At 64.4% G+C, this 57,671-nt stretch carries 50 protein-coding genes, 2 tRNA genes, 1 other RNA gene and 1 pseudogene (2 of these 54 only partly in view); 32 read left to right on the forward strand and 22 right to left on the reverse strand.

What is annotated here, in order from left to right:
- A protein-coding gene (locus tag LH407_RS09715) for a DUF5979 domain-containing protein (protein ID WP_322134189.1) crosses the window boundary here: on the forward strand, window positions 1–2,203 show its final stretch. Its footprint begins 2,915 nt before the window's first position; the window shows 2,203 of its 5,118 coding nt (coding positions 2,916–5,118); its start codon lies off the left edge, out of view; its stop codon occupies window positions 2,201–2,203.
- 57 nt (window positions 2,204–2,260) lie between these two features.
- On the opposite strand, the gene LH407_RS09720 is transcribed toward LH407_RS09715, so the two are convergent.
- The gene (locus LH407_RS09720; RefSeq protein ID WP_322134188.1) at window positions 2,261–2,962 is read right to left on the reverse strand and encodes a hypothetical protein; all 702 of its coding nucleotides are present in this window, start codon (window positions 2,960–2,962) and stop codon (window positions 2,261–2,263) included.
- Window positions 2,963–3,179: 217 nt separating this feature from the next.
- Window positions 3,180–3,267, reverse strand: a tRNA-Ser gene (locus tag LH407_RS09725).
- A gap of 57 nt (window positions 3,268–3,324) precedes the next feature.
- Here LH407_RS09725 and ffs point away from each other — a divergent pair.
- The 8 genes from ffs (at window position 3,325) to LH407_RS09765 (ending at window position 13,632) form a co-directional block, all read left to right on the forward strand.
- Window positions 3,325–3,421: signal recognition particle sRNA small type (ffs, locus tag LH407_RS09730), an RNA gene on the forward strand.
- Between the two features lie 100 nt (window positions 3,422–3,521).
- Window positions 3,522–5,603 (forward strand): phosphate acetyltransferase, encoded by a 2,082-nt coding sequence (gene pta / locus LH407_RS09735; protein WP_322134187.1) that lies wholly within the window; start codon window positions 3,522–3,524, stop codon window positions 5,601–5,603.
- Complete coding sequence (locus LH407_RS09740) at window positions 5,600–6,700, forward strand: acetate kinase (protein WP_322134186.1); 1,101 nt, start codon at window positions 5,600–5,602, stop codon at window positions 6,698–6,700. The genes pta and LH407_RS09740 overlap by 4 nt, the downstream gene beginning before the upstream one ends.
- 164 nt (window positions 6,701–6,864) lie before the next feature.
- Window positions 6,865–7,752 (forward strand): hypothetical protein, encoded by an 888-nt coding sequence (locus LH407_RS09745; protein ID WP_322134185.1) that lies wholly within the window; start codon window positions 6,865–6,867, stop codon window positions 7,750–7,752.
- Window positions 7,753–7,831: 79 nt separating this feature from the next.
- The gene (locus LH407_RS09750) at window positions 7,832–10,156 is read left to right on the forward strand and encodes a DNA polymerase III subunit gamma and tau (protein ID WP_322134945.1); all 2,325 of its coding nucleotides are present in this window, start codon (window positions 7,832–7,834) and stop codon (window positions 10,154–10,156) included.
- 118 nt (window positions 10,157–10,274) lie between these two features.
- Window positions 10,275–10,871 (forward strand): recombination mediator RecR, encoded by a 597-nt coding sequence (gene recR / locus LH407_RS09755; RefSeq protein WP_322134184.1) that lies wholly within the window; start codon window positions 10,275–10,277, stop codon window positions 10,869–10,871.
- Between the two features lie 229 nt (window positions 10,872–11,100).
- The gene (locus LH407_RS09760) at window positions 11,101–12,390 is read left to right on the forward strand and encodes an aspartate kinase (RefSeq protein ID WP_322134183.1); all 1,290 of its coding nucleotides are present in this window, start codon (window positions 11,101–11,103) and stop codon (window positions 12,388–12,390) included.
- 180 nt (window positions 12,391–12,570) lie between these two features.
- The gene (locus LH407_RS09765; RefSeq protein ID WP_322134182.1) at window positions 12,571–13,632 is read left to right on the forward strand and encodes an aspartate-semialdehyde dehydrogenase; all 1,062 of its coding nucleotides are present in this window, start codon (window positions 12,571–12,573) and stop codon (window positions 13,630–13,632) included.
- Between the two features lie 320 nt (window positions 13,633–13,952).
- Here LH407_RS09765 and LH407_RS09770 read toward each other — a convergent pair whose 3' ends face one another.
- From LH407_RS09770 to LH407_RS09780, 3 genes are all read right to left on the reverse strand, one after another.
- Window positions 13,953–14,492 carry a hypothetical protein gene (locus tag LH407_RS09770; RefSeq protein WP_322134181.1) on the reverse strand — a complete coding sequence of 180 codons (540 nt, stop codon included), beginning with the start codon at window positions 14,490–14,492 and terminating at the stop codon, window positions 13,953–13,955.
- An 80-nt stretch (window positions 14,493–14,572) separates the two neighbouring features.
- Window positions 14,573–16,402, reverse strand: a complete 1,830-nt coding sequence (locus tag LH407_RS09775) for a DUF4012 domain-containing protein (protein WP_322134180.1) — start codon at window positions 16,400–16,402, stop codon at window positions 14,573–14,575.
- Between the two features lie 10 nt (window positions 16,403–16,412).
- Window positions 16,413–17,132, reverse strand: a complete 720-nt coding sequence (locus tag LH407_RS09780; protein ID WP_322134179.1) for a CPBP family intramembrane glutamic endopeptidase — start codon at window positions 17,130–17,132, stop codon at window positions 16,413–16,415.
- A gap of 299 nt (window positions 17,133–17,431) precedes the next feature.
- Here LH407_RS09780 and LH407_RS09785 point away from each other — a divergent pair, with 299 nt between their 5' ends.
- Complete coding sequence (locus LH407_RS09785) at window positions 17,432–18,877, forward strand: sugar transferase (RefSeq protein WP_322134178.1); 1,446 nt, start codon at window positions 17,432–17,434, stop codon at window positions 18,875–18,877.
- Here the strand turns inward: LH407_RS09785 and LH407_RS09790 are convergent.
- Window positions 18,871–20,082 carry an acyltransferase family protein gene (locus LH407_RS09790; protein ID WP_322134177.1) on the reverse strand — a complete coding sequence of 404 codons (1,212 nt, stop codon included), beginning with the start codon at window positions 20,080–20,082 and terminating at the stop codon, window positions 18,871–18,873. The genes LH407_RS09785 and LH407_RS09790 overlap by 7 nt on opposite strands.
- Before the next feature lie 201 nt (window positions 20,083–20,283).
- Here LH407_RS09790 and LH407_RS09795 point away from each other — a divergent pair, with 201 nt between their 5' ends.
- From LH407_RS09795 to LH407_RS09810, 4 genes are read left to right on the forward strand one after another with little or no spacing between them, the layout of a single operon-like run.
- Window positions 20,284–21,690: a Coenzyme F420 hydrogenase/dehydrogenase, beta subunit C-terminal domain gene (locus LH407_RS09795; RefSeq protein WP_322134176.1), complete on the forward strand. Its 1,407-nt coding sequence runs from the start codon at window positions 20,284–20,286 to the stop codon at window positions 21,688–21,690.
- Window positions 21,633–22,763, forward strand: coding sequence for a hypothetical protein (locus tag LH407_RS09800; RefSeq protein ID WP_322134175.1), 1,131 nt, complete (start codon window positions 21,633–21,635; stop codon window positions 22,761–22,763). The genes LH407_RS09795 and LH407_RS09800 overlap by 58 nt, the downstream gene beginning before the upstream one ends.
- A complete protein-coding gene (locus tag LH407_RS09805; RefSeq protein WP_322134174.1) occupies window positions 22,756–23,763 on the forward strand; it encodes a glycosyltransferase family 2 protein in 1,008 nt (335 codons plus the stop codon). The genes LH407_RS09800 and LH407_RS09805 overlap by 8 nt, the downstream gene beginning before the upstream one ends.
- Before the next feature lie 49 nt (window positions 23,764–23,812).
- Window positions 23,813–25,234 (forward strand): hypothetical protein, encoded by a 1,422-nt coding sequence (locus LH407_RS09810; RefSeq protein ID WP_322134173.1) that lies wholly within the window; start codon window positions 23,813–23,815, stop codon window positions 25,232–25,234.
- Here the strand turns inward: LH407_RS09810 and LH407_RS14205 are convergent.
- From LH407_RS14205 to LH407_RS09845, 8 genes are all read right to left on the reverse strand, one after another.
- On the reverse strand, window positions 25,231–26,166 hold the full coding sequence (locus LH407_RS14205; protein ID WP_407650557.1) for a nitroreductase family protein: 936 nt from the start codon (window positions 26,164–26,166) through the stop codon (window positions 25,231–25,233). The genes LH407_RS09810 and LH407_RS14205 overlap by 4 nt on opposite strands.
- On the reverse strand, window positions 26,163–26,813 hold the full coding sequence (locus tag LH407_RS09815) for a hypothetical protein (protein ID WP_322134172.1): 651 nt from the start codon (window positions 26,811–26,813) through the stop codon (window positions 26,163–26,165). Before LH407_RS09815 ends, LH407_RS14205 begins: the two co-directional genes overlap by 4 nt.
- 459 nt (window positions 26,814–27,272) lie before the next feature.
- A complete protein-coding gene (locus tag LH407_RS09820; protein ID WP_322135014.1) occupies window positions 27,273–28,550 on the reverse strand; it encodes a lipopolysaccharide biosynthesis protein in 1,278 nt (425 codons plus the stop codon).
- Between the two features lie 48 nt (window positions 28,551–28,598).
- Window positions 28,599–29,738, reverse strand: coding sequence for a glycosyltransferase (locus tag LH407_RS09825; RefSeq protein WP_322135015.1), 1,140 nt, complete (start codon window positions 29,736–29,738; stop codon window positions 28,599–28,601).
- The gene (locus tag LH407_RS09830) at window positions 29,731–30,849 is read right to left on the reverse strand and encodes a glycosyltransferase (RefSeq protein WP_322134169.1); all 1,119 of its coding nucleotides are present in this window, start codon (window positions 30,847–30,849) and stop codon (window positions 29,731–29,733) included. The genes LH407_RS09825 and LH407_RS09830 overlap by 8 nt, the downstream gene beginning before the upstream one ends.
- Window positions 30,850–30,859: 10 nt before the next feature.
- On the reverse strand, window positions 30,860–31,408 hold the full coding sequence (locus tag LH407_RS09835; RefSeq protein WP_322134168.1) for a WcaF family extracellular polysaccharide biosynthesis acetyltransferase: 549 nt from the start codon (window positions 31,406–31,408) through the stop codon (window positions 30,860–30,862).
- A complete protein-coding gene (locus LH407_RS09840) occupies window positions 31,405–32,604 on the reverse strand; it encodes a glycosyltransferase family 4 protein (protein ID WP_322134167.1) in 1,200 nt (399 codons plus the stop codon). Before LH407_RS09840 ends, LH407_RS09835 begins: the two co-directional genes overlap by 4 nt.
- A gap of 112 nt (window positions 32,605–32,716) precedes the next feature.
- Window positions 32,717–33,223 carry a YdcF family protein gene (locus LH407_RS09845; RefSeq protein WP_322134166.1) on the reverse strand — a complete coding sequence of 169 codons (507 nt, stop codon included), beginning with the start codon at window positions 33,221–33,223 and terminating at the stop codon, window positions 32,717–32,719.
- Window positions 33,224–33,429: 206 nt separating this feature from the next.
- Here LH407_RS09845 and LH407_RS09850 point away from each other — a divergent pair.
- The 6 genes and pseudogenes from LH407_RS09850 to LH407_RS09875 all read left to right on the forward strand — a co-directional run.
- A pseudogene (locus LH407_RS09850) lies at window positions 33,430–33,690 on the forward strand (YveK family protein); the annotation flags it as partial.
- A gap of 114 nt (window positions 33,691–33,804) precedes the next feature.
- Window positions 33,805–34,827, forward strand: coding sequence for a polysaccharide biosynthesis tyrosine autokinase (locus tag LH407_RS09855; RefSeq protein ID WP_322134944.1), 1,023 nt, complete (start codon window positions 33,805–33,807; stop codon window positions 34,825–34,827).
- A gap of 34 nt (window positions 34,828–34,861) precedes the next feature.
- A complete protein-coding gene (locus LH407_RS09860; RefSeq protein ID WP_322134165.1) occupies window positions 34,862–35,470 on the forward strand; it encodes an arsenate reductase/protein-tyrosine-phosphatase family protein in 609 nt (202 codons plus the stop codon).
- A 144-nt stretch (window positions 35,471–35,614) separates the two neighbouring features.
- Window positions 35,615–36,568 (forward strand): GDP-L-fucose synthase family protein, encoded by a 954-nt coding sequence (locus LH407_RS09865; RefSeq protein WP_322134164.1) that lies wholly within the window; start codon window positions 35,615–35,617, stop codon window positions 36,566–36,568.
- Window positions 36,568–36,855 carry a Dabb family protein gene (locus LH407_RS09870; RefSeq protein ID WP_322134163.1) on the forward strand — a complete coding sequence of 96 codons (288 nt, stop codon included), beginning with the start codon at window positions 36,568–36,570 and terminating at the stop codon, window positions 36,853–36,855. Before LH407_RS09865 ends, LH407_RS09870 begins: the two co-directional genes overlap by 1 nt.
- 58 nt (window positions 36,856–36,913) lie before the next feature.
- Window positions 36,914–37,843, forward strand: coding sequence for a hypothetical protein (locus tag LH407_RS09875; RefSeq protein WP_322134162.1), 930 nt, complete (start codon window positions 36,914–36,916; stop codon window positions 37,841–37,843).
- Window position 37,844: 1 nt separating this feature from the next.
- On the opposite strand, the gene LH407_RS09880 is transcribed toward LH407_RS09875, so the two are convergent.
- Window positions 37,845–38,375 carry a YdcF family protein gene (locus tag LH407_RS09880; RefSeq protein WP_322134161.1) on the reverse strand — a complete coding sequence of 177 codons (531 nt, stop codon included), beginning with the start codon at window positions 38,373–38,375 and terminating at the stop codon, window positions 37,845–37,847.
- 249 nt (window positions 38,376–38,624) lie between these two features.
- Here LH407_RS09880 and LH407_RS09885 point away from each other — a divergent pair, with 249 nt between their 5' ends.
- The 6 genes from LH407_RS09885 (at window position 38,625) to LH407_RS09910 (ending at window position 45,068) form a co-directional block, all read left to right on the forward strand.
- Entirely contained in the window at window positions 38,625–39,287 is a 663-nt protein-coding gene (locus tag LH407_RS09885; RefSeq protein WP_322134160.1) for an SGNH/GDSL hydrolase family protein, read from the forward strand.
- A 148-nt stretch (window positions 39,288–39,435) separates the two neighbouring features.
- The gene (locus tag LH407_RS09890; protein WP_322134159.1) at window positions 39,436–40,095 is read left to right on the forward strand and encodes an SGNH/GDSL hydrolase family protein; all 660 of its coding nucleotides are present in this window, start codon (window positions 39,436–39,438) and stop codon (window positions 40,093–40,095) included.
- A 572-nt stretch (window positions 40,096–40,667) separates the two neighbouring features.
- A complete protein-coding gene (locus tag LH407_RS09895) occupies window positions 40,668–42,128 on the forward strand; it encodes an HNH endonuclease signature motif containing protein (protein ID WP_322134158.1) in 1,461 nt (486 codons plus the stop codon).
- Window positions 42,129–42,176: 48 nt separating this feature from the next.
- The gene (locus LH407_RS09900; RefSeq protein ID WP_322134157.1) at window positions 42,177–43,652 is read left to right on the forward strand and encodes a malate:quinone oxidoreductase; all 1,476 of its coding nucleotides are present in this window, start codon (window positions 42,177–42,179) and stop codon (window positions 43,650–43,652) included.
- Window positions 43,653–43,776: 124 nt separating this feature from the next.
- Window positions 43,777–44,424: a response regulator gene (locus tag LH407_RS09905; RefSeq protein WP_322134156.1), complete on the forward strand. Its 648-nt coding sequence runs from the start codon at window positions 43,777–43,779 to the stop codon at window positions 44,422–44,424.
- On the forward strand, window positions 44,421–45,068 hold the full coding sequence (locus LH407_RS09910) for a thymidine kinase (protein ID WP_322134155.1): 648 nt from the start codon (window positions 44,421–44,423) through the stop codon (window positions 45,066–45,068). Before LH407_RS09905 ends, LH407_RS09910 begins: the two co-directional genes overlap by 4 nt.
- A gap of 9 nt (window positions 45,069–45,077) precedes the next feature.
- Here LH407_RS09910 and LH407_RS09915 read toward each other — a convergent pair whose 3' ends face one another.
- The 3 genes from LH407_RS09915 to LH407_RS09925 form a co-directional block, all read right to left on the reverse strand.
- The gene (locus LH407_RS09915) at window positions 45,078–45,860 is read right to left on the reverse strand and encodes an SDR family oxidoreductase (protein WP_322134154.1); all 783 of its coding nucleotides are present in this window, start codon (window positions 45,858–45,860) and stop codon (window positions 45,078–45,080) included.
- Between the two features lie 90 nt (window positions 45,861–45,950).
- Window positions 45,951–46,589: a response regulator gene (locus tag LH407_RS09920; protein ID WP_322134153.1), complete on the reverse strand. Its 639-nt coding sequence runs from the start codon at window positions 46,587–46,589 to the stop codon at window positions 45,951–45,953.
- Window positions 46,586–47,815, reverse strand: a complete 1,230-nt coding sequence (locus LH407_RS09925; protein ID WP_322134152.1) for a sensor histidine kinase — start codon at window positions 47,813–47,815, stop codon at window positions 46,586–46,588. The genes LH407_RS09920 and LH407_RS09925 overlap by 4 nt, the downstream gene beginning before the upstream one ends.
- Before the next feature lie 123 nt (window positions 47,816–47,938).
- Here LH407_RS09925 and LH407_RS09930 point away from each other — a divergent pair, with 123 nt between their 5' ends.
- Genes LH407_RS09930 through LH407_RS09940 form a run of 3 tightly spaced genes read left to right on the forward strand, consistent with a single transcriptional unit; the run spans window position 47,939 to window position 51,087 of the window.
- Complete coding sequence (locus LH407_RS09930; protein ID WP_322134151.1) at window positions 47,939–48,727, forward strand: ABC transporter ATP-binding protein; 789 nt, start codon at window positions 47,939–47,941, stop codon at window positions 48,725–48,727.
- Window positions 48,712–50,403, forward strand: a complete 1,692-nt coding sequence (locus LH407_RS09935) for a hypothetical protein (protein WP_322134150.1) — start codon at window positions 48,712–48,714, stop codon at window positions 50,401–50,403. Before LH407_RS09930 ends, LH407_RS09935 begins: the two co-directional genes overlap by 16 nt.
- A gap of 30 nt (window positions 50,404–50,433) precedes the next feature.
- On the forward strand, window positions 50,434–51,087 hold the full coding sequence (locus LH407_RS09940) for a 50S ribosomal protein L11 methyltransferase (RefSeq protein WP_322134149.1): 654 nt from the start codon (window positions 50,434–50,436) through the stop codon (window positions 51,085–51,087).
- A gap of 21 nt (window positions 51,088–51,108) precedes the next feature.
- On the opposite strand, the gene LH407_RS09945 is transcribed toward LH407_RS09940, so the two are convergent.
- Window positions 51,109–51,182: transfer RNA gene (locus LH407_RS09945), tRNA-Pro, on the reverse strand.
- A gap of 138 nt (window positions 51,183–51,320) precedes the next feature.
- Between LH407_RS09945 and LH407_RS09950 the strand changes: the two genes are divergently transcribed.
- A complete protein-coding gene (locus tag LH407_RS09950) occupies window positions 51,321–53,096 on the forward strand; it encodes a DUF4012 domain-containing protein (RefSeq protein WP_322134148.1) in 1,776 nt (591 codons plus the stop codon).
- Window positions 53,097–53,156: 60 nt separating this feature from the next.
- Here the strand turns inward: LH407_RS09950 and LH407_RS09955 are convergent, their stop codons facing one another.
- Both LH407_RS09955 and LH407_RS09960 read right to left on the reverse strand, forming a co-directional pair.
- Window positions 53,157–54,122, reverse strand: a complete 966-nt coding sequence (locus LH407_RS09955) for a metallophosphoesterase (protein WP_322134147.1) — start codon at window positions 54,120–54,122, stop codon at window positions 53,157–53,159.
- On the reverse strand, window positions 54,122–56,671 hold the full coding sequence (locus LH407_RS09960) for a transglycosylase domain-containing protein (protein ID WP_322134146.1): 2,550 nt from the start codon (window positions 56,669–56,671) through the stop codon (window positions 54,122–54,124). Before LH407_RS09960 ends, LH407_RS09955 begins: the two co-directional genes overlap by 1 nt.
- A 52-nt stretch (window positions 56,672–56,723) precedes the next feature.
- On the opposite strand from LH407_RS09960, the gene LH407_RS09965 reads away from it, so the two are divergent.
- Window positions 56,724–56,891, forward strand: a complete 168-nt coding sequence (locus LH407_RS09965) for a DUF4177 domain-containing protein (RefSeq protein ID WP_322134145.1) — start codon at window positions 56,724–56,726, stop codon at window positions 56,889–56,891.
- Window positions 56,891–57,352: a RidA family protein gene (locus LH407_RS09970; protein WP_322134144.1), complete on the forward strand. Its 462-nt coding sequence runs from the start codon at window positions 56,891–56,893 to the stop codon at window positions 57,350–57,352. The genes LH407_RS09965 and LH407_RS09970 overlap by 1 nt, the downstream gene beginning before the upstream one ends.
- 191 nt (window positions 57,353–57,543) lie before the next feature.
- Here the strand turns inward: LH407_RS09970 and LH407_RS09975 are convergent, their stop codons facing one another.
- On the reverse strand, window positions 57,544–57,671 hold the 3' end of the coding sequence (locus tag LH407_RS09975; protein WP_322134143.1) for a type IV toxin-antitoxin system AbiEi family antitoxin domain-containing protein. 799 nt of this gene lie beyond the right edge of the window; 128 of the gene's 927 nt are visible here — the last part of the coding sequence; its start codon lies off the right edge, out of view — the gene reads right to left on this strand; it ends in the stop codon at window positions 57,544–57,546.

The following is a 57,671-nucleotide window of genomic DNA, read 5'->3' on the forward strand; positions in this document are numbered from 1 at the left end:
CGGCGCGGAGCTGGACACCACGACCACCGGGCCGGACGGCATCTACACGTTCCCCGGCTACCACTCGGACACCTACCGCGTGCAGGTCGACACCACCACTCTGCCCTTCGGGTACGCCGCGACGTACGACCTCGACGGCGGCACGGCCAGCCCCGATAGCGACTCGCAGAACTTCACTCTCGACATCGATGTCGATCGCACCGATGTCGACTTCGGGTACGTGCGCCAGACGGCGCAACTGAGTGCCAACAAGGTTGTCGAAGACGACGGGGCAGGATGGTTCGGCGATGACCAGACCTTCGAACTCGAGGTCACGTGCGAAACGGATGGCGTCGCCGACGAGGGGTTCCCGCAGACGGTCGAGATCACGGGCTCCGGGAGCGAGTTCATCACCGTTCCCGTCGGCTCCACGTGCTCGGTCGAGGAGACAGAGGACGGCGGGGCGACCGAGGTGAATATCGACCCCGAGACTGTGTTCATTGACGAAGCCGACGAGGTATTCACCCTGTCAGTCGAGAACGTGTTCAGCGACGGTTCGCTCGTGATTCGCAAGTCGCTCAGCGGAGCCGGGGTGGTGCCGTTCGCCGGCGACGAGTTCGTCTTCGACGTGACGTGCACCTTCGAGGGTGACACCGTCTACGACGAAGAGGTCACGCTGACCCGTGACGGCGAGTCCACGACAATCTCGTCCGAGACCATCACCGGCATCCCCGTTGGCAGCGAATGTACGATCACCGAAACCGCCGCGAGCGGGTCGGACTCGCTCGCCTCTCCCGTGCTCGTCACGATCGTCGACGACGAGCAGATTCTCTACGCCGACGCCACGAACTACTACTCGGCGGGCGCCGTCAGCCTCGCGAAGGTGCTCGCAGGTGAGGGGAGTGAGAGCGAGGCCGCGACATCCGCCGTCTTCGACGTGCTCGTGACGTGCCAGCTCGACGTCGAGGGCGACCTCGTGACGCTCTACTCGGAGACCATGGAGATCAGCGGCGGTGAGACAGTCATCATCGAGGTCGACGGTGAAGCCCTGCTCCTGCCGCTCGGGGCGCGGTGCTTCGGCGAGGAGACGGATGCCGGTGCGGCAACCGAATCGACTGTGCAGCCTGACACGTGGGAGACCGGAGTTGAGGTCACTGCAGGTACGCCCGCTGAGACGCAGCAACTCGAAATCGTCGCAACCAACACCTTCGACATCGCCGAGTTGAGCGTCAGCAAAGAGGTCGTGGGGCCTGGTCCGGCCGGGCCCTACGAGTTCACCGTGACCTGCACATATGAGGGTGAGCCGTACCCGCTCGACGAGACCGACGCGTTCTTCGAACTGAGCCACGGTGAGGAGCGCGTCATCGAGGTGGCACCAGGCGTCGACTGCACGGCTACCGAGGCCGACGGCGCGCATGTGCTCGTCACCTACAGCGACAGTGATGCGGAGAGCGCCCCCGGCACGGTCGAAGGTATCGACGGGGAGGCGAGCATCCTCGTGACGAACGAATTCGCGCACCTTGAGGTGACCAAAACGGTCATCGGAGGCGAGCCCGGCCCGTACTCCTTCACCGTCACGTGCACCCTCGACGGACAGCCCTACGAGCTCGACGAGGGAGACAGCGCTTTCGAGTTGAGTGACGGCGAGACGCGCGTCATTCCTGTCGCACCCGGAGTCGACTGCGACGTCGTCGAAGAGGATCCCGGGGCGGCGGCGGTCACCTATCGGCTCGATGGCGCGGACGTGCCTGACGGCACGGTCGATGATGTGATCGGCGTCCAGACGCTCGAGATCACCAACGAGTTTGCCTACCTGGACGTCACAAAGCGGGTAGAAGGCCCGGGTGCGGCCGGTCCGTACCACTTCGAAGTGACCTGTTGGCTCGGCGATGGGGTGTACCCCCTCGCGCCCGAGGACGCTGCGTTTGACCTGAGTCACGGCCAGACGCGCACCATCGGCGTCGCCGCGGGGGCCGACTGTGAGGTACGCGAGGTGGATGCCCCGGCCGGCGCAACCGTCCGCTACATCGACAGCGACGACACGTCCGCCGACGGAACCGTGCTCGACATCCACGGAACACAGTCGGTGACGGTCACGAACACCTTCGCGGCGACCGGACTACTGGGAAGCACCGGGCTCGACTCGCGCTGGCCGCTCGGACTCGCTGTCATGCTCCTCCTGGCAGGTCTCGCCGCCGTTGTGATCCGACGAGCCTCGGCCTAGAAAGCAGGGGCGGCGTCGCGATGCCGCCCCTGCTTCAACGGCTTCGGGCGGCCGTCGCTATAGCTGGAACGCGCTCGGCGCGCCGATCGCCTGCATGATCACGCTCACGGCGAGGAAGGCAGCAGCGAACGCCACGCCGACGCCGATGACGGCGACCCACGGGCGACCCTCGTACCAGTAGGCAGCACCGGGGTGGCGGCTGAAAAACTCGCGCGACGACAGCGGTGTGGTCTCGTGAACGACGGTTGCGCCGACGGCCTCCGCGACGGCGTCGATGTCCTCATCCGACCAGAACGTTCCGCTGAACCGCATGATCGTGTGATCCGCGTCGTTCTTGAGCAGCAACTCCGTGCGGGACTCCGAGGAGCCGTTACGCCACGCACGCGCGATGACGGCGGTCGCGACATCCGCACGCCGCACCGTGTACCGCAAAAAGAAGGACTGCTTGAGCACGGTCTGCTCCGTCACCGCAGCGAACGCGTGCCGTTGGCGCAGCCACACGAGCACGGCCACACCCGTCACAAAGATCTGCAGCGCCAGGATCGCGCGCCAGTCGCCGTGATCGCACGCGAGCCAGTAGAGCACACCGAAAAGGGGGACGGCGCCGACAATCGTGCCCGCGATCCACGCGCGGCCGAGGGATGCCCGGGGCTTCACCTCCACGAGTGTGGCTACCGTCTCCAACCCGACTCCCCCCGGTAGACTCACCGTCTGCCGCGGGAGCACCTCAATATATCCGTCGGGGTACAAAATGCGCATGTCCTCATTAATGCGGTCCCGTGGATGGGGGGGGCGAGGGTGGGGGAGCCGCGCGGGGCGGGGCCGCGCGGGTGGGGGATTCGACTCCCCTACTGAGCCGCCGGCAGATCGCTGCGCGCTCCGCCGGACTGCTCAGCGGGGGCCCACGGGGGTTCTCATGCAGCGTTCGATTAAACGATTACAGGGGCACCGCTGGCGCGGTACCCCTGTAATCGTTTGGCGGAGAATGGGGGATTCGAACCCCCGAGGGCTTGCACCCAACACGCTTTCCAAGCGTGCGCCATAGGCCACTAGGCGAATTCTCCCGGGTCGGGCATCCCGTTACCGGGAATGACCTCCAGAAATCATACCCGTACAATGGGAGTGGCTCCTCGCGTGGCGCCATCCAGGCCAACTCCCCCAGGACGGAAACGTAGCAAGGGTAACCGGGCTCTGGCGGGTGCGCGAGGAGTCCTTTCTTTTTCGTGAGGTGCCCACTTCGGTGGGTCGGGCGCCACAAACACCCACCGAAGTGGGCACCTCACGAGTCACGCCCAGTACCCGCGCCTAGGCTGGGGGCGTGGCTCGTTCCATCTACATCACCTCGGCCGAGGGTCACTCGGGCAAATCATCCGTCGCCCTGGGTGTGCTCGACACCCTGCTGCGCAGCGGCGAACGGGTCGGTGTGTTCCGCCCCATCGCGCGCTCCACCGTCGAACCCGACTTCGTGCTCGAACTCCTGCTTTCCCGTGACGGCGTCGACCTCAACTACGACGACTGCATCGGCACCACCTACGAGGCGGTTCACGACGACCCCGAGGCGGCCCTCTCCACGATTGTCGAACGCTTCAAGGCTGTCGAGTCCCGGGTCGACTCCGTTGTGGTGATCGGCTCGGACTTCACGGATGTCGCGTCCCCCACCGAACTCGCGTACAACGCGCGTATCGCCGCCAACCTCGGCACCCCCGTGCTGCTGGTCCTCACGGGCCGCGAGCCGGACGGCGTGCAGGCCCGCACCGCCGACGAACTCCGCCAGGTCACCGAGCTCGCGCTGCCCGAACTCACCAACGCCTACGCGAGCCTCCTCGCGATCGTCGTCAACCGTGCAGACCCCGAGCTCCTCGAGGGCATCGTCGACACGGTCGCGCACGCCACCCAGGTGCCCGTGTGGGCGGTGCCGGAGGATGCCCTCCTCGTGGCACCGACGATGCGCCAGCTCATGACGGCCGTCGAGGGGGCGCTGCTTCAGGGTGACGAAGTTCTCCTCAGCCGGGACGCACTGGGTGTCGTCATCGCGGCCATGTCCATGGAGAATGTGCTCCCGCGCCTCGTCGAGGGTGGGGTGGTGATCATTCCCGGTGATCGTTCGGAGATGCTCGTCGCGGCGCTCACCGCCCACGCATCCGGAACGTTCCCGTCTCTCGCGGGCATCATCCTCAACGGCGGTTTCGAGCTTTCGCCCGTGATCATGCGGCTCATGGAGGGTCTCGACCAGTCACTGCCGATCATCACCACCGAGTTCGGTACGTGGCAGACGGCGCAGCGCATCTCCCAGGTGCGGGGGCAGCTGACGGCCCTGTCGCAGCGCAAGATCGACACGGCGCTCGCCCTCTTCGAGACCCACGTCGACGGGGAGCACCTCATCGCGGCCCTCGGTGCGGGTCAGTCGACTGCCGTCACGCCGCTCATGTTCGAGTACACACTCCTCGAACGGGCGCGGGCGGCCGGCAAACGTATCGTGCTGCCGGAGGGTGGCGACGACCGCATCCTCTTGGCGGCGGGCACGTTGCTGGCGCGCAAGGTCGTCGAGTTGACGATTCTGGGGGATGAGCAGGACGTGCGGGCACGGGCATCCGCCCTCGGTGTCGACCTGTCGGCGGCGACGGTGACGAGTCCGTTCGATCCGGAGCTGCGCGAGCGTTTCGCCCAGGAGTACACGCGGCTTCGGGCTCACAAGGGTGTGACGATCGAGGATGCGCGCGACATTGTGACGGATGTCTCCTACTTCGGCACCATGATGGTGCAGTTAGGCCTCGCCGACGGTATGGTCTCCGGCGCCATGCACACGACGGCGCACACGATCCGCCCCGCGTTCGAGTTCATCAAAACCGTCGAAGGGGTGTCGGTGGTCTCGAGTGTGTTCTTTATGGCGCTCGAGGATCGGGTGCTCGTCTACGGCGACTGCGCCGTTGTGCCCGACCCCACGTCGGAGCAACTCGCCGACATCGCCATCTCGGCGGCCGCCACCGCTCAGCAGTTCGGCATTGACCCGCGTATCGCCATGCTGTCGTACTCGACGGGGGAGTCCGGAACGGGCGCCGACGTCGACAAGGTGCGCGCCGCGACCGACCTTGTGCGCTCGCGGCGGCCCGACCTGCTCGTGGAGGGGCCGATTCAATACGACGCGGCGGCGGATGCTGCGGTCGCCCGCACCAAGCTGCCAGAGTCACAGGTTGCCGGCCGCGCGACCGTCTTCATATTTCCGGACCTCAACACGGGCAACAACACCTACAAGGCGGTGCAACGCTCCTCCGGTGCGGTCGCGATCGGGCCCGTGTTGCAAGGCCTCCGTAAACCCGTCAACGATCTCTCGCGCGGGGCGCTCGTGCGCGACATCGTCAACACGGTCGCGATCACGGCGATCCAAGGTGCTGCGTCATGACTCTCGCGTTTGTCGTGAACTCGGGCTCCTCGTCGATCAAGTGGGAACTCCTCGACGCCGCGTCGGGCTCACGCGAGGCCGGCGGCATCGTCGAACGAATCGGTGAGGGCGGTGTCGACCACGCCGCCGCGATGCGCTCCATCCTCGACGAGCTCGGCGACGTGCACCCCGACGTCATCGGTCACCGCGTTGTGCACGGTGGCGCCCTCTTCGCCGCGGCGACCCTCGTGGATGACGCGGTGCTCGAGTCCATCGAGGAGCTCTCCGCCCTCGCGCCGCTGCACAACCCCGCCAACGTCGCCGGCATCCGCGCGGCCCGCGAGGCGTTCCCCGGTGTGCCGAACGTCGCCGTGTTCGACACCGCGTTCCACGCGAACATGCCCCCGGCCGCCTACACCTACGCCATCGACTCCACCGTCGCGGCCGACCACGGGGTGCGCCGGTACGGATTCCACGGAACGTCCTACCAGTACGTGTCCGCGCGCGCGGCCGACGTACTCGGGCGCCCCCTCGACGACCTTCGGCTCATCGTGCTGCACCTCGGCAACGGTGCCTCGGTGTGTGCCATCAAGGGCGGGGTGTCCATCGACACGTCCATGGGTCTCACCCCCCTGGAGGGGCTCGTGATGGGCTCACGGTCGGGGGACGTGGATGCGGGCATCCTGTTCCACCTCGGGCGGGCGGGATTCACGCTGCCGGAGCTCGACACGCTACTCAACCGCCGCAGCGGCATGCTCGGGCTCGCCGGGCACACCGACATGCGCGACGTGCTCGCCGGGGTCACCGCGGGCGACGCGTCGTCGCAGCTCGCGTTCGTCGTGTACGTGCACCGGCTGCGCCACTACATCGGCGCCTACCTCGCCGAGCTCGGGGGAGCGGACGCGATCGTCTTCACCGCGGGTGTCGGCGAGAACGCGGCGCCGGTGCGCGCGGCGGCGCTCGCCGGGTTCGAGTGGGCGGGCATCCACCTCTCCGAAGAGCGCAACGCGACACGGGGCACGACGGTGATCTCCACGGATGTTTCGCCCGTAGCCGCCCTCGTAATCCCCACCAACGAGGAGCTCGAGATCGCCCGCCAGGCTGCCGCGCTCCTGTAGCGGGCTGCCGCACCGTGAGGTGCCCAGTTCTGTGGGTGTATTTGCGCGGAGACCCACCGAAGTGGGCACCTCACGAGCGGCGGACGGTTACCCCCAGGCCCGATAGGTCCACAGATCGCGCGGTCGAGTCCCCTCGGTTACTCCGGATGACGGATGCTGCACCCATGAGTCGCCGAATCCCGCTCCCGCCCGAACTCGCGGCACGGGCGTTTTCAGTTCGTGAGGGATCCGCCGTGGTGGGGTCGCTCCAGCGGCTGCGGGCGTCGGATCTCGATCGGAGTGTGTGGGGCACCCGCTTCGTGGGGGAACCGACCTTCGTCGATCGGTGCATGCAGTTTCAGGAACGGATGCCGGGCGACTCCTTCTTCAGTCACGACACCGCCGCGCTCCTGTGGGGTACTCCTCTTCCTCCACGTCCTCGGCCCTTCGTGCACATCTCCGTGCCGGAACCCGCGAGAGCTCCACATGCCAAGGGCATCATCGGCCATCGCGCGCTCGTGGCGGATGAACTCACCGTGCACCAAGGACTCCCGCTCACAACGCCCGTTCGCACGTGGCTCGACCTATGGGAGCTGTCGCTGCCGGATCTTGTTGCTGCCGGCGACTTCGTGATCTTCCACGAACGGCCCCTGGCCACACGTCCCGGGCTCGACTGGGCGCTTCGCCATCGTGTCAGCCGTCGCGGCCTTCGCACGCTGTGGAGGGCTCTGCACTTGCTCAGCGATCGTGCCGAGTCACCGCCCGAATCCATCCTGAGGGTCCTGCTTCTCGAGGCGGGGTTCCCGCCTATTTCGGTCAACGAGGCGATCTATGATCGTCGTGACCGATTCATTGCCCGTCCGGATCTCCGCGTGGATCAACTCAGACTCGTCATCGAGTACCTCGGCGATTACCACCGCGACAAGCAGCAGTGGCGTTCCGACATCACGCGGCGCACACGCATCGAGGCCGAGGGGTGGCGCGTCTTCGAGGTCGGCGCGGATGACCTTCGCGAGCCACATGACCTCGTCCGGCGCATCCGTGCAGTCGCTGCTCTCCCTTTCCCTCCGTGAGGTGCCCACTTCGGTGGGTCGCACGCGCGAAACATCCACCGAACTGGGCACCTCACGAGCGAAGCCCGCGACGCTGGGGATGCCCGGCGATACCGTCACCGGCGGCGACTACTCTGGGTACGTGGTTGCCGCCCTGTACCGCCGTTACCGGCCAGAGACGTTCGCCGAGCTCATCGGCCAGTCGCAGGTGACCGATCCGCTCCGCACGGCGCTGCGAACCGATCGCGTCAACCACGCGTACCTCTTCTCCGGCCCCCGTGGTTGCGGTAAGACGACGAGCGCCCGTATTCTCGCGCGCTGCCTCAACTGCGCCGAGGGCCCCACCGACACCCCGTGCGGCGTGTGCCCGAGCTGCATCGAGCTGAGCCGCGACGGCGCAGGCAGCCTCGACGTGGTGGAGATCGACGCGGCATCCCACAACGGTGTCGACGACGCCCGCGACCTGCGAGAGCGCGCCGTTTTCGCTCCCGCCCGCGACCGCTTCAAGATCTTCATCCTCGATGAGGCCCACATGGTCACACCGCAGGGCTTCAACGCGCTGCTGAAAATCGTCGAGGAGCCGCCGGAGCACGTCAAGTTCATCTTCGCGACCACCGAGCCCGAGAAGGTCATCGGCACGATCCGCAGTCGCACCCACCACTACCCGTTCCGCTTGGTGCCGCCGGCGCAGCTGCTCGATTATGTGCAGGAGCTGTGCGACAGCGAGGGTGTGTCCGTGGATGCCGGGGTGCTGCCCCTGGTGGTGCGCGCTGGTGGTGGCTCCGTGCGTGACACCCTCTCGCTGCTGGACCAGCTCATCGCAGGCAGCGAGGGCGACACCATCGAGTACGAGCGTGCGGTGGCGCTGCTCGGGTACACCCACGGCGAGCTGCTGGACGAGGTGGTCGATGCGATCGGCGCCCGGGACGCGGCATCCGTGTTCGCGTCGCTGGATCGCGTGATCCAGACCGGCCAGGACCCGCGACGTTTCGTCGAGGACCTTCTCGAGCGGCTGCGCGACCTCATCATCGTGGCGGCGACGCGCGGTAATGCGCAGGCGGTGCTGCGCGGCATCCCGCAGGACCAGCTCGACCGCATGTCCGCCCAGGCGCAGGCGTTCGGCTCGGCGGAGCTGTCGCGGGCGGCGGATGTTGTCAACGCTGCCCTCACGGAGATGACGGGTGCCACGAGCCCCCGCCTCCACCTCGAACTGATGGCCGCGCGCATCCTCGTGCCCTCGAGCGACGACACCGAGCGGGGTGCCCTCGCCCGTGTGGAGCGTCTCGAGCGCCGCATCGGCGTGGATGGGGGAGCGGCGCAGGCCCCGGCCGCTGCCGCCGCGCAGCCGTCGGCCGCTGCCGCCGTGCCGCATCGCGGAGATTCTCCCGCCACGCCGTCCGCAGACGAGCAACAGGCCGCACCCGCCGAGAACCTCCGCGACGCGGCCCCCGACAGCGCCACCCCCGCGGGTACCGCCCCCGCGGAAACCGCCGGAGCCTCGGAGCCTGCCCCTGATACCGCTGGTCGAGGAGCTGCGCAGCAGCGTCTCGAGAGCGAGCCCCCGAGCGAGCCCGACGGGGGCTCCGTCGGCGCTGGCGTCGCGGAATCGCTGCGCGATTCTCCAAGCTCCAGCGTCCCCGTCTCCATCCAGCAGGTGAAGGACGCGTGGCCCGAGATTCTCGACGTCATCGAGCGCGCCAAACGCACCGCGTGGATGGTGGTCGCCACCGCGAAGCCCCTCGAGCTGCGGGACGGCAACGTGCTCGTGCTGTCGTTCCCCAGCCAAAACGATGTGGCTGCCCTCAAGCAGCAGTCCGCCCCCGGCGAGGGTGTCGGCGATCACCTCAAGAAGGCGATGGTGCAGGTGCTCGGCATCGAGCCGCTGCTCATTGCCCGCGTGTCCGAGTCGGCGCGCCCGGATGCCCAAGCCGACCCCCCGCAGAGCGCCCCTGCACCGGCGGCTCCAGCCCAGGGCTCCACTGGCTGGGCGGTCGCGCAGATCCCCACATCGTCTGCCCCCACGTCGCTCCCCGAGCACACTCGCACCGCGGCAGCACCCGACACTTCAGCTCCGGCGACCCCCACCCCCGCGACCTCCGCGCCCGCTGGCACCGCGAAGCAGGCTGCGCCCGCTGGCACCGCGAAGCAGGCTGCGCCCGCCGCCCCCGGGCAGGCGCCCGCTGCCCCCGCGCAGCAGTCCACGCCCCCGAGTGACCCCGGCGCCCCCGCGCAGCCGGAGCCCCCCGCAGAACCGGAGCCCCCTGCAGCGCCCGAGCCGCCGGCGGCTCCCGCGGCGCCGGCGTCGGCATCCGCCAAACCGAAGCCGACCAAGTATGGCGAGGCGGTGGTGCGCGACCTGCTCGGCGCGACCTTCATCGAGGAGCAGACGATCACCCCGCGCGTGGCGCCGAGGCCCGAGCCGTGACCCGCACTGTGACCCGCTCCGCCTCGCGAGGTGCCCACTTCGGTGGGTGCAACCGCGCAAACACCCACCGAAGTCGGCACCTCACGATCGCCCGCGGCGGGAGAGGGGCGCGCGACTGATGTACGACGGCATCGTTCAGGAACTCATCGACGAGCTCGGCCGCCTTCCGGGTATCGGCCCGAAGTCGGCGCAGCGTATCGCGTTCCACATCCTGCAGACGGAAAGCTTCGACGTGACCCGCCTGAGTGAGATCCTTCGCGAGGTGCGCGACAAGGTGCGGTTCTGCGAGATCTGCGGCAACGTCACCGAGGAGTCGACGTGCGCGATCTGCCGTGACCCGCGGCGCTCCGGTGCCACGATCTGTGTGGTCGAGGAGGCGAAGGATGTTGTCGCCATCGAGCGAACCCGTGAGTTCAAGGGTCTCTACCACGTGCTCGGCGGGGCGATCAGCCCGATCGACGGCATCGGACCGGACGACCTCCGCATCCGCCAGCTCCTCACGCGCCTGGCCGATGGCACGGTCACCGAGGTGATCATCGCGACCGACCCGAACCTGGAGGGGGAGGCGACGGCCACCTACCTCACGCGCCTGCTGGTGCAGCCGGGGCTGCGGGTGACACGCCTGGCATCCGGTCTCCCGGTGGGCGGCGACCTCGAGTACGCCGACGAGGTGACCCTGGGCCGCGCCTTCGAGGGCCGCCGCCTGGTGCAGTAACAGCAGCGTGCAGTAACTGCCGCGCGACCACCCCCGCTGCATCCCAAATACAGGAGATGCGCCCCACATCCTCCCGAGTCGGGCCTGTCGTGTACCGGATGCCCCGAATCTCCTGCATTTGGGATGCGGCGAGCCACCTCACGGCAAGCCCACCCCGGCAAGTCACACGGCGTCACGAACGGATAGAATCGCTCCTTGGGCCTTCGCACGCCCACGACAGGAGTTACCTATGAGCTTGATCGTCCAGAAGTACGGTGGCTCGTCGGTCGCCGACGCGGAGAGCATCAAGCGAGTCGCGAAGCGCATCGTCGAGACGCGCAAGGCCGGCCACGATGTCGTGGTTGCGGTGAGCGCGATGGGCGACACCACCGACGAGCTCATCGACCTCGCCAACGAGGTCACCCCCATGCCCGACCCGCGCGAGATGGACATGCTCCTCACCACGGGCGAGCGCATTTCGATGGCGCTTCTGGCGATGGCGATCAAGAGCCTCGGCATGGACGCCCGCAGCTACACGGGTAGCCAGGCTGGGATGATCACGGATGCCCGCCACGGCGCAGCTCGTATCGTCGATGTCACCCCGGTGCGCTTGCGGGAGGCGCTGGATGAGGGCGCGATCGTCATCGTGGCAGGATTCCAGGGCTTCAACCGCGACACGAAGGACATCACGACGCTCGGCCGTGGTGGTTCCGACACGACCGCGGTGGCGCTCGCCGCGGCGCTCGGTGCTGACGTGTGCGAGATTTACACCGATGTCGACGGTATTTTTACCGCCGACCCGCGGGTGGTTCCGAAGGCGCACAAGATCGATGTGGTCACGAGCGAGGAGATGCTCGAGCTGGCGGCTGCGGGGGCAAAGGTGCTCTACATCCGTGCGGTCGAGTATGCGCGCAGGCATGGGGTGACGCTGCATGTGCGGTCATCCTTCAACAACAACGAGGGCACGTGGGTCGTCGCGTCGTACGACGACGTCAACGACGGCGAGAACAAGGGAGTCACGGTGGAAGAACCGATCATCACGGGTGTTGCCGGCGATCTGAGCGAGGCGAAGATCACGGTGGTGGGTGTGCCGGATGTTCCGGGCAAGGCCGCGGAAATTTTCACGGTTGTGGCATCCGCTGGCGCCAACATCGACATGATCGTGCAGAACGTGTCGCTCGCGGCGACCGGTCGCACCGACATTTCGTTCACGCTGCCGAAGTCGGACGGCGAGAAGGCTCTCACGGCGCTGCGTTCGAGCCAGCCGGACATCGGTTTCGAGTCGCTGCAGTATGACGACCAGATCGGCAAGCTCGCACTCGTCGGCGCGGGTATGCGCACGAGCGCTGGTGTGTCGGCTCTGCTGTTCCGTTCGCTGTCGGATGCCGGTATCAACATCGAGATGATTTCCACGAGTGAGATCCGTATCTCGGTGGTGACGCGTGCCGACACCCTCCAGGAGGCGATGCGTGTGGTGCACACCGCGTTCGGCTTGGACGGCGAGGCCGAGGCCATCGTCTACGCGGGCACCGGCCGCTAGCCCCCGCCCCGCCCTGCCCTGCCCCGCCCCCCAAACCTGAGGAGCCGCCGTAGGCGGCCCCACCTGTTGGTTGAGGAGCTCGCGAAGCGAGCGTCTCGAAACCAACCCCCCGCACTACCCACCCCTTGACGGCAGTTTTTCGACGGCCATGTCCGTCCGACACATGAAAAGATGAACGACATGACTTCACAGCAGGGCATCCGTATCGGCGTTGTTGGCGCTACCGGGCAGGTGGGCGCTGTCGTCCGCCGTCTTCTCGAGGAGCGCGACTTCCCGGTCGCCGAGATCCGTTTCTTCGCGTCGGCGCGTAGCGCGGGAACAACTCTCCCGTTCAAGGGCGAGGAGATCGTTGTAGAGGACGCCGCGACCGCTGACCCGTCGGGGCTCGATGTCGCGATCTTCTCCGCCGGCGCGACCACGAGTAAGGCGCAGGCGCCGCGTTTCGCGGAGGCTGGCGTGCTGGTGATCGACAACTCGTCGGGCTGGCGTATGGACCCCGAGGTTCCTCTGGTGGTGAGCGAGGTGAACCCGCACGCCATCAAGGAGGCGAAGAAGGGCATCATCGCGAACCCGAACTGCACCACGATGGCGGCGATGCCGATCCTGAAGGTGCTCGATGGTGAGGCCGGTCTTCAGCGTCTCATCGTGAACACGTACCAGGCTGTGTCGGGTGCTGGCCTCAAGGGTGGCGAGGAGCTTCTCGCCCAGGTGCAGGCGGCCGTGGCGCAGGATGCTATCGAGCTGGTTCACGATGGTGCATCCGTCGACTTCCCGGCGCCGTCGGCGTTCCCGAAGACGATCGCGTTCGATGTGATCCCGCAGGCGGGCAACTTCGTCGACGATGGGCTGTTCGAGACGGACGAGGAGAAGAAGCTCCGCAACGAGTCCCGCAAGATTCTGGAGCTGCCGGAGCTGCTCGTGAGCGGCCTGTGCGTGCGCGTGCCGGTCTTCACCGGTCACTCGTTGGCGATCAACGCCGAGTTCGCGAACCCGCTCACGGTGGAGCGTGCGAAGGAGCTCCTGAAGGATGCCCCGGGTGTTGTGCTCACGGACGTTCCGACCCCCCTGGAGGCCGCCGGCCAGGACCCGAGCTACGTGGGTCGTCTCCGCCAGGATGAGGGTGTGCCGAACAACCGCGGTCTCGCGATGTTCATCAGCAACGACAACCTCCGCAAGGGCGCTGCCCTCAACGCCGTACAGATCGCGGAGCTGGTGGCGGCGGAGCTCGTAGCCGCGGAGTAACCCGAACTACCCCATAACCGCCATCACCACGAGTACTGCGGTGGTAACCCCCACAATGACGACGGCCACGATCCCTACGATCTTGGCGGTGCGCTTTCGTTCAAGGTATTTGTCTGCGTGCTCGTAGCGTCGCGCCATGTCGGGTCCCCAGGGTAAGCGGGCGATCACGGGTAGACCGCACCGTCTCCCATATTTGCAGCGCGCAACAACCGGGGTACAGTACCCAATTCGGGTAACCCCCGAACTGGGGTCACTGTACCTCGTGCCTTAAACGACGAGAGGGCCCCCCGAAGGAGACCCTCTCGTGTGCGAAGCGGATGCTACGCGGAGATCTTTTCGCGACGTGCCACCGTGATGGCGGCGACAGTAGCGGTGCCGATAAGGAGCATTCCAACTGCACCCCAGATGACGAGCGCCGACACGGTGGAGCCGGTGTTGACGAGGCCGGAGTCGGTTCCACCACCAGCATCGGCAGGAGTCACCGTGATCGATGCGCTTCCGACATTTCCGGACTCGAGTCCGGTTGCCGTGAACGTGTACACCCCGGTGCCATTCGTCGGAATGACGAAGCTGGCCTGGAACGATCCGTCGCCCCCTGCGTTGCCGTCGCCGCTCACGGTGCCCGTGAAGATGCCGAGCGTCGCGAGTGACGGTGTCGGTTCTCCGGTGACGGTGAACGAGATGGGTTCACCGGGGAAGAACGAACCCGCTGAGAAGGTGACAATTACGGTTCCGCCGGGCGCGGTGCTACCCGATACGGAGATGTTTCCCTCCGGCACATAATCTGCGTGTGCTGCGGCGGGCGCGGCGAACAAAGCGATGAGTGCGATTGCCGCTGCGGCAGCGGCCTTTTTAAACATTATTAGTACCCCCATTGACGATGACTTTTGATCGTCGCATCGTCGAGACGAATTAATTGCTCACCAGTCTAAGCTGAGAATTAGCAGAGAAGCGAGCTTTCGTATGTTTCGGGTTGGTAAATACCTGGTGTAGCAAGAATGTCGAGGTTGGCGCTCATCCCCGGCTCGAGCAGCATTCTGAAGCGCACGGTCTTCGATTCTTGCGGCGCGAGTTCGACCGTGACCTGGCTCACGACGTAGTCCTCGTCGAGAGTCTGGAGCGCGCCGATGCTCTCCGTTGCCCCAGCGGAGTCGACCGAGGAGACACCCTGGTTGATGGAGCCCGGTGGCGCGTATAGGGCGACCATCGTGTGCACGTCTCCAGGTTTCACTCCGAAGGAGCCGCCGCCCGTCACGTGCGTGGGGAGCTGATCATTCTCCGCTGTGTTGGTGAGGGTCACATCGACGTCGACGGTGCGCCTGCCATCACCGCGACATTGTGCGCTGGCTATCGTGATCTCGCGGTCCAGGTAGTAGTCCATCTTCGAGCCGGTCGCATCGTTGAAGTACATCCCGAAACGCGTAGTCTCGGCGTCACTGGGGGGTAGCTCGCCGGCGAGGGTGGTGCCCGCGATCACCTGCTGCATCGCGTCATCCGGGAACCACATGAGCACGCGACGGTCGGCGCCCGCAGCGGCGAATGCGTCGATCATCCGTGACGGATTGACGCTGCCGCTCTTGAGCGCGTCAAAGACCGCTACCGCGGCTGAGGCGAAGAACACATCCTGCTCGACAGGCGAGGGGTAACGCCAGTACACCTCGCTGAGCAGAAGGTCGACGGCGTTGTCGGCCGAGAGCTCATCTCCGGTCGACAACGTGATGGGACCGGTCGCTTCGAGCAGATAGGACAGCGCGATGGGGTCCACGGCGACAACGCCGTCGACCTCCACGCCGAATTGCTGCTTCCACATTTCTCGCGCGAGGGCGCCGGAGATCTCAAACTGCGGGGCGAGGGTGACGTCGAGGATGTACTCGCCGGTGATGTCACCGTAAAGACTGCGCGTGGCGACGGGAAGCTCGAGCACGGGGGAGGGGAAGGTCTGAAAGTCGTGCGTCGTGGCCTGCTGCACGAGATCCATCCGCCCGCCATCGGTGGCTATGAGCGCCATGGCGCCGGGGATGCCCCCACCCGAGCGCAACTCGGCCGGATTCTGGAACAGCACGAGGTAGTTGCGTGGCCCGTCGGCGCCCAGCATGGTCGGCAGCAGGGTGAGCGCACCGTCGAGCGACTGCATCGCCAAGGCGACCTCGTCGAGTGACGTCTGCAGTTCGTCGGCGGCGTCACGCAGAAGCGGGATCGTGTCGTCGCGGCGGATGCTGTGCACGCGCGCCTGCACAGCGGTTATCGCTTCGGCGGCCTCCGCAACGCGAGGCGCTGCGTCGACGAGGGGCTGCACGTCGATGACTCCATCCACGGGGCGGAGCGATGCGGGGTCCACGGTGCCCGCGAGCTGCGTCAGCGGCGCGATTCCTTCCCGCGCGAGTTCGTCGACCGACTCGGTCAGCTCTCGCACGAGGCGCAGATTGGCGCCCGCAAACGGCACGATCTCGACCGTGCGCCAGACGGGGTCGCCCGTGAGCGAACGGGCGGATGCGGCGTGGCGCTGCAACTGCGCGAGGGACTGGGCTGCGGCATCCGCTTCACCCTTCACCACCTGCTGCTGGATGCGACTGGCCAGCGGCACCGCTGCTTCGAGCTCGCCCCTCGCCAACCAGCCCCGCACTCCCACCCACGCGACTGCTGCCAGCACGAGCACAGCGATGCCCGCAAGAACCCAGGGCCACACGAGCCTGCGCTTGGGGCGCTCGCGCGTGCGTCGCGATGCTCGAGTCTCGAGGGCCTCGGGCTCGTTCGTGGTCTCGTCGCTCACGCGGTCATCCTCACACGAGCACCGTGAGGGCGAGCGCCCCGTTGAACGCGATGTGCGCGAGGAGCGGCGCCCCGAGCCGCTTTGTTGTGACCGCAAGCACGCCCGCCCCGGCACCGAAGACCAGGGTCGTGACGAAGTTGACGCCGGCGTCGAGCACGACTGACGCCTGCAGTGCATGGGGAATCGCGAAAAGTACAGTCGTGACGGCCACCGCCATCACCCGCATGACAGTCGAGGCGCCGGTGCGGAGCAACGAACTCAGGAGTGTGCCACGAAAGAACAGCTCCTCGATCACGGGGGCTACCAGCACGGGCACAACGAGGAGGGAGATCGCGAAGAGAATCCGCTGCGAGTCGGACACCCCGATCGGCACCGACATAATCGGGAGCGTCGCCGAGCCACGCATGAGCATTTCGATTCCGCTGGCAACGACGCGGAGTACCAGGCCCGCACCGAAACCCCAGAGAAGATCAATGGGCTTGAGGGTCCAGCGCACCCGGCCTCGGCCATCCCATTTGCGGTTCCGCACGACGATCGCCGCGGCGATGAGGGGAACCCAGAAGGCGAGGTAGCCAGCCGTAATGAAGATGAGGGAGCCGCTGTCATTCGTCTGAAGTGCGACGCCCCGCACGGCAAAGGCGAGCACGGCGGCAGCGCCGAGGGCGACTAGGGCGGCGGGCAGATCGCGGCGGGGCCAACGCGATTCCGCGCGCGATCGTTCGGTCCCCATGAGACCAACCTTATGCAACGCGCCGTCGAGCGCTAGTGTCGCCGCGCCTCGCATTGGGGGCGCGAGGAGTTTGCAAGGGGGTTTCACTCTCGTTAGCGTGGGGCACACGGCAGGGGACGCCGTAGGGGGCAGCTGTGAGTGCTGGGAACTCGTCGACCGATGGTCGCGTCACGGTCGCGCACCGAAACACGAGCGACACGCACCTTCACTATGATCAGGACCAGCCGCAGCGTCGGGGCCATTTCGGGGACGACCAGCGTGGGGTTTGGTTCGCCCCGCGACCGGGGGACGATGCAGCCGTGAGCACCGTGGAGACTGCGAGCGCGACAGCGCTCACGTGGCCTCGCGAGTATGCGCGCCTCATCGCGGTGACCGATCTTCTCGTGGTGATCACCGTGGTACTCGGCACCCAGTTTGTGTGGTTCGGTTTCGGGCACCCCCGCGCCGCTTGGATGGTGGAGTCCTGGATCATTTCCGGCCTAGTGGTGCTCGGCTGGGTGGCGACGTTGGCCATGTACGGGTCGCGGGACAGTCGGGTAATCGGCTCGGGTACCACCGAATACAAGCGCATCGTGGATGCGACGCTCCTCCTGCTCGCGACCGTTGCCGTCGTGGTTTTCTTCGCCCAGTTGGAGCTCTCGCGCGGGTACTTCATCGTCGCGCTCCCCATCGGACTCCTTGCTCTGCTCCTCTCGAGGTGGGCATGGCGCAAATGGTTGGCGTGGCAGCGTAAGCGCGGACACTACATTTCCCGGGTGCTGCTCGTGGGTTCACGCGCAAGCGTGGAGGCGATCGCGGCCGACCTGCGCCGCCAGCCTCAGGCCGGTTACCTCGTCGTCGGGGCTTGCACTCCGGGGTCGGAGGTTGCGGGCTACCTTCCTGACTCGGAGATCCCGGTCTCAACGAACCTCGATCAACTGCACCGGGCGATCGATGCCACGGGAGCGGACACAGTGGTGGTGACCAGCAGCGACGAGTTGCCCCCGCAACGCATCCGCGAGCTCAGCTGGACGTTGGAGCCCGGGCGCCAGCACCTCGTGGTGGCGCCAAGCCTGACCGATATCGGTGGCCCGCGTATTCACATGCGACCGGTGGCCGGCCTTCCGCTCATCCACGTGGAGACGCCGAGGTATGAGGGCTTCACTCGCTTCGCGAAGCGCGCTTTCGACGTGGTCTCGTCGGCGGGGCTCATCCTCGTGCTGTCGCCCGTGCTTTTGGGCATCGCCCTCATCGTGCGCCTGAGCACACCGGGCCCTCTCCTCTTCCGTCAGGAGCGCGTGGGTTTACACGGCAAGCATTTCGAGATGCTCAAGTTCCGCTCGATGGTGGTCGACGCCGAGGCGAAGCTCGCTGAGTTGCAAGCGAAGGAGCGCGCCGAGGGCAATGCAGTCTTGTTCAAGATGAAGGATGACCCCCGGGTCACCCCCATCGGCAAGGTGCTGCGCCGCTACAGCCTTGACGAGCTTCCGCAGCTCTTCAACGTCTTCGGCGGGAGCATGTCATTGGTCGGACCACGCCCTCCGCTTGAGCGCGAGGTAGCACAGTACGAGCACCATGTGCACCGCCGCTTCCTAGTGAAGCCTGGCATCACGGGGCTCTGGCAAGTGAGTGGCCGTTCGAACCTCTCGTGGGAAGACACCGTGCGTTTGGATCTGTACTACGTGGAGAACTGGTCGATCACGGGAGATCTTGTAATCCTGTGGCGTACGGCAAAGGCTGTGGTCGCGCGCGACGGGGCCTACTGAGCATCGCCCTGTGCGGGCGATTCCGCCGACGGATGTCCCGGATGGTTTCCCGCTGTCATCGCTCCGCGGTTATTGGCAGAACGTCCCGATCGACGTTGAAACCAAGAAGACACCGTACGCCTGACCCGATCTGTATTGTGCTCTGTCAATCGCCCGAAGCCCCAAGCGAACGCGCATATTCCGCTGATCAGAGCCAGACCTAAGAGAACATGTGGCGGATCTATCGTCCACCGCTCTGCTTTTGCAGGAACCAGCATGGCAGCGAGGAATACGACGATCGGCATGTGCACTGCATAAAGCGAGTAGGACCAATGTGCCGCATTTGAGCTACCACTTAGAACCAGATCGGCCTTTCCGGGAAGCCGAATGTCGACCACAAGCGATGCGACGAGCAGCGCAGTGATCGCTCCCAGAGCTAATGAATCGAGACGCAGAGGTGCCGGAATCTGATGGTGAGCCACCATCGCCGCCAGCACGCCAACAGCCAAAACAACTTGAGCAACTCGAACGGCGGGTCTCGGCGAGCGCCGCAGAAACGCAGCGATGGTGCCCCGGTTCGCGCCCACAATCGCCCCAAGGATCCACGCCGGCATCAGAAGAAGCACCTCAGGGCCGACGAAGATCACGATTGCAACCGCAAGGATTCCATACAGGAGTCGCAGCGCCCAGTGCAGGCGTGAAACGACTGCCAGCGCGAATACGGGGAAGAGTAGGTAGTACCAGAACTCGTAGGAGAGGGACCACAGGGGGTTGTTCGTGCCGTAGGGCTGAACCCAGATGTCCTGCAGGAAGAAGACGTTTCCGACCAAGGTCAATAGCGAATGGTCGGGATTGGCGTCGAGGGCCGCGTACGTTGCGGATGCTGAGTATGCGTCAGCGGAAGCGAACAGATGCTTTCCGAGCGCGTCAAGAATCACCGTCAATGCCAATGCCGGGAGCAAGACGATCCAAAGTCTCGTTACTCGCGCGATTGCATAGCTCTTCCACGCGAATCCGCCGCCCCGCACGCGCGTCCATGCGCTGCCGCCTACCCAGAAACCGCTGAGCACGAAAAAAACCACGACTGCTTCAGCGCCGACGCTGGTAAACGAGTAGAGAATTGCGTGCCCCACCGTTTGAGGAGCTTCGCTGTAGTCCTCGAAGAAGAACACACGAAAGTGACCCGCCACCACTAATAAGGCTGCGCCAAAACGCATGATGTTCAAGGCTCGATTCTCTGCACCCGTCCCCATGTCGCCATCTTGGCAGATCGAGGTTTCGGTCGGATTGCGAGATCGCGACCGATGACATGTGAAGATCAGGTAAATCGGTCGGTGCCTGCGACAAACTTCCGCTAGCGTCGAGGGTGCTCGCAAACTCTGATCCCGTTGATCTTGGGATCGGCGGGCACTGGGGACTGGGGGCCTATGGCAACGATCGATGATGTTGTGCGGACAGGAGTCTGCGTAGGGTGCGGTGGTTGTTCGGCCGCGACCGGCGGTCGCATTCCGGTGAGGCTTGGGCCGACCGGTCTTTACAAGGCCGATCTTTCAAATGCCACGTCACACGACAAACTGCTTGGTTCAAAAGTCTGTCCTTTCGCGGACGAGTCCCGCAACGAAGATGAGATCGGAGAAAGCCTCTTCGAGGGGCTACCGCGAGACGACAGGATTGGCTACTACCGATCGATGTTCGCAGGACGCGTGAACGACGACACGCGAGTCGAATCGAGTAGCTCGGGGGGGCTGACAACCTGGTTGCTTAGGGCCCTGCTTGAGAGCGGGAAAGTTCAAGGGGTTATTCATGTAGGCGAATCCAATGGTCCACTGTTCGGATATGTCATCTCGAGAACTATTGACGACCTTGATCAGTCGAGGAAATCCAAGTACTACCCCACTTCGTTTGGTGACGTGCTCAGGTCTATTAGGGGTGACGGGCAGGTTTACGCCTTCGTCGGCATTCCCTGTGCAATTCGCAGTCTTCGTTTGATTGCGGAGTCCGACCCCTCTTTGCAATCCCAGATCAAATATGCGGTGGGGATACTTTGCGGGCACCTGAAGTCGGCCGCTTATGCAGAATCTTTTGCATGGCAACTCGGAGTCGAGCCGGAGCATATCGAGACTGTCGATTTCAGAATTAAGGACAGGAATCTAACGTCCCGACAGTATTCGTTCGGCGTCAAAGACCGACGGGACGGCGAGTGGCGAACTGCCCAGACTCTCTCGTTGGTAGGGGGAAGTTGGGGCCACGCAGTTTTCCAGCCTGAGGCGTGTAACTACTGCGACGATGTGTTCGCAGAAACCGCAGATGTTGTGATTGGTGACGCCTGGCTTGCCAAGTACGAGATTGACTGGCGCGGCACGAACGTCGTGGTGTCGCGATCTAGCGAGCTCGACGAGATATTCGCGGCTGGAGATGATCGCGGGGATCTCGTCCGCGAGCCTTTGGAGATTGATTCCGTTGTCCGGACTCAATCTGGCAACTTCCGCCACCGTCGTGATGGCCTCGCGGTTCGCCTTGCTGATGACGATGCTGCGGGTCGTTGGCACCCGACGAAACGCGTACAACCTGGATACCCAGTTTCCGACGAACGTGTGCGACTCATTCGTGAACGACGGAATCTCTCCAGTGTTAGCCACGAGGCCTTCGCGGAGGCGAAATCTGCGGGGAACCTAGAAGTCTATTTAGGTGCGATTCTCCCCTTAATCGAAAGCTATCAATCGAGCACGAAGATGACCCTCACGAGGAGAATTTTGAACAAGTTTAAAAGGGAGGCGTGGAAGATAGTGACAAGTCTCCGCAGTCGTCGCCAATCAGCCGGACAGAATCAGTGAGGAACGCAGCGCCTCGGGAGGTCTTCGTAATTCTCACAGGCGTATCTGGGAATCTCGGCGATGCCGTAATTCGTCGCCGCGTGCTCGAGTGGTGCAGGGGGCTGGGAAGGGTTCACGCCTATGTCGGGCGCACGACGCCCGGGTGGCTGGGCCAGCTAGCTCTCAGCAACGACGAAGTGCTCTACCGAGCTAAGGATCGCCGCCGCTGGTTGAAGGAACTTCTGCTCCACAAGCGAGCACCGGTTCTGGTTTTCGACCCCGGAGAAGTACCGCTTGGCACCGAGCACTTACGGTCGGAGATCATGTTCCTGGGGATAGTTGCGATGGTTCGGCTCAAGGGTGGGTTCATTTTTCGTCCCCCCCGTGCCGTCGGCTCAGTTCATCCGGTAGTTGGGTGGGTTTATCGAACCTCCAGTCGACTGTCCAACATCGTGCTCTGGCGGGAGACGCCATCACTCGAGAGAATGCGAGTGGGGAAAATCAGCCCGGACACTGCGTTTGGCGAGCCCCGAACCCCTGGGTTGCCTCACGGGCAGCGGCGTGTCGTCATAGTAAGCATGCGAGGCAAGCGGCCGATTCCGCCCGCCGAGTGGTTTGAAGGCATCGCGAGTTTCGCGAAGCGTCATGACTACCGCATTGTCGCTGTAAGCCAGGTCGATGAAGATGAGGTGCGGTCTGCGGAACTTGCTGAGCGATTTGGTGGTGCCGCCGAATACATCCCCTGGGGTGAAAGGTCAGATAAAGAGCAGGAGACTTCAGTCCGAGCTTTGTATGAAACGGCCGCTATCGCCATTAGCGATCGTTTGCATGTTCTCATCCTCGCAGCAAAAGCGGGTGCGCTCCCCGTTGAAATAGCGGAGTCGCCGAGGCCTAAGGTGCGAGAGCACTTCAGAACGGTTGGAATACATTCCATCAGCTATCCAATCGCGGGCTCGGCTGCGGAGGTAGACGCATTCCTGGAGCAGCAAATCTCAAGGGTTGAAGAGATCTCGACCCTGGTAGACGACGCCGAGGCTAAGCTCCAGCTCGAAATCGACAATTTCCGAGCGGCTGTCAAGGCGAATCGTGACTAAGCATCACGTTAGCGTGGTGATGCCGTTGCACAATGCTCGGGCGCACCTTCAATCTGCTCGTGACCAGCTAGAGCTTCTTGACCGCGCCGTCGCGTACGAAATTGTCGTCATCGACGATCACTCAACGGACTCGACCGCTGAGGAAGTTCTTGAGTGGGTACCCCCTCCGGGCTCCAGCTTGAAAGTGCTTCAATCCAGCGGTCGGGGTGTGGCCGCGGCTCGCAACGAGGCACTCGCGTCATGCTCGGGCGAGTTCGTCTGGTTCGTCGACGCCGACGACGTCTGGGCTCCGACCATCGTCTCAGAGATGGTCATGGCTATCGGTGACGCTGATGTGGTTCTCTGCAATGCAGACAAGCGGAGCAGGGGAGGTGACCTTCGGGGGACTATCACTGACGCCGAGGACTCAAGCGTGATCTCGGGCGACGAGGCGTTCCGGCGGCTTCTTGGCGGGTTTGTTCAGGGGCACCTCTGGAACAAGCTTTTTAGACGCTCAGTGATTCCAGCAGATCCATTCCCCAGAACCCGCGCACATTCGGACCTCGGCGGTGTCATGAGGATATTCAGTTCATCAGACAGGGTTGCGCTCTTACCTCGGTCCCTGTACCAATACATGCTCTCTACCGGGTCCATCCTCAACTCCAGCTCGTACAACTGGGACGATCTGTCGAGATGCCTCGACATTGCCGCGGGGCTCGTTGAGCAGCGACCAGAAATCGATCTTGCGCGTTCGCTGTGCGCGTTCAAGTACCGGTCTGTCGTAGTTCCGATCGCCATCGAGCTAGCGCGTCGGCGTGATCTGCTCGCCTCCAACGAACTGAAGAGACTTCGTCGACTGAACAGGTCGCGCATATCGGCGAGTGATCTTATGTCTGGTGTTATCGATGTTCAAACAGCTGCAGCAGTCATTGCAGTTTGGATTTCGCCCGCTTTATTCGAGTATGTTTACCGGTCCCGGAGGTCAGGCACATGGATCTCAATATCTCGAGACACTGCGTGAAAATGTGTCCTCGGGACTTGCGTGCCGAGACAGAATCGGAAGCTACATTATGAGTTCGAGAACGAACGCTGGCTTAGTTGACGCCCCCGCCGGAGTTGGGGCGAGTGTGCCACAGCCACGATTCGCGATCGTCGTCTTTTTGATATTGGGCGTCATCGCTCTCGCACTCTCCGCAGGAATCAACCCTGGGTTCGTACGCGTCCTGCCGGCCGCACTCGGTGCGTTGCTTGCTTTTGCGGTCACGGCCAGAAGGCTCGCTCCCCTCGCCGTTTCCCCTGGGTTCTATTTCGCAGCATATCTTGCGGGTCTGGGCTTCCTTGGATTCCATCTCACGAACGTGTTCGCAGGTTCCGGAGGTACGGGCGGAGTTGACGTTGTTCTCGATCTCGGAACTCTTCAAATGACCGCTAGCAGCTTTCTTTTCGCGGCCATCATCGTGCTGATCGCGGCGTCGTTCGCTCGCGGGGGGCGAGCAGCTCCCGTTGGGCCGGGTCCGGCTCGACCGCTTGATCTCGGAGATCTCGGCCGATACTCCTCGATGCTGCTCGTATTCAGCCTCGCAACGCTGATGCTCTTAATCTACTTTCTAGGTATCGGGTCGTTGCTGGAGCGTTCAGGACGCTTGGTTGGCTCCGAATCGAGCATCCAGACGGCGGTTGGCATGTCCGCAATTGCAGCCGTCGTCGCCTCGGGGATCGTGGTTTTTTCTCGCAGGGGAATTCTCAGGATCGTGGCGATTCTCTCGGTCCTAGGGTTCACCGCCTACTTTGTTTCCTTAGGTACGAGACGTCTCGCTCTTATGCCGATTCTCTTGCTGCTCTCCTATGCGCTGGCGCGAAGAGGCGCCGTGCGTCCCCTCGCCGTGATGATCGCGACAATTGCGGCTCTAGTTCTCCTGACCTTGCCCCTCTACTTCAGGTCGCTTCCGAGTCACGGACTGATTCCGCATCTCAACGCATTGGGAAGCTTTTCGATTGGCGCAGACAACCTCTCAGCAAGTTTCAACAACATCCTTGCGGGCTTCAAGATCACGGCAATGACGGGTTTTGGGCGGCCGCACATAGGTATTGATGCGTTCTGGGTCTCAATCAACCCCATAACTGGAGACTCCGTTGGTTGGAGTCAGATCGCACCTTCACTTCGACTCAACCGCTTTACGCCCTACTCGGGACTAGGAGAGTTGATTAACCTCGGGTCGACTGTATTTGTCGTTTCGCTCGGTCTCATAGGTCTGGCTCTTGGCAACATCCAGCGGATTAACGACAAGCTCTTCACAACTTTGATCGGGAGGCTCTTCGCGATCGGCACGCTCGGGTTGACCTTCATATTCGTTATTCAGTCAACCCAGTACAACCTGCGTTCTAACCTCCGTTACCTTTATTTCGCGATCGGACTTCAGCTCGCAGCTTTGCTGATTCTTCGGTTGCGCGAGGCGATCGCCCAGAAACGGCGGGTGCCCGGACACTATTAGTGCGATACGAAAACGGCCGTGGTCGGTCGGATAGGCGATCTCGCTACTCGAGCTTCGGGGTTTGCGAATCCGAACGCGAGCAGAGTTATTACGTCCTCTGACTCTGGAATCCCAGCCGTCACTCTGAGTCGATCTGAATCGTCGTTGCTGCGGGACCAGTTCAACATGCACGTGGAAATACCCAAACCATGGAGCGCCCACACGAATGACATAGCGAAGAGTCCACCGTCGATCCATCGCTGGTTGCGCTCGCCCGAACCTCCGAACAGCGGAGCGTCCACCGTTATTACCGCCACCGACGGCACGTTCTTGGCGAAAGCGGCGCTGCCGTTATGAAGCCCCAGTACTTTCTGTGCGTACTCCCCGTGATACACGTGAACTCGCCAAGGTTGGCGGTTGCATACTGAGGGTGTGTGTTGGGCCAGCTCAACCGCCTGACGGACTTGGTCCTCAGGGACCGGCGTGCTGATGTAGGTTCGGATACTCTTGCGGGACTTGAAGAAGCGTGTCAACTCGTCCTGCGAAATGCTGGAGGCAGGTAAAGTCACGTACTTCGGGCTAACCGATGCGTCGATCTGGCCCCTTTCATTCCACTCTTCAAGGGCTTGCAGGGCCGACTCGGCATTTTTGCCGTACTCTGATTCGCTTCCTTCGTTTTGGAGAAGCAACTCGAGTCGGTTGCGCACTGCTACACCAAAGGGTCGTCGCGGATCGCGGAGGGCCAGCCCTTTCTCGATGCGATGGTAGTCACGGGTTACTTGGGACTCGAGGTTTCGTCCGCGAAGTGCCCCGAGGGCGTCGCTACCAGTTGGCGCACTGAGTTGCTGGTATCTACGCATGTCGCGCCAAAACTCACGCGCACCTCGAAGGCGGCTCGCAAGCCGCCATGCCCTTGCTTTGAGTGGTTTTGCAACTCTTTCGAGAGGTTTCATTTCTTCCTTGCCCCCTGGTGGTTATTGACTTCGGAAATGTTCTTGCGCGCGATCAACCCGTGAATCTCGGATTCAACAGCATCGAGCTGGGCCTGGGCGGCGAGCATCAGCGATGTCAAAGAGGCTCTTCGGCTCGCTGCTTCGATTGCGAACTTTGCAACAGCGTCTCCCGTGGCTTGCGATAGGTTCAGCGAGACGCCCGTGTAACCAATCGCCGCGAAATGCTCTTCGGCTTTACTCGGGGCGTGTTCCGTAATTTCGAGAGGGACCGACCCAGCGCAGGACGCGAGAATTAGGACGTGCAGGCGATCGCTGATCACCAGCGAACTCTGACCGTACAAAGCGCGTACGTACCTTTCCTGTTCGAGATCTGAGCGAGATCCCCAGGGGTCCAACCGCGCGTCCGCGCCAAGATCCGACAGCCGAGTCGCAATTTCGCGCGACCGGTCCTCATCTTCGCGGACCTGACTGAGGGTGATGACTTTTCGGTCTCCGACGACTTGAGCGATCGCGGCGAACCACGCGTCGCTGGGAAAGTCGCGTTTTGCCCGCATGCTGATGATCACCCCCGACCGCCGATCGAGGTCGTTATCTATCTGGAGCGCCTCTTGGAATGCCGTGTCAGGAGTCGAGCGCCCCACGCCCATGGCGTCAGTGCATCGTGGAACTCTCCACAGGGTCAAATCCGACAGTTTGCATCCCGTTCGGTGGATCGCGATTGTCAGTCGGTCGGAATTTCTTGCAAAGGCGCGAGGCGGGCGGATCACAATGCCACCACGTGCCTTAGCGACGAGAGTGAGGACGAGGAACGCAAGCTCGTGCTTCCTCGCACGTTGACTTAAAGGAACCTGACCCGGGTCTAGGACCAGAATGGGCCGTCGGCTCAGCGCCAAGAGACGGACCCATCTCCTAAACTGATTGGCTTTATAAGCGATCTCGCTCTGCCGGAGCTGGAGTTCTTCAATCCAACCAGCCGGAGCATTCCCCACGTAGGCGTGGACCTCGCCTGATTCGCGAACCCAGCCGAGAACTCTCCGCCTGATTACTGCATCCCCAGTGTTGCCGTATGCGCCTGTAAGTATGACAAATACCTTGTTCATTCAGTCCTAATTCGTATCTGTGGGTGTCGAGGTTGCGGAGCCGTTTGGCCGGCGGCGCAAAGTCGCAGTTAAGCGAACCGCGAGTGTGGCCGCTTGCACGACGAGGCTTGCCGTCACTGCGAATGCCGCCCCGGTCGCCCCCCATTGGTTTGCGCCAATGGCCACTCCGGCGAGCGCAATTACGGCGAACGTGGTCGAGGTTACCGCCACTGCGCGCTTATTCCCCGTGCTCTGCAAGATGGCTTGCAGCAAGGAGATGGCCGACCAAAGCGGCAGAGCTGCGACCGTTACCTGTACTGCCGGAATAGCTGGTACGTATTCCTTCCCTAGCCCGAACTGCACCGCCCACGGCGTCAGGACCACCAGTGCAACAGCTAGTACGAGGGTGGCAAGCACCATAATTCCCGACAGCTTGAGGAACGGCTTCATCGACCGAGAGTTGGCGTGAGCGCGAGTCGCTTCCGGCATGAGAACAACGGATAAAGAATTGGGCAGAATTCGAAGCGGGTTAGTGAGCCGACTCCCCGAAGAGTAGAACCCTGCTTGCGTCGGTCCCGCTGCCAAGCCCACTAAGAGCGAGTCCAGGTTTCGCGCCTGTGTCGCCATCGAATGGACCCAATATGGCGAACTGGACCGAAGGAGCTTTGCGAAGGATAGCGAGGATCTGGGTGCAACGCGGCGCCTGATGAACACATTGGCAAATATTGCGGATGCAGCGCACGAGGTCGCCTCCGCTAGTGCAAACGCGAGAATCGGATTCAGGCCGATCCCGATTCCGGTCGCGATTATCCCCACCGAAAGTGCGCGTCGCGCCAGAAGATTACTGACATTGATCCATGCGTCGCCGTCCGCGATAAGTATCGACAATCGATTGTCCGCGTTTCGCTGAGCACCGATCCAGACGGCGAGCGGGAGCAGGAGCAAGTAGGTCGGCGTGGCGAGCCAGCCTAGGAGGAGAACGGTGGCCCCTGTCACAGCCCCCAAGATCGTGGAGGTCACATTGTTGAACCGCAGGCCGACTGCGATGTCTCCACTACCCGGGCGGGCGGCTCGTTCGCGAATGACGAACGTAGAGACGCCCCCATCAATGACCGTTTGAGCAACTGCTGCGACTCCGAGAAACGCTGCAAGAACTCCGAAATCCCCAGGGCTAACCGACCGAGCTACTAGTACGAGCCCGAACGCTTGGAGCACCGCGGCCAGGATGCGACCGCTCGAAACCCAAGCGAACTGGTGGGCCACCCCTTTGCGAGGCTTCTTGGCTTCACCTGCACTCATTAGCATCCTGATCCAGGGGTTTTCCAGTCACTCGATGGGACGGGACGTGTCGTCTCATTGGGTTAGACCCGACAGCACGCCGTTCACGAAACGCCCAGCACTCGCTTCCGCCGAAAATTCTCGACCTCGATCTAGTGCGCCAGCCGCTAGCGCTGCCAGTCTGGCTCGGTCCTTGACGAGCGAGTCGATCCCCGCGGCATAAGAATCAACCGAGAATGAGGTCCACAGCGAATCCTCTCCGGCGGATAAGTAATCCGCCTCCGGAGCGTGGTAAGGGTAATTAGTGGTGATGACGGGGATGCCTAAAGCGAGAGCATCGACCGCGACAAGGCCTATTCGTCCAGGCATGAGTACCGCATCTACAACTGTTGAAATGCGCGCGAGGTCCTCCGTATCCAGTCTGCCGACCAACCTGACATATGGGCGTGCTGAAGCCATTTTTTCGACTAAATCACTGTCGGGGCCTGCTCCAGCTAGCAAGAGCACGAAGTCTCGATTTTCCGAGAACACCTTGTCGGCGGCTTCAAACAGGAAGGGGAGTTCTTTCGGGCCATCAAACGCCCCAACGAACAAACCGACGAAGCGCCCTCCGAGCCCAAAACGCTCGCGAATCGACTTGGACTCTGTGGTAGAAACGAGCGCCTTGGCAGCGACAAGTCTCGTCGTGTCTGTAGTGTTCACGACAACTGTGACTTTTTCGGGATCGTTGCCGCGGAGAACCAGATGTTCTTTCCCACTCTCGGTGTACGAAAAAAGATGGTGGGAACGCTTGCACAACCACGCTTCGATCGAGCCGTCAATCGCATTGTTTCCCGCCGTGTAGTTCTTTCCATGCCCCCACAACATGAGACGAACTTGCGGATCGAGCGCCAGCAGATAAGTTTCGAGATTAGTGCTCGCCAGACCGGCGACGACCGCAGCTGAACGCCGCGCCCGCCCCATGATGTTTCGGAATGTCACGTTTCGTCGTCCGAAACTCGCCCGGTGTTGCGCGACCGGCACGGACCAGCGACCCTCAGCAGAGTTTCCTCGAGCGGCGACGCGACCCCGTGGAGACGCATGCCAGACCTCGAGTTTGTAACCGTGTTCGGCAAGTTGCTCGTCGATTGCGTCGAAGAGTCCTACGCGGTAGTTGGGCACAAAGGGCTGGACGATGCCGATAACGTTAGAACCCATTCGGTTGCGCTCAGCCATTGCTTTGCCTTGCATCTTGATAAAGCCTTTCGAGTCCAAGCGCGACATCCTTGATGTCCAGTTCGCTTAGTAGGTAGTCGTGAGCCCCCTGACGAAGCTGTTCCGCCACCTGATCGCTATCGAGCACAGATCGAACTGCCTCCGCCAACTGCTCGGGGCTGCCGTCCGTAACTAGCGCCGCACCGTAGTTTCGGGCGGCTTCCGCGATCCCCAACGAGTCAGTGCACACCGTCGGAGTGCCTGCGGCGAAGGCCTCCAACATCGTCATGGGAAATATCTCGCCCACCGAGGGCAAGACGTAGACGCGAGCGGCGTGGAGTCGAGACCTCGCATCTTCTGGCCGCAAGCCGTCCTCGATTTGAATCGCTGGACTTCCGATGCGGTCAATGAGCATTCGAACAGCTGAGCCATCGCCCTCGTCCGGTCCAACGACCGAGAACTGAAGGCTCGGGTAATCGGGAGCGAGAAGCTCGGCCATGTGGACGAACGCCTGCGCGCGCTTTCTCGGATGTAACCGGGCGAGGAACAAAACCTCCTGCTCGCGATCACCGTAACTTGGAAGAGGTGCGATCTGGACTCCATTGGCGATTCTTGCTATCGAAGCGGACTCGCAAAGTGCCCTGATCTCAGCCTCTTCGTTGCGAGTCAGGCAGAACACATTTTGAGCCCCCTCCAGTAGGCGCTTTGTCATCAACGAGTCGACTATGGGGGCGAGCGGGTGTTTCGAACCATCGATCATGCCGTGTGGTTGCGCAAAGTACGGAACACGGTCCCGTTGGAACTGATGCGCGGCTGGCAGCGTCACCATATCGCGAGCGAGGTGGATATGAGCAACGTCAAAGTGCCGGGCGCGATCCTTCAGGTGGCTGCGAAGTTCAGGCGAGTGCATTCCGGCAAAACCTAGCTTTGACGAGAATCTTCTGGCTGGAAAAAGCACTTCCTCGTAGCCGTCGACGACAAGGCGTTTCGGGCGGTCAATGTCGGAGGCAGCTAGCAGCGAGACTTCATGACCTAACTCGGCGAGTGCGGCACAATGTGCTCGCGCCACCGTGACGGGCCCTCCGAATGCTCCGTCGCTGGAAATGTAAGTCACGACGTGCGCAATCTTCATCGTCTTGCCCTCACGATTCACGTCTCTCGCGCGGGACAACGGTCGAACTCGGGGCGAGGACGATCGAATTCGGCGCGACATCCTTGCGAACGACAGCTGTCGCTCCGATGATTGAGTCCGCGCCGATTTTGACTCCACGTAGCACGGTGGCCCGTGTAGCAATCCAAACGCCATCCTCAACGCTGATTGGTTGGTTGTCGAATTCGAAAGTCGGCGACCGGTAGTCATGACTGCCAGTGCACAGGAAGGCGCTTTGCGAAATGCAAACGTTCGATCCGATCGAAATTGGCTCGAGGTTCAACAGCCACGCATCCACACCAATCCAGACATCGTCGCCGATCCGCAGCTTCCAAGGCCAGTGGATTCGCACGTGTTCACGGATTAGAACGCCCCTCCCAATCCGCGCGCCGAAGAGGCGGAGTAGCGAGACGCGCAGCACGGAAGGGCACCATGTTCGGCGCACGATCAGGGAGGAAGTCACTACCCACGCGGCCTGCCACAGGACCCCACGCCCCTTGTCGTATCCGGAACCCGAAAAGCCAGCGAGTCTGAAACTCACGTCATGTCCCCTAGGCGTTGTGCGAATGAGACGTAGCGCGACCTAGCCCCGGCCGCGGAGTAGCGAGTCTTGTGCATAGCTACAGATCTCTTGCCCAGTTCGACTGCGAAATCGATATCGTCGGCCAACAATGTGGCGGCGTTCAACAACTCCACCGCTGAACCCGGGCGGGTCATCAACGCCGCGGAGTCCGCGCTGAGCACTGCGTGAGTGATCCCGCTCGGCTCAACTGCTGCAATGATCGCTCGATTTGCGCTGGAGTAAGAGGTGAGCTTGCTTGGCAAGGACATTTCGAGAACACCAGGTCGTTCATTCAACAACAGAGCATCGGCCGCAGCGAGCGCAAACGGATAATCCTCGGCGTTCAAAGGGTCGACAAATCGGAGCGTTGGGAGGTCTCCAGCCAGCTCCTTGAGCGCGGAACGTTGATTTCCATCTCCGACGAGGACGAAAGTTACTGGTGAACCCTGCGCGAATGAGAGGCGAGCCGCATCCACGACTGTCTCAAGGCCCTGTTTCATCCCCATGTTGCCGGTGTGCACCACTAAATAGTCTTCGGAGGGCCATCCGAGCCTTCGCCGCGCGGTGTCTTTCGTTGCATCTGTGGGGGTGATGTGCGTGAAGTTGGGAACATCTGCGATTCGGTGAGCGGCCACGCCGCGGGCTGTCAGAACCCGTCCGAATTGGGGAGTAATAACTCCGACCGTGTCAGCTTTGCGCAGCAGCGAGTACTCGTAGTTAGCGATAGCTCTGGAAGCCGAGCCTCCAGTGGTTCCCGATTCCACGGCAGCATTGCCTGTGAGATCTTGCACGACGACGCCTAGTGGTCGCCTCTTTTTCCCATATACGCCCGCCGCGAGCCCGGATAGCGACGGTGTAACGGCAATTATCACGTCGGAATTGTCGCCTCTGACGGTCGAAGCGGCACGCGCAAGAAAACTCGCTTCCATGCGACCGCGCTCGATCAGATTCGTGCGCGAAGGTATGTGATGCCTTAGGCGCGTGACCTTGACGCCTGAGTTCACCTCGGCCCACCGCGAACCCTTCCGGTACTGAGGATCTTTTAGTTTCCACTCCGGATAATGCGGAAGTCCCGTGATGACGTGCACTTCAGCTCCAGCGTCGCGAATTGATTCCGCCAAAGCGGTGTTGTAAGGCGCGATTCCCGTCGAGTCCGGCGCGTAATTAATGCCCACCAAACAAACTCTCAGCCCAGAAAGCAGAGAGGTCCCCCCATGAGTCCCCATGCGATTCATTCTGGCGCAAAAAAGTTTCCGGCTCGTGAACGGTGATTCAAGCCGTGGCTTGCTAGCAATCAGGATGAAGCCAGGCTTTGAAGAAGGCTCCTGTTTGATAGAGGTACTGATGGATCCACTCACTGATGTCATATTGCGACCAATAGGAGACCATCAGGAGCTCCCCGCTAAAGCAGCGAGACATGAGCATGCGAGCGCGAGTTATGTGTGCAGTAGTGGTGACAACGAGTGCACTGTCCCAGCTATGGATCTCGGCTAATCGAGCGAATTCTTGCGCTTCGCCTTGCGTGGTCGAGGGGTCTGGACGAAAACAGATCACATATGTCCGGGTGCAGGCGCCGCGACCGGTTTCTGTCGGCGTCGAAAGAACGAGAGTGCTTGCAAGGCCGGCTTCGACGTATCGTTCCCCCAGGCGGAGGTTCCAGGTATTAATCGGCCCGAGCAGGAACACCGCATCGACAGTTCGCGGTTTATCGGTTTTGGGGAAGACGTAGACAGGAAGTCCGGCAAATACAACGACGGCAAACGAAGCGCCGACCCAGGCGAGCGCTATCCCCACGCGTCCTACAAGCCTCATTGACCATCCCCGATACATCAAAGCCGCCCTGCGAGTCAGCGGCGGTCCGCGTCAGCGAGTAGTAGTCCGCGTTCTGGGCGCGCCTCGCTGGCTTCGTTCCGCATATCTTCATCAGCAGCCTATTGTTGTGAGCATTGGGGCGCTTCGGATTATGAAATCCGAGTCGGACGGAACCGGAAGGTGAGTCGTTGGAACTTCGGGATTACATCCGGATAATTCGCAAGGGGTGGGTGCTCATTGTGCTCTTGACCCTCCTGGGTGCATCGGGGGGGGCTGTCTACTCAATCCTTACAACTCCTAAGTACCAGGCGACCACCGCCTTGTTTATCTCGGTCCGCACTTCGGGCGACTCGACCACGGGAGAGCTGGTCCAGGGAAATACGTTCGCTCAGGGAAAGGTCAAGTCCTACGCCGTCGTAGCCCAGAGCCCGAGAGTCCTTGAGCCCGTAATTGAAGATCTGAACTTGGACGTATCCGCCAAGGCGCTTGCGGCGCAAGTGTCGACGTCTTCTCCGCTTGACACCACCGTTCTGGAAATCACAGTTAGTGACGGCGATCCAGTTATGGCAGCGAATATCTCCAACGCCGTCGCTGCAAGCTTCTCGAACGTCGTGGTCAACCAGCTGGAAGCTCCCACCGGGGGCCAGCCGAGCCTCGTGACAATCGAGCCGATCGAGCCGGCAATGGTGCCTGAGGTTCCCTATCTGCCCAATACCCGCGTCAACCTCGTGCTCGGTTTCCTCGTAGGTCTCGCGCTGGGCTTGGGTGCCGCAATTCTCCGTCACGTCCTCGACACCCGAATTCATGGGCCACAAGAGGTGCAAGTCGTGACCGAGGCACCGGTTCTCGGCGGTATCGGGTTTGATCCTGAGGCGAAGAAGCGACCTCTCATTGTGCACGCGGATCCGCGTAGTTCTCGAGCGGAGTCTTTCCGTGCGCTGCGCACCAACCTCCAGTTCGTGCAGCTCGACTCGGGTCCGCGAGTGTTCGTCGTGACATCGTCCGTTCCTGGTGAAGGCAAGACCACGACCACAGCCAACCTCGCTATCGCGCTCGCCGAGACCGGCGCGCGTGTGGCGGTCGTCGACGGTGATCTTCGTCGTCCTGCGCTTGCCGACTACATGGGGCTCGAAGGTGCGGTCGGACTCACGGACGTGCTCATTGGGCGCGCCGACCTCAAGGACGTTCTACAGAAGTGGGGCCGCAACGACCTGTTCGTGTTGCCAGCGGGGCGCATTCCTCCGAACCCGAGTGAGTTGCTCGGGTCGGCGGGAATGGCCAAGGTGATTGCAGAGCTCGGCAAGACGTTCAACTTCGTACTGATTGACGCGCCGCCACTGCTGCCCGTCACGGATGCCGCGGTGCTCTCCAAGTTCACGACCGGCGCCATCGTCATTGTTGCGGCTGGCCGCACCAAGCGCACCGAGCTTGCCGCCGCGCTTCGCTCCTTCGAGCACATCGAGAGCAAGGTGCTTGGCGTTGTGCTCACGATGCTGCCGACCAAGGGGCCGGACTCGTACGGCTACGGAAACTACTACGGTGGCTACTCGGACGTCGACACGTCCAAGCCTCAGCTGAAGGCCTGACGCTGCCCGACACCCAAGGAGAGACCCGACTCCCATGGCCCCGTTCCGCATCCTCACCGTCTGTACCGGCAACGTCTGCCGTTCACCCATCGCAGAAAACGTGCTGCGCGAGCGACTGAGCGACGTGAAACCGATCGACGTGAGCAGCGCCGGCTTCATGGCGCTGGTCGGCGACGACATGCCCGAGCAAGCCAAGCGGCTCGCCGAAACTCTCGGCGTCACGCCCCAGAAGCACACGTCGCGGCAGCTGACCGAGGAGCAGATCCTCGAAGCAGACCTCGTGCTCGCCATGTCGCGCGAACACCGCCGCGAAGTCGTCACCCGTGTACCCCGCGCCAGTCGCTACACGGTAACCGTGCGCGAGTTCGCGCGGCTCTCCGCCGACCTGGGGGAGTGGGACTTCGTGGACATCACGGCGTTGCCAGATGATGCCGCATCCGAACGTCTCACGGCGCTTGTCGAACTCATCGCCTCCCGCCGTGGGCAAGTAGAACCCGCAGCCGCGCCGGACGACGACGACGTAGCCGACCCGTTCCAGCAAGACGACGAGCGGTACGCCCTGACCGGAAGCCAGCTAGGACCGGCGCTCGAGGAGGTCGAGCGGGTCATCCGGCTTGCGCTCCAGAAACGAGCAATCATCTAACCCCCCAAACGGGTGCCGCGCGGCGGCACTATGCTGAGTGAAAGTCCAACGGTGCGCAGCCGTTGCGACTGCGCACACAAAGCATTTGGGGAGCTTGTGGCTACGGCAAATCTGGGAACTGCCGCGGGGGAAAGCACGGATTTCGTGCCGGGACCGCTTGATCGTGATGCCACGGTGTACATCGCCGGGCATCGAGGGCTCGTCGGGGGCGCCATTTGGCGCAAGTTCGAAGAAGAAGGGTTCACCGACCTCGTCGGCAAAACCCACTCCGAGCTCGACCTCACCGACCGGCCCGCCGTGTTCGACTACGTGAACGAGGTAAAGCCGAAATATCTCGTGCTCGCCGCGGCGAAGGTCGGCGGCATCATGGCCAACAACACCTACCCGGTCGACTTCATCTCCGAAAACCTGCAAGTGCAGGTGAACGTGCTGGATGCCGCGCTCGAAGCCGGTGTGGAGCGTGTGCTGTTCCTCGGCTCCTCCTGCATCTACCCGGGTAAGGCCGAGCAGCCGATCAAAGAGGAATACCTCCTGACCGGGTACCTCGAGCCCACCAACGATGCCTACGCGATCGCCAAGATTGCGGGCATCCTGCAGATCCAGGCGGTGCGCCGCCAGTACGGTCTTCCATGGATCTCGGCCATGCCCACCAACCTCTACGGGCCGGGCGACAACTTCTCGCCCCAAGGCTCCCACGTGTTGCCGGCGCTCATCCGCCGCTACGACGAAGCCGCCCGCTCCGGTGCCGATAGCGTGACCAACTGGGGCACCGGCTCGCCGCGCCGCGAGTTTCTGCACGTCGACGACATGGCGGCCGCGTGCCTGCACCTGCTCGAGAACTACGACGGGCCGGCACAGGTCAACGTGGGCACCGGCAGCGACGTCACCATTAAAGAGGTAGCCGACGTGATCGCCGACGTGGTCGGCTTCGAAGGCGAAACGCAGTGGGACACGTCCAAACCGGATGGCACGCACCAGAAGCGACTCGACGTGACCAAGCTCGCTGACGCCGGGTGGACCGCATCCATCGGGCTCGAAGAAGGAATCAGGTCCACCGTTCAGTGGTACCGCGAACACAGTGGGGAACTTCGCGAATAATGGCCAAACTGCGGCACATAGTGCTCTTCCAGTTCATCACCGTGCTCGACGACGAGTCACGGCGGCTCACCCTTGAGGCTCTGCGGGCTCTGCGTGACATTCCGGGCATCCTCGAATGGCGTCTCGAAGCGTCCATGGACGAGCGCAAGGGCCAGGTGATCGTGCAGAACGTGCTCTTCGAAAGCGAAGAAGCCTTCGAGGCGTACCGAGCCGACCCGCGTCACGCCGAAGCAGGCAAGGCGCTCTCCGCGGTGTCCAACTGGCTGGTCGCCGACTACCTCGAGTAGACGCACCCGCTCGCTACACTGTGAGCAACCGTCTGACTGACCCTGGGGGACCTCTGCCGTGAGCCTGCTCAACCCCCGCACGGGCCAGAACCGCTGGTGGATCATCCCCATCATCGCGCTCGTCGCCATCGGCACCGGGGTGCTCGTCGCCCTGGCCATCGCGCCGCACGACCCCCCGGAGTCCGAGCTAATCCCGTGGACGCCCCCACCTGCCGCCACGCCGACGGCATCACCGACGGCGGGCGCCGAAGTGAACACGGCGGTGCCACAGCAACGTTTCCTCGCCGCCATCGACGGCACCACAGCATGGCGCGTGGATGCCGGGGCGTGCCCCTCCTCGCAGACCTGGCCCGAACTCACCACCAACGGCGGTGGCAGCTGGGCCCGCACCGACGCCACCACCGGTACCGGGGCCAGCGGTGTGCTCGCCCTCGGCGCGATCTCCGCCGAGGTGAGCGGCATGCTCACCTTCAACGCCGAGACGTGCGGGTCGCCGCAGTTCACCTCACTCGTCGACGGGGTGTGGGCGCCCGTGTCGAACCTCTCGAACGAGGCACTGTGGTACGTGGTTCCGGGAGCCGGGCCAGTGGTCGGGCTCGGAGCAGTATCCGTTGCTACGCCGTGTGAACCGGTGGGAGTTGCCACCCGCAGCGCGAGCGAGCTGGCAGTGCTGTGCAACGACGAGCGCATCGTGCGTAGCGTCGACGGCGGCGTCACGTGGGATGACGGGTTTGCCGTGGCGGGGGCATCCGTTGTCGCGTCCACTGCCGACGGCTACATTGTCGGCGGCCTGAACCAGTCACGCTGTGCGGGTGTCGAACTGCGCACGCTCACGCCGCAGGCGAGCAACGGCGACGGCATCGCGGTCGGATGCTACGAAGCCGCAGCAACCCCGGGGCTTGTGGCCATTTCATCCACCCCCAACGCGCTGTGGGTGTGGGCGGGCACGTCGCTCGGCATCTCGCCCGACGGCGGGGAGTCCTGGTAGGTCAGCAGCCCGGGGTGGCGAGCGCCTTGATGTAGGCGCCGGTTTGGTAGAAGTACTGCTGCGTCCACAGCGCGAAGTTCGTCGGTTGCCAGTGCGAGACCATCGTCATCTCACCGGTGAAGCACCGCTCGATGAGCAGACGAGCCCGCGAGATGTGCGGGGTCATCGCAACAACCATCGCAGAATCCCAGTCACGCGCAGCCGCCATTCTCGCCAACTCCTGTGCTTCGCCCTGGGTCGTTGACGGGTCTGGGCCGAAGCACAGCACCTCGAAGTCGTGGGCGCCAGCACAGAGCTCGGGAACCTCGTTAGTGGGAGTTGAGAGCACGAGCGTGCCGCTGAAACCCTCATCCATGAGCTCCACCGCCTTCGCGAGGTTCGACTCGCGGATCGGCCCCAACACGAACACCACATCCGCCTCGCGCGGCTCATCCACCTGCGGGAACACGAACAGCGGCAACCCCACGACTGCCCACCCCACAAACGCCGCCATCACAGCGACGGACGCGGTGAGAAGCGTTCTGACAGTCATCGGTTCCCCAGCGGCGGCGGTCGGAAGACACCGCACCGTGCCCGTGGATGCTTCCAGGGTAGTGGTGGGCGCGGCTGCGGGGTGCCCGCCCCGTCCTATCGCGCACTTCTCCGGAGGATCCGGGCCCAAACCACACTGGTTACCCGAAACCGCGGGGTAAGGGGCGGATGCTCCGGAGAAGAGTCAAATGCGAGGGGAGGGTCACGTGCACCGGGGCGGGCGGGGCGGCCGCGCGGGTACGATTCCCGGATGCGAGTGGTGCGAGCGGTAGCGGGGGTGCTCGCGGCAGCCCTGCTCCTCGCCGGGTGTGCAGCGGTGGCTGCGGGGTCGGAGAGCTCCGACGGGGTGAGGGTGTCGTTCTACGGCGACTCCTATACCCGCGGCAAGGCGGCATCCGCCGAATCCGCGCGGTGGAGCACCATCGTGAGCGCAGCGCACGGGTGGACGGAGCTCAACCACGGCATCGACGGCCTCGGCTTCGTGCGGCAGCGTGCCAGCTTCGCCGACGATGACGTGCCGAGCGCCATCATCGCCGAGCAACCCGACATGGTGATCGTCGCGCTCGGCCTCAACGACAACTTCGTGTACGACCGGGCGGCCGACCGCATTCGTGAGCAGATCGGCGTCGACTTCGACCGCCTCGCCGACGGATTACCGGATGCCCGCATCATCGTCGTTGAACCGTTCTGGTACAGCGATCAGCGACCCGACTCGGTAGACGTCATCGCGGCGTGGGTGCGCGACTCAGCCGCGGAACACGGCTTCGAGTACATCGCGGGGGCGTCCCGGTGGCTGGAGGGTCACCCCGAGTGGATGGCCGACGACGTGCTGCACCCCAACGACGCCGGCTACGCGGAGCTGGCGCGCCGCATGAACGAGGAGCTCGCGGCGCTGGCCCCACCTGTTGGTTGAGGAGCTCGCGGAGCGAGCGTCTCGAAACCAACCCCACGAGGTACTTCGGGCCGTTGGTTTCGAGACGCCGCCCGCGGCGGCTCCTCAACCAACAAGTGACTCCTCTCGAACGGGTAAACGGCCAGCTGCCGCCGGTACCCTTCCCCGCATGAGACGTTTCGCGTTCGCGCTTCTGGGGGTGCTGGCGCTCGCCGGCTGCGCGCAACCCGCGGTCGTCGACACGGTGGAACGGGAGGGCAGCATGCGGGTGGCGTTCTACGGGGATTCGTACACGTATGGGGCCGGAGCATCCGACCCGTCGTTGCGCTGGTCGACGATCGTGAGCGAACAGCGCGACTGGACGGAGCTGAACTATTCCGTCAACGGCCTCGGCTTCGTCAACAACAGGGGTGTGTTCGGCCCGGGCGACCTGCCGGCCACCATCATCGACGACAAGCCCGACATCGTCATCAGCACGATGGGTCTCAACGACAACTTCTCGTTCGCGGTCGCCGCCGACCTCATCCGCTCGACCATCACCGATGACCTGACGCGGTTTGCGACGGAGCTTCCGGATGCCCGCATCATCGTCGTGGAACCGTTCTGGTACACCGACACCCGCCCCGAGTCGGTGGAGATCATCAACGGGTGGGTGCGGGAGACCGCGGACGATCTGGGGCTCGAGTACATCGAGGGGGCCTCGCGGTGGCTGGAGGGGCATCCGGAGTGGATGGCGGATGACATCATCCACCCCAACGACGAGGGCTACGCGGAGCTCGCCCGCCGCATGAACGAGGAGCTCGCCGCGCTGGGGCTACCCGCTGGTTGAGGAGCCGCCGAAGGCGGCAGTTACCCCGCTGGTTGAGGAGCCGCCGCAGGCGGCGTCTCGAAACCCGCGTTACGCGTGGCGTTGGTTTCGAGACGCGCTTCTGCGAAGCGCTCCTCAACCAACAGGTGTTCGTTACCCCGCTGGAGGCGATGCCTCGAGGTGTGCGTTACCCCGCTGGTTGAGGAGCCGCCGCAGGCGGCGTCTCGAAACCTGCGTTGCGCGTGGCGTTGGTTTCGAGACGCGCTTCTGCGAAGCGCTCCTCAACCAACAAGTGTGCGTTACCCGCTGAAGGCGGTGCCTCAAGGTGTGCGTTACCCCGCTGGTTGAGGAGCCGCCGCAGGCGGCGTCTCGAAACCTGCGTTGCGCGTGGCGTTGGTTTCGAGACGCGCTTCTGCGAAGCGCTCCTCAACCAACAAGTGTGCGTTACCCCGCTGGTTGAGGAGCCGCCGCAGGCGGCGTCTCGAAACCCGCGCCGCGAACGGCCCTCACCCGGGGTGAATGTCGGGGTGAAATCGCCTCCGAGCATTGTGGATAACTCGAACATACGTTCTAATTTCCGATAGAATGGGGGCATGTCATTCACCCTCCCCGAGCGCCTCACCGAGGCGGCTGAGCGCGCCTCTACGGCGCTCGGGGAGTTGCTCGATCTGGTGCATCAGAGCAATCCGGCCGACGTCGCCGCGACCCTTGCTGCGGTCGAGAAGGTTGGGCGCTTGGCGGATGCGGCTCGAGTGCGCGCTGCGGTCCCGCTGATGGAGACCCCCGAGCTTGCACAGCAGCTCGGCTTCACGTCCGAGCGGGATGCCGTCGCCTCTCTCGCGCAGATCTCCCTCCGGTCGGCGGGCACGCGAATCAGGCTTGCCGACGCGATTCACACCACGTGCTCGATCACGGGGCAACCGCTCGCACCGGAGCGTCCCGCCGTCGCCGCAGCTCTCGACGCGGGCGAGCTGGGGTTGGAGACGGCAGACCTCATCGTCCGTGAACTGGCCGCCACAAACCGGCGAGCCGAGAAGTTCACCCAGGATGCCGCCGAGCAACTCATGGTCACGATCGGCTCCGGTCTCGACCCCGTAACAGGCGCCATCGTCCCACCGGTGTCTGCGGACTACATCGCGGCAGAGCTTCGCCAGATCGCACTCGTGATCGACCCGGACGGCGCTCGACCGCGCGAAGAGCGGGCGCTGCGCAACCGCGGGATCCGGTTCGGCAAACCCACCGACGACGGGCGTGTTCCCCTCAACGGTTCTCTTCTCAGTGATGTCGCTGAACTGTTCACAGGGCTCCTTGAGGCCCACCGTCGCTCCCCGAGATTCGTCGACGAGTCGGCCCTGGATGATGAGGCGCTGAGCGCCGACAACGCAACGGATTCGTCGCCCGGTGACCTTGCACCCGACGTCCTCTTCGGTGCAGCGTCAGCCGACAACCGCACGCCAGACCAGCGGCGGCACGACGCCTTCGCGGACCTGCTCGCCACCCTCGTGGGCCTCGACAGCACCCCGAAGCTCAACGGAAGCCCCGTCACCGTCGTCGTCACCGTGAACGCCGACGATCTCGAACTCGACGCGGACGCCGACGATGCCGACAGCGCGGCGCGCGACGGCGACCCCATTGGCACGATGGCGGGTTCCGATGTGCCCGTCTCGCGTGCCGAGGTGCTCCGCTTCATCGACGCCGCGGGCTACCGAGTCGTCACCCTCAAGAACGGTCGCATCGTCGACATCAGCTCGCAGCAGCGCTGCTTCACCCACTCTCAACGGCTCGCGATCGCAGCCCGCGACGGTTACCGCTGTTTCGCCCCCGGATGCACGGCGTCACCGCACGCGCTCCAAGCGCACCACGTCCTCGCCTTCCGGGACGGTGGCCCAACCCATACCGACGACGGAATACTTCTCTGCTACTGGCATCACCGAATAGTCGACACAGGTCCATGGCAGTACCGGATGGTCGACGGCGTTCCCGAAGTTCGTGGGCCGGGCATCCCGCAGTGGACCCGCCGTACACCCCTGCGCCCGCACCCCGTCGCCGCGTGACGCCCGCGCCCGCCCGCGCCCGCCCGCGTACGCGCGTAAACTAGTCCGGTGAGTAGAACCGTCGACGTCGCCCTCATCGGCGGCGGAATCATGAGTGCCACCCTCGGTTCCCTCCTTCAGAGGCTCCAGCCCGACTGGACGATCGAAATCTTCGAACGCCTCGGCGACCTCGCCCTCGAAAGCTCCAACCCGTGGAACAACGCCGGCACCGGCCACTCCGCCCTGTGCGAGCTCAACTACACGCCGCAGAAAGCCGACGGCAGCATCGACATCACGAGCGCCGTCAAAGTCAACGAACAGTTCCAGGTGTCCCGCCAGTTCTGGGCCCACCTCGTCGACACGGGCGCACTGCCCGACCCGAAAGCCTTCATCGCCGCAACCCCGCACATGAGCTTCGTGTGGGGCGAGGACAACGTCACCTACCTCCGCAAACGCTACGAAGCACTCAAAGACCACCCGCTCTTCGCCGGGCTCGAGTTCTCGACGGATGCCCGCACCATCCGCACCTGGGCCCCCCTCATGATCCCGGGCCGCCTCAAATCCCAGCCGATCGCCGCGACCCACATCGCGTCCGGAACCGACGTCGACTTCGGCGCCCTCACGCACCTCCTCACCAAGAACCTCGTCGACGAGGGTGCAACCCTCACCACCGAGACCCTCGTTACCGGCATCAAAAAGCAGCGTGACGGCCTGTGGCGCCTCAGCCTCCGCAAAGACATCGGCGGCACCCCCATGGAACCCGTCACGGCACGTTTCGTCTTCGTCGGCGGCGGCGGGTACGCGCTGGGTCTCCTCCAGAAGTCGGGCATCAAAGAGATTCGCGGGTACGGCGGGTTCCCCGTCAGCGGCGAATTCCTCCGCACCGACAACCCCGAAGTCGTCGCCAAACATGCCGCCAAGGTGTACGGCAAAGCCGCCGTCGGCTCGCCGCCCATGTCGGTTCCACACCTCGACCTGCGGGTCGTCGACGGCTCGCAGAGTCTCATGTTCGGCCCGTACGCCGGATTCAGCCCCCGGTTCCTGAAAACCGGGTCGCTTGTCGACCTGTTCGCGAGCATCCGTTGGCACAACCTCATCCCCATGATCGCCGCAGGCCTCAGCAATCTCGGTCTCGTGAGGTACCTCGTCAGTCAGCTCGCCGCGAGCGAAAAAACGAAGTTCGCCGAACTGAAGCAGTTCTATCCGGACGCGGACCCCAAAGACTGGTACCGCATCACCGCCGGTCAGCGTGTGCAGGTCATCAAAAAAGACCCCAAGAAACTCGGTGTACTCCAGTTCGGCACCGAGGTTGTGGCGAGCGCCGACGGCAGCATCGCAGGTCTCCTCGGGGCATCCCCTGGAGCATCCACCGCGGTGCCCATCATGCTCACCGTGCTCGAGAAATGTTTCCCCGACAAACTCGACGCATGGCGCCCTGCGATCGCAAAAATGATCCCGAGCTACGGTTCGGCACTGTCGGATGACCCCAAGAAGGCGTCCCAGACGCTACAGAAAACAGCGAAGTCTCTTCAGATAAACCCGTAATGGGGGGTCGTTTGGGGTACAGATTTCGTCCCCCAACTGCAATAATCCTCACAGAATCTTTCGTGAACTCGTCTTCACGTTCCGGGGAACGGCCACCCGCAAGGCTGCCCCCGAGGGGGGAACAATGCCACAGAAAACCGCGAAGCCCATCCGCACGGCAATACTCGACGACCACGAGGTGCTGCTCGACAGCCTCGCGTCGTGGATCGGTACCAACGCACCCGACTTCAACCTTGTGCTGACCGCGAGCACGTGGTTGGAGCTCGTCCACAGCGAGCAGTTCCCCACGGAACTCGTCATCCTCGACTTCCAGCTGCGCGAGCCCGTCTCCATCGAAGCGCGAGTGCGCACGTGCCGCGCCGCGGGGGCCAAGGTGATTGTGCTCACGAGCCTCGATGCGCCAGAGACTCGGCAACGCGCGCTCGAGTCCGGTGCCGCAGCATTTGTGTCCAAGACCGCGCCCATGAGCGAAGTGATGGACATCGCCCGCAAGGTCATGGGTATGAGCCCTCGCCCGCAGGCGGGCCGCTGGCGCCCCGCCCCGGGTGCGCCACAGTCACGCCCGCGACTGAGCGTCGGGGAGGCCCGTGCACTGGCCCTCTACGTCACAGGCCTCAGCACCCAGGAGGTCGCCGACAGCATGGAGGTGCAGTACGAGACCGTGAAGACGTATCTTCGACGGGTGAGAGAAAAATACGCACGCGCGGGCCGACCCGCGAGCCGCAAAGCCGAACTGATCCGCCGCGCGGCCGAGGACGGTTATCTGCAGTGAGCAAGCTCTACTTCCGCTACGGCGCCATGAACAGCGGCAAGAGCACGGCACTGCTCCAGGCGGCCTTCAACTACGAGGAGCGCGGCCAGCGGGTGCTGCTGGCCAAACCCATGATCGACACCAAGGGTGACAACGACATCGTGTCGCGCCTCGGTGTTCGCCGACCCGTCGACTTCACGGTCGCCCCCGGCGAGGACCTCCTAAACGCGTTCGTGCGCAACCGCGGCACCGAGCCGGTGGCGTGCCTCCTCATCGACGAGGCGCAGTTTCTCACCGAATCGCAGGTCGACGACCTGCTGCGGATCGCGATCGTCGAGAAAGTCCCGGTGCTTGCGTACGGCATCCGTACCGACTTTCAGACGATCGCCTTCCCCGGTAGCCGCCGCCTTCTCGAGATCGCTCACTCCCTCGAGGAGCTCAAAACGATCTGCCGTTGCGGACGCAAAGCCGTTTTCAACGCGCGCAAGGTCGGCGACAGGTTCATCTTCGACGGCGACCAGGTGGCCATCGACGGTGTGGATGTCACCTACGAATCCCTGTGCGGTGCGTGCTACCTGGAGGAGAGCGACGGCGTGCTCAACAACGGCCGCCGCCTCGCCTCCGACTTCAGTTACGCGACCGGCCCGGACGCGGACTTCAGCTGAGCGCGCGGCTCACCACGTGCTGTCGCCGCGGATGACGGCATCCGACCCACCATCGATGAACACCACCTGACCACACAGGTGCGCGTTCTCCTCGCTCGTGAGCCACGCCAACAGGTAGGCGACATCACGCGGCGCGAAGATACCGTTCAACGGCATGGGCACCTGCTGCAGGATCGCCTCGCGGGCCTCGGTCGAGCCGGTGAAGGCCGACGTCATCGGTGTCTCCACGACCCCGGGGGCGATCGCGTTGAGCGGGATGCCCGCGCCAGCCCACTCCGCGGTGGGGGCGTTGCGGCGGATCCACTTGGCGAGCGCCTGCTTTGTGGTGCCGTAGATCTGGCCGGCAGCCTGCTCGCCGGCCGCGACAAGCTCTCCCGCACGGTGCAGAGCGGCGGGTTCGTCGCCGGCGAGGAGCGCGTCGAGCAACTCCTGGTCGGCGGGGAAGAGTGACGCCATCGAGGCGGTCGCGACCGCTCGCGGGGCATCCGAGCCGGAGAGCAGCGGGCGGAGCAACTCGAGCGTCGAGACGGCGCCGAAGAAGTTGACGGCCACCGTCGTGGGGGTCGAGGTCGCGAGACCCGCGTTGGCGATGATCGCGTCGATCGTGCCGCCGCTGGCCGCAGTGACACCCTCAAGGAGTGCAGCCCGGCCCTCGTCGGTGCTCAGATCGACGACAACCTCGGCGTCGTGGATGTCGACCCCGATCACGCGGTGACCGCGTTCCGTGAGGAGTTCGGATGTGGCCTTACCGATACCGCTGGCGGCGCCGGTGACGACATAGGTACGAGACATGGTGTGAGCCTTTCGTGGTGGTTCGGCGGGGGCATCCGCCACCACGATGCTCGCGTGCTCGACGCGCAAAAGCGAGGGCCGAAGGTCCTTCTAGCGGTGTCGCGACTCGTGCGCAGCGATAGCGAGTTGCACACGGTTGTCGAGGCCCAGCTTGCCGAGCGAACTCGAGATGTGGGCCTTCACACTGCCAACGGAGAGGAACAACCGTTCGGCGATCTCGCCGTTGGAGAGGCCGTCCGCGACCGCGAGAGCTACCTCCCTCTCGCGCTCGGTGAGCTCGTCGAGGGATGACGTCGGCGCCGCACCTCCGGTCGCCCTGTCGATCAGTTGTCGCAGCACGCCGGGGGAGACGGCGGCCTCACCGAGGGCCGCGGACCGGATCGCCTCCACAATGCGCTCCGGGGGTGTGTGCTTGAGCAGGAACCCCGCGGCCCCGGCACGCAGTGCGTCGAGCACAACGTCATCCGTGTCGAACGTCGTGAGCATGAGCACCCGCGGGTGGGGCCCCGGCCGCGCCAGGAGTGCCCGCAGCGCGGTGATGCCGTCGACCCGCGGCATCCGCACGTCCAACAGCACAACGTCGGGGCGACTCTCCGTCACCGCGAGGGCGAGGCCGTCGCCGTCGGATGCCTCGCCAACAACACTCACGTCGCTGCTCTCGCCGCCCAGCAGCAGCCGTAGGCCCGCTCGCACCAGGGGGTCGTCGTCGACCACCAGAACTCGGATCATGCTGCACCCACCGGCACCGTCGCCACCAGCTCGAACCGCCCGCCGCGCACGGTCGCCTCAAACTCTCCACCGTCAATGCGCACCCGCTCCTCGATGCCGATGAGCCCGTTGCCGTGCTCCGGCAGTTCGTGGAGGGTGATGCCGGGCGGCAGCGGGTTGGTCGCACGGATCTCCACCCGATCACCCAGCCGGTCGACGCTCACCGTCACAGGGGAGTGGGGCGCGTGCTTGCGTGCGTTGGTGAGCGCTTCCTGCACGATGCGGTACACGGTGCGCTGTGTGCCCGGGCGCACATCGGGTCCGAGTGAACTCGTGAAACGCACCGACTGGCCGGAGGATTCCGCCTCCGCGACGAGAGTCGGAAGGTCGTCGAGGGTCGGCTGCGGCGCGCCCGTTCCGAGTTCGTCGTCGCTGCGGAGCAGCCCGAGCAGGTCGCGCAGATCCTCGACGGCGGCTCGCGCGTTTTCGCGAATTACTCCCGCAGCCTCGGTGAGCTCATGGGGTGCCAGCGCACCGTTGGCGGTGGCCCGGTACTCCAGGGCGCCAGCGTGCATGGAGAGCAGGGACATCCGGTGGGCGAGCACATCGTGCATCTCGCGGGCGATACGTTCCCGCTCGTCTCGACGTGTGGAGCTGAGACGCTCCTCGTAGCGTTCCCGGTCACGGGCCGCCGCCTCCCGCAGCCCCACGATCACCTGGCGTCGAGCGCGGCCCAGGAGGCCAATGCACAGGGCGAGTGTGTACAGGAGCGGGATGACGATGATCCAGGCGAGCCAGTCCATGCCGGGCACGGGTGCCAGTGCGTGGTACGGCAGGGCGCAGGCGATCGTGATGACGGTCACGAGCACCGACCACCGCGGGCGGGCGAGCAGAGCGAGCCTGGCAATAACGACAACGGCGGGCACGCCGGCGCTGATCGCGAGCGATCCGGGAACGATCATGAGCACGGCGACCGCGACGGGAAACCGCCGCGACCACCACAGGAGCGCGGTGGCGACAAGGCCGAGCGCCACATCGATCGGCCACCACCACGACGGGATGGCGGGGTAGAACTCCGGCTGGTATCCGAGCAGCACTCCCAGCAGCGACACACTCACGATGGCGATGTCCCAGGCCCACTCGCCGCGGGTACGACCGGCTGCGGGCGAGAATCGGCGCAGAACGCCGACCTGCGCGGTGCCGCCGGTCAGGCCAGCGCCGCCGGTGGGAGTAGCGCCGCCGGTCATGCCTCCGATGATACGGATGCCCCTCCGAGCGCCCCACCCCTCCGCTGGTTCTCTGGCCGATCGGCCGTTGCTTCTGGCCGTTCGGCACTCCCGCCGCTGGCGTGCGCCCTGTGTGCTGGAGTCATGACAGAGAACAACAGCATTCCGAGTGGAGGGGCGGCCCTCGAACTCCGCGCACTGCGGCGGGAGTTCGGCGACAAGGTCGCCGTCGACGATATCGACCTCGTGGTGCCGACGGGATCGTTCTACGGCGTGGTCGGGCCGAACGGCGCGGGTAAAACGACGGCGCTCTCGATGGCGGTCGGCCTTTTGCGCCCGAGTTCTGGCGCGGCATTTGTGCTCGGTCTCGACGTGTGGTCGGACCCGGTCGAGGCCAAGCGCAGGTTGGGTGTGCTCCCGGACGGTCTCGCCCTACCGGAGCGTCTCACGGGCGGGGAACTGCTCACCTACTGGGGTCGCTTCCGGGGGATGCCAGCCGATGTGGTCGCGGCCCGTGCGGCGGAACTGCTGCGCATCCTCGAGCTGGAGGAGGCCGAAAGCCTCGGAACCCTCGTTGGTGAGTACTCCACCGGCATGCGCAAAAAGATCGGTCTCGCGACGGCCCTGTTGCACTCGCCGCGTGTGCTCGTGCTCGACGAACCGTACGAGGCCGTCGACCCCGTGAGCGCCCGAGTGCTCACACGCATCCTGCGTCGTTTCACGGAGACGGGCGGCTCGGTCATCATCTCCAGCCACGTCATGGCCCTCGTCGAGCAGTTGTGCGACCACGTCGCGATCGTCGCCGACGGCAAGGTCATCGCGCAGGGCACGCTCGATGAGGTGCGCGGCGGCAGATCGCTCGACGACCGGTTTGTCGAACTGGTCGGCGCACCCGAGGTGGGGGAGGAGGAGCTCGCATGGATCGGGGGCTGATCTCTCTCAAGTTCGCGATGCTCCGAAATTCGTCGCGCGGGCTTCGTCTGGCCGGCTGGTTCATCGGCGCAGCGCTTGTCGTCGCCACGTGGCGGGGGCCATCCCTCGCCGTGAACGACGACGTGCGTCACGACGTCATCACACTGCTCTTCGCCAGCTGGCTCATCGGCGGGATGCTCGGGCCAGTGCTCATGAGCGGTGCCGGCATCCTGCGCCCCGACTACTTCGCGCTCCTGCCCGTCCGCCGGTCGGCCCTCGGGCGCGGGCTCCTCGTGAGTGTGTTCGTGGGGGTTGCCTCCGGCTACCTGCTGCTGGCGATGCTGTCGAACTCGTGGCACGCGGTGATCCTCGACCCCGCGACGCTCGCCATCGCCGTGCCGGGTGCCGTGCTCGCCTGGATCTTCGTCATCACCCTCTCGCGCCTCGTCTACGGACTCCTCGGCGCCGCCATGCGCTCGCGACTCGGCATCGAGATCGCGGGTGTGCAGTGGGGCATTGTGCTCGCCGCGATGTTCGCCGGCTGGATGATGGTTGTTGTCGCGTTCCAGTCCATCCCGCAACTCCTCGAACGTGGCCTTCCCGACGGGCCGGTCACCGTGGTGCTGGATGCCCTTCCCACGAGTTGGCCGGTGCTTGCCGTCGAGTCGGCCGCGGCCGGAAACTGGGGCACCGCGGTGGGCCTTCTGGCAGCGCTCGCCGCGCTCGATGTGCTGTGCATCCTCGCGACCATCGCGCTTCTCGTTCCCCGCTCCCAGCGCGTGAGCCCACGCCGTGGTCGCCCGCGCTCGGTGGCTCTTGTCGCCGGTGGTGGCCTCCTGCCGGCGACCCCGACGGGTGCCGTGATCATGAAGGAACTGCGTCAGTGGCGCCGCGACCCGTGGCGCGCCCTCGAATCGAGCACCGCTATCTGGACGGGTGTCACGATCGGTGTTTTCGCCCTCCTGGGGCCTGGCACCGCACCGGTCGGTGCCTTTGCGGGTGTGATCGTCGCGGCCATGCTCGCGCTGGCGGCCTGCAACCTCTACGGCCAGGACGGCACCGCGGTGTGGCAGAACGTCGTCGGAGAGTCCCCGTCGTCGGTGCGTGCGGACGTTCGGGGTCGCCAGTGGGCTCTCGCCCTCGTGTTCCTGCCGCGTGCCCTCGTGGTGTCGGCGATCTTTGTTGTCATCGCACAGGCGTGGTGGGCGATACCCCTCGTGCTCGCAGCCCTGCCCGCGCTCGTGGGTGCGGCATCCGGAGCGGCGGTGCTCACCTCGGCGATCGGCGTCTCACCGGGTGTCGACCCGCGCCGCCGGGTCGGGCCGAACGACGCCAACGGCAACCTGTCGCTGCAGGTCTGGATCGCCCTCCTCGTGACAACGATCGGGGTGCTGCCGGCGGCGGGTGCGATCGTGTGGGCTGGCGTTTCCGGCTCGATCGCGGTCGCCATTGCGGCGGCGGCGATCGGCATCGCGAGCGGGTTCGGCTCGGCGTGGCTCTTCGGGCGTATTGCGATCGGCTACCTCGACACGAGATTTGTGGACGTATTCTCGCGCATTCGTTATGGGCGGGTGTTCCGCGACAGAAGCTCTGGACTGCTCGATGCCCTCGAGGCGCGCACACTCGCCGACGAGGAGAAAGCGGCGGAGTACAAACGCAAGGAGCGTGAGAAGCGCACGGCCAACGCGCGGGCGTAACGCGAGTTCGGGATGCGGGAGGATAGGAGCATGAGCTCCACCCTCCAGCTTCCCGTCGCCGGTGCATCCTGGCAGGAGTGGCACCGTTTCGGCGGCACCCTCGCCGTGCCGGATGGGGTGCACCGGCCGTCGCCGTTCTCGGCGGAGCTCGCCGCATCCCTCCCGCGGCTCGACGGCAAGGTCGTGATCGATGGGGGAGCGGGCGCCGGACTCATCACCATCGCGGCGCTCGCCGCGGGGGCCGAGCACGTCATCGCGCTCGACCTGTACCTCGATGCCCTCGTGGCCACACGGGCCAACGTCGGCGACGTGCTCGGGCCGGAGGCGGAGCGCCGCGTTTCGCTCCTGCGCACGGACTTCCGGATGCTGCGGCTCGTCAACGCGGACGTGCTCGTCGCGAACCCGCCCCAACGCCCCACCGCACTCCTCGAGGGCCTCACGCCGGGGGAGCGGGCGCTGCACGGCGGCGCCGGGCCCACCGGTCTCGGTGCCATCCAATTGCTGCTCGACCACTCCGGGGTGTCCGAGATCTGGACCACCGCGGCAGGCCTGCTCGATATCGACTCGCTCGACCTCGGCGACTGGACGCGCGAGTTCATCACGAGCGCCCACGTGCCCATGGACCCGGTGTGGAAGACGCTCGGCGACGACGACCGCGTCACCATCTGGCGCTTCTCGCGCTGAGCGCGTTATTCACAATTTTTGTCGGGGTGGCGGGATTTGAACCCACGACCTCTTCGTCCCGAACGAAGCGCGCTACCAAGCTGCGCCACACCCCGATCAACCAACGATCATCGATCGCAGGCCTGTAACAGGATAGCCGATCCTGGGGCACTCCCGCGCCGCGCACCGATGCCCCTCGATGTGTCCCCCAATCGGAGGACCGACAGACCCGTTCGTCTGGTTGAATGTTGAGCGTGACCAGGGCCGCCACCACCACCCGAAATGCCCGCAACCGACCCAGATCCCGCCGCAGGGTGGTCGTGTGGGTGCTCGTCGGGGTCGCGGTGCTCCTGCTGTTTGTTGTCGGCTGGGTGGGCATCCGCGGGTTCCTTGCCAAGGGTGAACTCGAGGCGGCCCTGCCGATCCTTGTGGGTGTTCAGCAGGATGCCGCTGACGGAGACTTCGAGGGAGTGCAGGAGGCCGTCGCCGAGGTCGCCGAGCACACGTCCGCTGCACGATCCCTCACGAGCGACCCCGTCTGGGGTGCCGCCGCCGTGACCCCGTTCGCGGGAGCCAACCTCCACGCCTTCGGCGAGATCGCCGCCATCACCGACACCGTTGTGCAGGGCGCACTCGCGCCCGCGACAAGCGCAGGGCTCCTGGATGCCTCGTTCCTGAAGCCCGTAGACGGCCGTTTCGACTTGAGCGCCGTCGGCGAACTGCAGTCGATCTTCGAGGGTGCGGACGCGGCGATGGTCGACGCATCCGCCCGCCTCGACGCGCTCGACACGTCGGGCACGATCGGGCCCATCCAGGATGCCCACACTCGGGTCACCGACTTCGTGGAGCCGCTGGTGCCCCTCATGGCCGGTGCGGACGGCCTCGTGAAGGAGCTACCGAAGCTCCTCGGGCAGGACGGCCCCCGTCGTTACCTCGTGGTGTTCCAGAACAACGCAGAAGCCCGCTCGCTCGGCGGTCACGCCGGCTCCTGGCTCGAGGTGATCGTCGACGACGGTCGCATCAGCCTCCAGCAGCAGGTCAACGTCGACCCCCTCATCTCCTCGATGCCGATCATCGGGCTGACTGCCGAACAGGTCGCACTCTTCGAGGGTGCGGGCCTGCGCCCGTCGAACACCACGATCGTGCCCGACCTGCAGCTCTCCGCCGAGACGGCCGCCGCCTACTGGAACAACGCGTTCGGCACGACTCCGGATGCCGTGTTCTTCCAGGACCCGGTAGCCCTCGGCTTTTTCCTCCAATCCACACCGCCCGTCACCCTCCCCGACGGCACGGTCGTGGACGGAACGAACGCCGCCGCGTTCCTCCTCAACGAGGTCTACCTGAACTACGGCACCAACGAGGAGCAGGACGCCGTCTTCGGGTACATCGTGCAGCAGCTCTTCGCCTCCGTCACCGGTGGATCGTTCGATCCGGCATCCTTCCTGGCCGCCGCCATCAACGCGGGGGAGCAGCACCGCCTGCTCGCGTGGTTCTTCGACGACTCCGAGCGCGAAGCACTCGCTGGCCTTCCGCTCGACCTGCCACCCCTCGCCTACGACGAGGAGACCGCCGAGTTCGGCCTGTACTTCACCGAGAACTACGGGTCGAAGATGCTCTACTACCTCGACGCCACAGTGGAACTCTCCCAGCAGGTGTGCGGCGACAGCAGCAGGTACCGCGTGCGGACCACCTTCACCAACCTCATGACACCCGACTTCGGGCCACTGCTTCCCTGGTATGTCGGAGCCCTACAGGACGGCAAGCTGCGCCTGCGCGCCACCCTGTACGCGCCGCCCGGGTCGACCTTCGCGAGCGCGAGCGGGTGGGATGCCGACTTCACCCCGGTCACGGCGACCGACGGCGAACACCCCGCCATGGTGCAGAGGCTCACCCTCGGCCCCGGCCAGTCGACCACCACCGAGTACATCATCGACGGCGACGACGTGGATCTCGCACGAGACCTCGAGGCCTACGTCACACCCCTGGCGCGGTACACCCCCGTCGAGGTTGTGGAGTGGCCCTGCGGGTAGTTAGAGAGCTTCGTCTCCGGCGCTGTGTTATTAGAACTCGCCGTCACCGGCGCTGTGTTATTAGAACTCGCCGTCACCGGCGACGAGCGTCACCACAACCGCCTCGGGCGGGCACGCGAAACGGAACGGTGCGTAGATCGACGTACCGATGCCCGCGCTCACGTTGAGATAGGCAGCGTGGCGCGCGTGCCGCCACAGGGTGAGGCCCTGAGCCTGCTCGCGGGGGATATCGCAGTTCGTAACCAACGCCGGTCGCCCGGGAATGCGCACCTGGCCACCATGCGTGTGGCCCGCGAAGATCACCTCGGCTCCGTGCGTGACAAACGAGTCGAGCACCCGCCGGTAGGGGGCGTGGGTCACACCGATCCGCACGGGCTCGGGGCCCGGGTCATCCTGCCACCCGACGTTCTCGTGCATCTCCTCGATGGCACCCGGCAGCAGGTCGAGCCGATCCCACGAGCGGTGCGCATCGTTGACGCCGAAAAACTCGAGACGCGAACCACGCAGTTCTAGCGCGCGCGCTGCGTTGTTGAGGTCGAGCCAGCCGAGGTCCTCTTCGAAGTAGCGCTCCATGGCATCCACGTCGAGGCCGACAGCCTTATCCGGCCTGGCGCTGGGGGAGAGGAAGTACCCGAGCGGGTTTTTGCGCTGCGGACCGTAGTAGTCGTTTGACCCGTTGACAAAAACACCGGGGATGCCCGCAAACGCGTCGAGCGCGGCGCGAACCCCCGCAAGCCCCTCCGGGTGCCCCATGTTGTCGCCCGTATTGACGATGAGGTCTGGCTCGACGATGGCGCGAAGGGATGCCACCCACTCCTGTTTGTTCGTCTGCCACGGTGCCATGTGCAGGTCGGCGAGGTGCAGCACCGTGATGGGGCGTGCACCCGGCGCGAGGACCGGCAACGTTTCGTGGCGCACCGTGAAGCGGTTGCGCTCGACGGCGACACCCCACACGAAGGCCGCTGCCCCCGCCGCGGCCGCGACCCCGAGGGCCGCGCCCGCGACGCGGACGGGACTCGCCGTCATCAGCAGCTGAGCTTCGTCACGGTGAGCGTGATCGGATCACCCGGGCGGATGACCGTGCCAGCAGGCGGGTTCGACGACGAGACACGATCGACACGCGGGTCGTTCGGCTGGGTCGAACTCGGCAGGCGCTGGCAGCGCTCGTTGATGTTCGTGAAGCCCGCACCCTGCAGGATGCTCCGGGCACCCTCGACCGTTTCGCCGGCCACGTCGGGCACACCCTTGAGCGCACCGTTACTCGTGTACACGGTCACCACGATGCCCACGGCGGACGTCGCACCGGGAGGCGGATCGGTCGTCGCGACCTTGCCGGCCTCCACGTCGCTGTCGACGACACCGCCGTCCTTGTAGCCGAATCCGAGTCCCTCGAGGAGCGCCTTGGCGGCGTCGGGGGTCTGGCCACGAACATCCGGAACCGCGAGGCTCGAACCCTTCATGAACCGGTCGGGGATGGCCGGGAACTCACCGCCGCCGTACTTGGAGTCGATGACGGCCATGGTCGCGGCCATCACGGGGTGACGCAGCTGGTTACCGGCGTAGCCCATCCACTCGTAGTTGTAGAGCGGGTCCTGTCCGACGATGTTTCCGACCCACACCGCCGTCGCGACACGTGTGGTCGAGGTCACGATCCACGTGTGCTCCGCGCTGTTGGTGGTACCCGTCTTACCGATGATCGGGATGCCGTCACCAGGGTTCGACGCCGAACCGGTGCCGCCCGTCATCACCGCACGCAGAGCTCCGGCCGCGGCAGCCGCGACCTCGGGGTCGAGCGCCTGGCGGCACTCCTGCGCCTGGCCGGGCAGCTCGGCGCCGTCGGGACCGATCGCGCGGTCGACAACGATGGGCTTGCAGTACTTACCGCCGGAGGCCACGGTCGCGTAGGCGCCCGCCATGCCGAGGGGTGTGATCTCGTTCGTACCGAGCACGGCGGAGGGCTGGGTGGTCAGCGGGTCACCGTCGGCGCGCTCGACGCCGACATTTTTGGCCATCTCGGCGATCTTGCACTGGTCGAGCTGCATCGCCATCGTGAGGAACGCACCGTTGATCGAGCCGGAGGTCGCCGAGATGATGTCCACAGCACCCGGCGACTGACCGCCGTCGTTGCGGAACTGGTAGGGGCCACCGTACGGCCCGTTGCAGCTGTCCTGGAACTTGGCCATGTTCTCGGTGCGCGCGTCACCGCTCACCCGCTCGTATAGGCCCTTGCCAGCATCCAGCCAGGCGAGAAGGGTGAAGAGTTTGTACGTCGAACCACCGGGGAAGCCCGACGAGGCTCCGTACTCCAGATTTGCGTTGAAGTTGACCGCCGTTGTGGCGGAGCCCCCGCCCTCGAGTGTGTTGTTGTACTCCTTGTTCTCGGTCATGGTCAGTACACGACCCGTGCCCACCTCGACCGAGGTGCTCGCGCCACCGAGGTTCATGGCGGTTTCGTTGTAGTTCACGTAATCCCACATGCGCATCTGTGCATTTACCTGCACGTCCATGTCGAGAGTTGTGTAGAGCTGGTAGCCGCCGCGATCCCAGTTTGCCTGGCGCTCGGCCTCGTCGGCCCCGAGGAACTCGAAGTTCTTGACGTTTTTGACGACGTAGTCGCAGAACCATTTGGCGTGACGGTCGGCGCCCATACATCCATTGCTTGGCGTGGACGGCTTCACGAAGTTCTCGTCGTAGAGGGTGTCGTAGGCCTCCTGGTACTGCTCCTGCGTAACCATGCCGAGGCGCTCCATCGACTGGAGGATGACATCGCGTCGAGCCTCGTTGGCCGGGTAGTTGTCTGGAGTGCTCAGGTCGCGAGTCTCCGGGTACTGCACGATCGCGATGAGTGCTGCGGCCTCGGCGAGGGTCAGATCCTTCGCGTCTTTGCTGAAGTAACGCTGCGACGCGGCCTGGATGCCGTAGGTGTTGTCCCCGAAGAACGCGATGTTGAGGTACGCGGTGAGAATCTCCTTCTTCGTGTACTTCTTCTCGAGGCCGATCGCGAGCTTCATCTCCTTCAGCTTGCGGTCGTACTCGGTCGCGGTCGCCTCCTCATAGGCGGCCTCACGCTCCTCCTCGGTGGGAAGCTCGAGGGCCTCCTGCACGAAGATCTGCTTTACCAGCTGCATTGACAGGGTGGAAGAGCCACCCTCGATGCCGCCGGCCACAAAGTTGTCGAGAGCCGTACGGATGACCGACTGAACGTCGACACCGCCGTGCGTGTAAAAACGCTCATCCTCACCGGCGACCGCCGCGTCGAGGGCGAACTGCGAGATCTCCTCGAACGGCACCTCCTCGCGGTTCTGCTTGTAGATGCGCGCGATCTCCTGGTAGCCGCCAACATTGCCCTCGCCCGAGTACTGGGCGTAGATGGTGTTGCGTTCCGGCTGCTGGCCGATCTCGATGTATTCGGGGAGACTGTCGAAAATGCCGATGGTGCTCGAGGCGGTAACCCCCGTGATAGCCACGGCCGGGGTCACCATAACGGTCACGAGAAGGCCAGCAAGAGCGCTGAAGCCAACGAGACCCGCTGCGCCGGAGAGCACGCCCGAGCGCGGTGATTTTTGGGCAGACATAGAATCAAGGGTACGGCACGAGCCCTGCCATCTAGCTGAACGGAAGCCCCCAATGACCACCTGGGAGTACGTCACCACCCCCCTGCTGATCCACAACACGACCGCGATCCTCAACAACTGGGGTTCCCAGGGGTGGGAACTCGTGCAGATCGTCACCGGACCAGAAGGTGGCCTCGTCGCCTACCTCAAACGACCCGTCATCACTGGGGAGAACGCCTGATGTCGCAACTGGATTCCCGCCTCGCCGAACTCGGACTCACCGTGCCCGCGACCTCCAAACCGGTCGCCGCCTACCTGCCCGCCGTCACCAGCGGAAACCTCGTCTACACTTCAGGCCAACTTCCTATGATCGACGGGGTCCTTCCCGCCACCGGCAAGGTGGGGTCCACCGTCAACGCGGACGACGCGGCGCACTACGCGCGGCAGTGCGTACTGAACGGCCTCGCCGCGGCGCGGAGCGCCATTGGGTCGCTGGACCGCATCACCCGCGTCGTGAAAGTTGTCGGGTTCGTGGCATCCGACCCGTCCTTCACCGGGCAGCCGGGGGTCATCAACGGTGCATCCGAGCTCCTGCAGGACATCTTCGGTGAGGCAGGCCAGCACGCCCGCAGCGCTGTGGGTGTCGCGGTGCTCCCGCTCGATGCCCCCGTAGAGATCGAGTTCGTCTTCGAGTTCGCGTAGGCCGCGACCCGCGGCCCTACCCGCGTCCCCCCCCCCCCCCCAGAGAGGGTTTTTTCACTCTTTTCCGGAGGGTTCGGCCCTGAGAGCGCTCCTTCCTGTAACTGGTGTGATTTGGACCTGGATGCTCCGGAGAAGTGCTCGATGACGATTGCATCGCACGGCGTGATGCTGGCCGATGAAGCGGGCGCCGCTCAGGTCACGCGACGCTTGTGGTCGCCACGCGCGAGGTGCTCCAGCAGCGGCCTCTGCCACTCGTGTGGCGCGAACATGACCATCCGATAGCGGGCACGCAGCGTGATGTATCCGCGCGCCGCCGCGC

Origin of the sequence: Antiquaquibacter oligotrophicus (genome assembly GCF_020535405.1) — a bacterium.
Lineage (GTDB): Bacteria > Actinomycetota > Actinomycetes > Actinomycetales > Microbacteriaceae > Rhodoglobus > Rhodoglobus oligotrophicus.

Excerpts from the sequence above, each read along its gene's own strand:
- LH407_RS09885 (WP_322134160.1), top strand. The coding sequence starts at position 38,625 with ATGCGAGTGGTGCGAGCGGTAGCGGGGGTGCTCGCGGCAGCCCTGCTC.
- LH407_RS09965 (WP_322134145.1), top strand. The coding sequence starts at position 56,724 with ATGACCACCTGGGAGTACGTCACCACCCCCCTGCTGATCCACAACACG.
- LH407_RS09880 (WP_322134161.1), bottom strand. The coding sequence starts at position 38,375 with ATGACTGTCAGAACGCTTCTCACCGCGTCCGTCGCTGTGATGGCGGCG.
- LH407_RS09925 (WP_322134152.1), bottom strand. The coding sequence starts at position 47,815 with ATGACCGGCGGCGCTACTCCCACCGGCGGCGCTGGCCTGACCGGCGGC.
- LH407_RS09955 (WP_322134147.1), bottom strand. The coding sequence starts at position 54,122 with ATGACGGCGAGTCCCGTCCGCGTCGCGGGCGCGGCCCTCGGGGTCGCG.
- LH407_RS09810 (WP_322134173.1), top strand. The coding sequence starts at position 23,813 with ATGAGTTCGAGAACGAACGCTGGCTTAGTTGACGCCCCCGCCGGAGTT.
- LH407_RS09825 (WP_322135015.1), bottom strand. The coding sequence starts at position 29,738 with ATGGCTGAGCGCAACCGAATGGGTTCTAACGTTATCGGCATCGTCCAG.
- LH407_RS09770 (WP_322134181.1), bottom strand. The coding sequence starts at position 14,492 with ATGTTTAAAAAGGCCGCTGCCGCAGCGGCAATCGCACTCATCGCTTTG.
- LH407_RS09830 (WP_322134169.1), bottom strand. The coding sequence starts at position 30,849 with ATGAAGATTGCGCACGTCGTGACTTACATTTCCAGCGACGGAGCATTC.
- LH407_RS09765 (WP_322134182.1), top strand. The coding sequence starts at position 12,571 with ATGACTTCACAGCAGGGCATCCGTATCGGCGTTGTTGGCGCTACCGGG.
- LH407_RS09940 (WP_322134149.1), top strand. The coding sequence starts at position 50,434 with ATGAGCTCCACCCTCCAGCTTCCCGTCGCCGGTGCATCCTGGCAGGAG.
- LH407_RS14205 (WP_407650557.1), bottom strand. The coding sequence starts at position 26,166 with ATGAAACCTCTCGAAAGAGTTGCAAAACCACTCAAAGCAAGGGCATGG.
- LH407_RS09745 (WP_322134185.1), top strand. The coding sequence starts at position 6,865 with ATGAGTCGCCGAATCCCGCTCCCGCCCGAACTCGCGGCACGGGCGTTT.
- LH407_RS09890 (WP_322134159.1), top strand. The coding sequence starts at position 39,436 with ATGAGACGTTTCGCGTTCGCGCTTCTGGGGGTGCTGGCGCTCGCCGGC.
- LH407_RS09970 (WP_322134144.1), top strand. The coding sequence starts at position 56,891 with ATGTCGCAACTGGATTCCCGCCTCGCCGAACTCGGACTCACCGTGCCC.
- LH407_RS09815 (WP_322134172.1), bottom strand. The coding sequence starts at position 26,813 with ATGGGCGTGGGGCGCTCGACTCCTGACACGGCATTCCAAGAGGCGCTC.
- LH407_RS09960 (WP_322134146.1), bottom strand. The coding sequence starts at position 56,671 with ATGTCTGCCCAAAAATCACCGCGCTCGGGCGTGCTCTCCGGCGCAGCG.
- LH407_RS09720 (WP_322134188.1), bottom strand. The coding sequence starts at position 2,962 with ATGCGCATTTTGTACCCCGACGGATATATTGAGGTGCTCCCGCGGCAG.
- LH407_RS09740 (WP_322134186.1), top strand. The coding sequence starts at position 5,600 with ATGACTCTCGCGTTTGTCGTGAACTCGGGCTCCTCGTCGATCAAGTGG.
- LH407_RS09780 (WP_322134179.1), bottom strand. The coding sequence starts at position 17,132 with ATGGGGACCGAACGATCGCGCGCGGAATCGCGTTGGCCCCGCCGCGAT.
- LH407_RS09920 (WP_322134153.1), bottom strand. The coding sequence starts at position 46,589 with ATGATCCGAGTTCTGGTGGTCGACGACGACCCCCTGGTGCGAGCGGGC.
- recR (WP_322134184.1), top strand. The coding sequence starts at position 10,275 with ATGTACGACGGCATCGTTCAGGAACTCATCGACGAGCTCGGCCGCCTT.
- LH407_RS09930 (WP_322134151.1), top strand. The coding sequence starts at position 47,939 with ATGACAGAGAACAACAGCATTCCGAGTGGAGGGGCGGCCCTCGAACTC.
- LH407_RS09820 (WP_322135014.1), bottom strand. The coding sequence starts at position 28,550 with ATGCTAATGAGTGCAGGTGAAGCCAAGAAGCCTCGCAAAGGGGTGGCC.
- LH407_RS09750 (WP_322134945.1), top strand. The coding sequence starts at position 7,832 with ATGCCCGGCGATACCGTCACCGGCGGCGACTACTCTGGGTACGTGGTT.
- LH407_RS09935 (WP_322134150.1), top strand. The coding sequence starts at position 48,712 with ATGGATCGGGGGCTGATCTCTCTCAAGTTCGCGATGCTCCGAAATTCG.
- LH407_RS09915 (WP_322134154.1), bottom strand. The coding sequence starts at position 45,860 with ATGTCTCGTACCTATGTCGTCACCGGCGCCGCCAGCGGTATCGGTAAG.
- LH407_RS09870 (WP_322134163.1), top strand. The coding sequence starts at position 36,568 with ATGGCCAAACTGCGGCACATAGTGCTCTTCCAGTTCATCACCGTGCTC.
- LH407_RS09795 (WP_322134176.1), top strand. The coding sequence starts at position 20,284 with ATGGCAACGATCGATGATGTTGTGCGGACAGGAGTCTGCGTAGGGTGC.
- LH407_RS09895 (WP_322134158.1), top strand. The coding sequence starts at position 40,668 with ATGTCATTCACCCTCCCCGAGCGCCTCACCGAGGCGGCTGAGCGCGCC.
- LH407_RS09760 (WP_322134183.1), top strand. The coding sequence starts at position 11,101 with ATGAGCTTGATCGTCCAGAAGTACGGTGGCTCGTCGGTCGCCGACGCG.
- LH407_RS09860 (WP_322134165.1), top strand. The coding sequence starts at position 34,862 with ATGGCCCCGTTCCGCATCCTCACCGTCTGTACCGGCAACGTCTGCCGT.
- LH407_RS09905 (WP_322134156.1), top strand. The coding sequence starts at position 43,777 with ATGCCACAGAAAACCGCGAAGCCCATCCGCACGGCAATACTCGACGAC.
- LH407_RS09855 (WP_322134944.1), top strand. The coding sequence starts at position 33,805 with ATGGCAGCGAATATCTCCAACGCCGTCGCTGCAAGCTTCTCGAACGTC.